This is a genomic window from Terrabacter sp. C0L_2, assembly GCF_036352015.1.
GTDB lineage: Bacteria > Actinomycetota > Actinomycetes > Actinomycetales > Dermatophilaceae > Terrabacter > Terrabacter tumescens.
In genome coordinates this window covers 621,813-679,483 of the sequence record NZ_CP143557.1, presented here as the reverse complement: position 1 = coordinate 679,483, position 57,671 = coordinate 621,813, and the positions used below count along the sequence as shown (strand labels likewise).

General features: G+C 72.2%; 54 protein-coding genes (2 of these 54 cut by a window edge). 44 read left to right on the top strand and 10 right to left on the bottom strand.

Translation table 11 applies throughout. The annotated features are described in order from the left end of the window. Positions 1-26, top strand: partial view of a glucoamylase family protein gene (locus U5C87_RS03190; RefSeq protein ID WP_330475199.1) — the 3' end only. The gene continues 1,597 nt to the left of window position 1, outside the view; 26 of the gene's 1,623 nt are visible here — the last part of the coding sequence; the start codon falls outside the window, past its left edge; the stop codon is at positions 24-26. Between the two features lie 95 nt (positions 27-121). Beyond that, positions 122-2,002, top strand: a complete 1,881-nt coding sequence (locus U5C87_RS03185; RefSeq protein WP_330475198.1) for a glycoside hydrolase family 3 protein — start codon at positions 122-124, stop codon at positions 2,000-2,002. A gap of 72 nt (positions 2,003-2,074) precedes the next feature. Here the strand turns inward: U5C87_RS03185 and U5C87_RS03180 are convergent, their stop codons facing one another. Continuing rightward, the gene (locus U5C87_RS03180) at positions 2,075-2,578 is read right to left on the bottom strand and encodes a MarR family winged helix-turn-helix transcriptional regulator (protein ID WP_330475197.1); all 504 of its coding nucleotides are present in this window, start codon (positions 2,576-2,578) and stop codon (positions 2,075-2,077) included. 193 nt (positions 2,579-2,771) lie between these two features. Between U5C87_RS03180 and U5C87_RS03175 the strand changes: the two genes are divergently transcribed. From U5C87_RS03175 to U5C87_RS03140, 8 genes are all read left to right on the top strand, one after another. Then, a complete protein-coding gene (locus U5C87_RS03175; protein WP_330475196.1) occupies positions 2,772-4,568 on the top strand; it encodes a thiamine pyrophosphate-requiring protein in 1,797 nt (598 codons plus the stop codon). A 1-nt stretch (position 4,569) separates the two neighbouring features. Continuing rightward, entirely contained in the window at positions 4,570-5,076 is a 507-nt protein-coding gene (locus U5C87_RS03170) for a hypothetical protein (RefSeq protein WP_330475195.1), read from the top strand. Next, positions 5,076-5,825: a gluconate 2-dehydrogenase subunit 3 family protein gene (locus U5C87_RS03165; RefSeq protein WP_330475194.1), complete on the top strand. Its 750-nt coding sequence runs from the start codon at positions 5,076-5,078 to the stop codon at positions 5,823-5,825. The genes U5C87_RS03170 and U5C87_RS03165 overlap by 1 nt, the downstream gene beginning before the upstream one ends. Then, positions 5,822-7,510, top strand: coding sequence for a GMC family oxidoreductase (locus tag U5C87_RS03160; protein WP_330475193.1), 1,689 nt, complete (start codon positions 5,822-5,824; stop codon positions 7,508-7,510). Before U5C87_RS03165 ends, U5C87_RS03160 begins: the two co-directional genes overlap by 4 nt. Further along, positions 7,507-8,631: an enolase C-terminal domain-like protein gene (locus U5C87_RS03155; protein ID WP_330475192.1), complete on the top strand. Its 1,125-nt coding sequence runs from the start codon at positions 7,507-7,509 to the stop codon at positions 8,629-8,631. The genes U5C87_RS03160 and U5C87_RS03155 overlap by 4 nt, the downstream gene beginning before the upstream one ends. Further along, positions 8,616-10,394, top strand: a complete 1,779-nt coding sequence (locus U5C87_RS03150) for a glycoside hydrolase family 15 protein (RefSeq protein ID WP_330475191.1) — start codon at positions 8,616-8,618, stop codon at positions 10,392-10,394. The genes U5C87_RS03155 and U5C87_RS03150 overlap by 16 nt, the downstream gene beginning before the upstream one ends. A gap of 61 nt (positions 10,395-10,455) precedes the next feature. Continuing rightward, positions 10,456-11,478 carry an SDR family oxidoreductase gene (locus tag U5C87_RS03145; protein WP_330475190.1) on the top strand — a complete coding sequence of 341 codons (1,023 nt, stop codon included), beginning with the start codon at positions 10,456-10,458 and terminating at the stop codon, positions 11,476-11,478. Further along, positions 11,475-11,843, top strand: a complete 369-nt coding sequence (locus U5C87_RS03140) for a hypothetical protein (protein ID WP_330475189.1) — start codon at positions 11,475-11,477, stop codon at positions 11,841-11,843. Before U5C87_RS03145 ends, U5C87_RS03140 begins: the two co-directional genes overlap by 4 nt. On the opposite strand, the gene U5C87_RS03135 is transcribed toward U5C87_RS03140, so the two are convergent. Continuing rightward, a complete protein-coding gene (locus tag U5C87_RS03135) occupies positions 11,831-12,079 on the bottom strand; it encodes a DUF2630 family protein (protein WP_030201113.1) in 249 nt (82 codons plus the stop codon). The two genes, U5C87_RS03140 and U5C87_RS03135, sit on opposite strands and share 13 nt — an antisense overlap. A 52-nt stretch (positions 12,080-12,131) precedes the next feature. Between U5C87_RS03135 and U5C87_RS03130 the strand changes: the two genes are divergently transcribed. From U5C87_RS03130 to U5C87_RS03115, 4 genes are all read left to right on the top strand, one after another. Beyond that, positions 12,132-12,839, top strand: coding sequence for an alpha/beta fold hydrolase (locus tag U5C87_RS03130; RefSeq protein WP_330475188.1), 708 nt, complete (start codon positions 12,132-12,134; stop codon positions 12,837-12,839). Then, positions 12,836-12,958, top strand: a complete 123-nt coding sequence (locus tag U5C87_RS03125) for a hypothetical protein (RefSeq protein ID WP_330475187.1) — start codon at positions 12,836-12,838, stop codon at positions 12,956-12,958. The genes U5C87_RS03130 and U5C87_RS03125 overlap by 4 nt, the downstream gene beginning before the upstream one ends. Before the next feature lie 139 nt (positions 12,959-13,097). Further along, positions 13,098-13,799, top strand: a complete 702-nt coding sequence (locus tag U5C87_RS03120) for a hypothetical protein (protein WP_330475186.1) — start codon at positions 13,098-13,100, stop codon at positions 13,797-13,799. A 52-nt stretch (positions 13,800-13,851) separates the two neighbouring features. Continuing rightward, complete coding sequence (locus U5C87_RS03115; protein ID WP_330475185.1) at positions 13,852-14,340, top strand: DUF4231 domain-containing protein; 489 nt, start codon at positions 13,852-13,854, stop codon at positions 14,338-14,340. On the opposite strand, the gene U5C87_RS03110 is transcribed toward U5C87_RS03115, so the two are convergent. After that, positions 14,311-15,309 carry a LacI family DNA-binding transcriptional regulator gene (locus U5C87_RS03110; RefSeq protein ID WP_443082122.1) on the bottom strand — a complete coding sequence of 333 codons (999 nt, stop codon included), beginning with the start codon at positions 15,307-15,309 and terminating at the stop codon, positions 14,311-14,313. The genes U5C87_RS03115 and U5C87_RS03110 overlap by 30 nt on opposite strands. A gap of 259 nt (positions 15,310-15,568) precedes the next feature. On the opposite strand from U5C87_RS03110, the gene arfA reads away from it, so the two are divergent. The 6 genes from arfA to U5C87_RS03080 all read left to right on the top strand — a co-directional run bounded on the left by arfA (position 15,569) and on the right by U5C87_RS03080 (position 23,609). Further along, positions 15,569-17,104, top strand: coding sequence for an arabinosylfuranosidase ArfA (gene arfA / locus U5C87_RS03105; protein WP_330475183.1), 1,536 nt, complete (start codon positions 15,569-15,571; stop codon positions 17,102-17,104). Further along, positions 17,101-18,453, top strand: coding sequence for an ABC transporter substrate-binding protein (locus U5C87_RS03100; RefSeq protein WP_330475182.1), 1,353 nt, complete (start codon positions 17,101-17,103; stop codon positions 18,451-18,453). The genes arfA and U5C87_RS03100 overlap by 4 nt, the downstream gene beginning before the upstream one ends. A gap of 4 nt (positions 18,454-18,457) precedes the next feature. Beyond that, on the top strand, positions 18,458-19,429 hold the full coding sequence (locus U5C87_RS03095) for a carbohydrate ABC transporter permease (RefSeq protein ID WP_330475181.1): 972 nt from the start codon (positions 18,458-18,460) through the stop codon (positions 19,427-19,429). Beyond that, complete coding sequence (locus U5C87_RS03090) at positions 19,426-20,253, top strand: carbohydrate ABC transporter permease (RefSeq protein ID WP_330475180.1); 828 nt, start codon at positions 19,426-19,428, stop codon at positions 20,251-20,253. Before U5C87_RS03095 ends, U5C87_RS03090 begins: the two co-directional genes overlap by 4 nt. A 99-nt stretch (positions 20,254-20,352) precedes the next feature. Continuing rightward, positions 20,353-22,572, top strand: coding sequence for a family 43 glycosylhydrolase (locus U5C87_RS03085; protein ID WP_330475179.1), 2,220 nt, complete (start codon positions 20,353-20,355; stop codon positions 22,570-22,572). Between the two features lie 86 nt (positions 22,573-22,658). After that, positions 22,659-23,609, top strand: coding sequence for a glycoside hydrolase family 43 protein (locus U5C87_RS03080; protein ID WP_330475178.1), 951 nt, complete (start codon positions 22,659-22,661; stop codon positions 23,607-23,609). 23 nt (positions 23,610-23,632) lie between these two features. On the opposite strand, the gene U5C87_RS03075 is transcribed toward U5C87_RS03080, so the two are convergent. Further along, positions 23,633-24,325 (bottom strand): zf-HC2 domain-containing protein, encoded by a 693-nt coding sequence (locus U5C87_RS03075; RefSeq protein WP_330475177.1) that lies wholly within the window; start codon positions 24,323-24,325, stop codon positions 23,633-23,635. After that, positions 24,322-24,810 (bottom strand): sigma-70 family RNA polymerase sigma factor, encoded by a 489-nt coding sequence (locus U5C87_RS03070; RefSeq protein WP_330475176.1) that lies wholly within the window; start codon positions 24,808-24,810, stop codon positions 24,322-24,324. Before U5C87_RS03070 ends, U5C87_RS03075 begins: the two co-directional genes overlap by 4 nt. A 141-nt stretch (positions 24,811-24,951) precedes the next feature. On the opposite strand from U5C87_RS03070, the gene U5C87_RS03065 reads away from it, so the two are divergent. After that, positions 24,952-25,794: a uracil-DNA glycosylase gene (locus U5C87_RS03065; RefSeq protein ID WP_330475175.1), complete on the top strand. Its 843-nt coding sequence runs from the start codon at positions 24,952-24,954 to the stop codon at positions 25,792-25,794. A gap of 18 nt (positions 25,795-25,812) precedes the next feature. On the opposite strand, the gene U5C87_RS03060 is transcribed toward U5C87_RS03065, so the two are convergent. Continuing rightward, positions 25,813-26,790, bottom strand: a complete 978-nt coding sequence (locus U5C87_RS03060; protein WP_330475174.1) for an ArsR/SmtB family transcription factor — start codon at positions 26,788-26,790, stop codon at positions 25,813-25,815. A gap of 206 nt (positions 26,791-26,996) precedes the next feature. On the opposite strand from U5C87_RS03060, the gene U5C87_RS03055 reads away from it, so the two are divergent. From U5C87_RS03055 to U5C87_RS03045, 3 genes are all read left to right on the top strand, one after another. Beyond that, on the top strand, positions 26,997-27,578 hold the full coding sequence (locus tag U5C87_RS03055) for a M23 family metallopeptidase (RefSeq protein ID WP_330475173.1): 582 nt from the start codon (positions 26,997-26,999) through the stop codon (positions 27,576-27,578). A 129-nt stretch (positions 27,579-27,707) separates the two neighbouring features. Next, positions 27,708-28,142, top strand: a complete 435-nt coding sequence (locus U5C87_RS03050; protein ID WP_330475172.1) for a GNAT family N-acetyltransferase — start codon at positions 27,708-27,710, stop codon at positions 28,140-28,142. Between the two features lie 83 nt (positions 28,143-28,225). Further along, positions 28,226-28,591, top strand: a complete 366-nt coding sequence (locus tag U5C87_RS03045) for a hypothetical protein (protein ID WP_330475171.1) — start codon at positions 28,226-28,228, stop codon at positions 28,589-28,591. 115 nt (positions 28,592-28,706) lie between these two features. Here U5C87_RS03045 and U5C87_RS03040 read toward each other — a convergent pair whose 3' ends face one another. Beyond that, positions 28,707-29,069 carry a hypothetical protein gene (locus U5C87_RS03040; RefSeq protein ID WP_330475170.1) on the bottom strand — a complete coding sequence of 121 codons (363 nt, stop codon included), beginning with the start codon at positions 29,067-29,069 and terminating at the stop codon, positions 28,707-28,709. Between the two features lie 87 nt (positions 29,070-29,156). On the opposite strand from U5C87_RS03040, the gene U5C87_RS03035 reads away from it, so the two are divergent. Next, the gene (locus U5C87_RS03035) at positions 29,157-29,531 is read left to right on the top strand and encodes an META domain-containing protein (RefSeq protein ID WP_330475169.1); all 375 of its coding nucleotides are present in this window, start codon (positions 29,157-29,159) and stop codon (positions 29,529-29,531) included. Between the two features lie 22 nt (positions 29,532-29,553). On the opposite strand, the gene U5C87_RS03030 is transcribed toward U5C87_RS03035, so the two are convergent. Continuing rightward, positions 29,554-30,483, bottom strand: a complete 930-nt coding sequence (locus U5C87_RS03030; protein WP_330475168.1) for a TadE/TadG family type IV pilus assembly protein — start codon at positions 30,481-30,483, stop codon at positions 29,554-29,556. A 228-nt stretch (positions 30,484-30,711) separates the two neighbouring features. On the opposite strand from U5C87_RS03030, the gene U5C87_RS03025 reads away from it, so the two are divergent. The 4 genes from U5C87_RS03025 (at position 30,712) to U5C87_RS03010 (ending at position 36,291) form a co-directional block, all read left to right on the top strand. Continuing rightward, a complete protein-coding gene (locus U5C87_RS03025) occupies positions 30,712-31,215 on the top strand; it encodes a J-domain-containing protein (protein ID WP_330475167.1) in 504 nt (167 codons plus the stop codon). A 149-nt stretch (positions 31,216-31,364) separates the two neighbouring features. Continuing rightward, entirely contained in the window at positions 31,365-32,543 is a 1,179-nt protein-coding gene (locus tag U5C87_RS03020; RefSeq protein WP_330475166.1) for a helix-turn-helix domain-containing protein, read from the top strand. A gap of 103 nt (positions 32,544-32,646) precedes the next feature. Next, positions 32,647-34,428, top strand: a complete 1,782-nt coding sequence (locus U5C87_RS03015) for an NAD(P)/FAD-dependent oxidoreductase (protein ID WP_330475165.1) — start codon at positions 32,647-32,649, stop codon at positions 34,426-34,428. A gap of 225 nt (positions 34,429-34,653) precedes the next feature. Further along, positions 34,654-36,291 carry an HAD family acid phosphatase gene (locus tag U5C87_RS03010; RefSeq protein WP_330475164.1) on the top strand — a complete coding sequence of 546 codons (1,638 nt, stop codon included), beginning with the start codon at positions 34,654-34,656 and terminating at the stop codon, positions 36,289-36,291. Between the two features lie 100 nt (positions 36,292-36,391). On the opposite strand, the gene U5C87_RS03005 is transcribed toward U5C87_RS03010, so the two are convergent. Next, positions 36,392-37,192: an HAD-IIA family hydrolase gene (locus tag U5C87_RS03005; RefSeq protein WP_330475163.1), complete on the bottom strand. Its 801-nt coding sequence runs from the start codon at positions 37,190-37,192 to the stop codon at positions 36,392-36,394. A gap of 149 nt (positions 37,193-37,341) precedes the next feature. Next, the gene (locus tag U5C87_RS03000) at positions 37,342-38,550 is read right to left on the bottom strand and encodes an ROK family transcriptional regulator (RefSeq protein WP_330475162.1); all 1,209 of its coding nucleotides are present in this window, start codon (positions 38,548-38,550) and stop codon (positions 37,342-37,344) included. Between the two features lie 154 nt (positions 38,551-38,704). Here U5C87_RS03000 and U5C87_RS02995 point away from each other — a divergent pair, with 154 nt between their 5' ends. The 15 genes from U5C87_RS02995 to U5C87_RS02925 form a co-directional block, all read left to right on the top strand. Beyond that, positions 38,705-40,186 (top strand): sugar ABC transporter ATP-binding protein, encoded by a 1,482-nt coding sequence (locus U5C87_RS02995; RefSeq protein ID WP_330475161.1) that lies wholly within the window; start codon positions 38,705-38,707, stop codon positions 40,184-40,186. Continuing rightward, entirely contained in the window at positions 40,183-41,289 is a 1,107-nt protein-coding gene (locus tag U5C87_RS02990; RefSeq protein WP_330475160.1) for an ABC transporter permease, read from the top strand. The genes U5C87_RS02995 and U5C87_RS02990 overlap by 4 nt, the downstream gene beginning before the upstream one ends. A gap of 96 nt (positions 41,290-41,385) precedes the next feature. After that, positions 41,386-42,447: a substrate-binding domain-containing protein gene (locus U5C87_RS02985; RefSeq protein ID WP_330475159.1), complete on the top strand. Its 1,062-nt coding sequence runs from the start codon at positions 41,386-41,388 to the stop codon at positions 42,445-42,447. Between the two features lie 104 nt (positions 42,448-42,551). After that, complete coding sequence (locus U5C87_RS02980) at positions 42,552-43,784, top strand: Gfo/Idh/MocA family protein (protein WP_330475158.1); 1,233 nt, start codon at positions 42,552-42,554, stop codon at positions 43,782-43,784. Between the two features lie 106 nt (positions 43,785-43,890). Next, positions 43,891-45,012 carry a sugar phosphate isomerase/epimerase family protein gene (locus U5C87_RS02975; RefSeq protein WP_330475157.1) on the top strand — a complete coding sequence of 374 codons (1,122 nt, stop codon included), beginning with the start codon at positions 43,891-43,893 and terminating at the stop codon, positions 45,010-45,012. Between the two features lie 175 nt (positions 45,013-45,187). Next, the gene (locus tag U5C87_RS02970; RefSeq protein ID WP_330475156.1) at positions 45,188-48,508 is read left to right on the top strand and encodes a PQQ-dependent sugar dehydrogenase; all 3,321 of its coding nucleotides are present in this window, start codon (positions 45,188-45,190) and stop codon (positions 48,506-48,508) included. 114 nt (positions 48,509-48,622) lie between these two features. Beyond that, a complete protein-coding gene (locus tag U5C87_RS02965; protein WP_330475155.1) occupies positions 48,623-49,768 on the top strand; it encodes an inositol-3-phosphate synthase in 1,146 nt (381 codons plus the stop codon). Beyond that, complete coding sequence (locus U5C87_RS02960; RefSeq protein ID WP_330475154.1) at positions 49,750-50,661, top strand: SCO3242 family prenyltransferase; 912 nt, start codon at positions 49,750-49,752, stop codon at positions 50,659-50,661. The genes U5C87_RS02965 and U5C87_RS02960 overlap by 19 nt, the downstream gene beginning before the upstream one ends. After that, complete coding sequence (locus U5C87_RS02955) at positions 50,658-51,512, top strand: sugar phosphate isomerase/epimerase family protein (RefSeq protein ID WP_330475153.1); 855 nt, start codon at positions 50,658-50,660, stop codon at positions 51,510-51,512. Before U5C87_RS02960 ends, U5C87_RS02955 begins: the two co-directional genes overlap by 4 nt. Further along, a complete protein-coding gene (locus U5C87_RS02950) occupies positions 51,509-52,084 on the top strand; it encodes an EboA domain-containing protein (protein WP_330475152.1) in 576 nt (191 codons plus the stop codon). Before U5C87_RS02955 ends, U5C87_RS02950 begins: the two co-directional genes overlap by 4 nt. 9 nt (positions 52,085-52,093) lie before the next feature. Then, the gene (locus U5C87_RS02945; RefSeq protein ID WP_330475151.1) at positions 52,094-52,981 is read left to right on the top strand and encodes a TatD family hydrolase; all 888 of its coding nucleotides are present in this window, start codon (positions 52,094-52,096) and stop codon (positions 52,979-52,981) included. A gap of 3 nt (positions 52,982-52,984) precedes the next feature. Next, the gene (gene eboE / locus U5C87_RS02940) at positions 52,985-54,181 is read left to right on the top strand and encodes a metabolite traffic protein EboE (RefSeq protein ID WP_330475150.1); all 1,197 of its coding nucleotides are present in this window, start codon (positions 52,985-52,987) and stop codon (positions 54,179-54,181) included. After that, complete coding sequence (locus U5C87_RS02935) at positions 54,178-55,596, top strand: alkaline phosphatase family protein (RefSeq protein WP_330475149.1); 1,419 nt, start codon at positions 54,178-54,180, stop codon at positions 55,594-55,596. The genes eboE and U5C87_RS02935 overlap by 4 nt, the downstream gene beginning before the upstream one ends. Positions 55,597-55,646: 50 nt before the next feature. Next, positions 55,647-56,657 carry a sugar phosphate isomerase/epimerase family protein gene (locus U5C87_RS02930; protein ID WP_330475148.1) on the top strand — a complete coding sequence of 337 codons (1,011 nt, stop codon included), beginning with the start codon at positions 55,647-55,649 and terminating at the stop codon, positions 56,655-56,657. A 116-nt stretch (positions 56,658-56,773) separates the two neighbouring features. Next, positions 56,774-57,671, top strand: the 5' portion of a protein-coding gene (locus U5C87_RS02925; protein ID WP_330475147.1) for a ThuA domain-containing protein. The gene runs 275 nt beyond the window's last position; only the first 898 of its 1,173 coding nucleotides appear in the window; it begins with the start codon at positions 56,774-56,776; its stop codon lies beyond the right edge, outside the window.

Here is a 57,671-nt window from a genome sequence, read left to right as displayed (position 1 = left end):
AGTTCGGCGCCGACCCGGTCGCCTGACCCCGAGGCCCCACCACCCGAGCCCCACACCACGTGGCCGCCCGTCCGGACCGGTCGGGCGGCCACGGTCCCCTCACGACGAAAGGCACCACCCCGTGCGCCCCGAGCTCTCCACCTCCGAGGACGGCGTCGCCTACCGCGACCTCAACGGCAACGGCCGGATGGATCCCTACGAGGACCCCCGGCTGCCCGTGGAGGAGCGGGTGGAGGACCTCCTCGGCCGGCTCTCGCTCCAGGAGAAGGTCGGCCTCATGTTCCAGACCGTCATCGAGGCGGGCACGGACGGAACGGTGCTCGAGCACCCTGGCAACATCAGCAAGTCCCCGACGAGCGCCGTCGTGCTGGACAAGCACCTCACCCACTTCAACGTCCACGCGCTCGACGACCCGCGCATGGCGGCCCGGTGGAGCAACGCCCTGCAGGCGCTCGCCGAGCGCACGCCACACGGCATACCCGTGACCGTCTCGACCGACCCGCGGCACGCGTTCATCGAGAACGTCGGCGTCTCCTTCTCCGCCGGCGCGTTCTCGCAGTGGCCCGAGCCGCTCGGGCTCGCGGCGCTGCGCGACGCCGACGCCGTGCGCCGCTTCGCCGACATCGCGCGCCAGGAGTATGTCGCCGTCGGCATCCGCGCGGCGCTGCACCCGACGCTCGACCTCGCGACCGAGCCGCGCTGGGCGCGCCAAGCCGGCACCTTCGGCCAGGATCCCGACCTCGTGACGGAGCTCGGGGTCGCGTATCTCAAGGGTTTCCAAGGCGATTCGCTCGGGTCGGACAGCGTGGCGTGCACGAGCAAGCACTTCCCGGGCGGCGGCCCGCAGAAGGACGGCGAGGACGCGCACTTCCCCTACGGCCGCGAGCAGGTCTATCCCGGAGGGCGTTTCGCCGACCACCTCAAGCCGTTCCCGCCGATCATCGAGGCCGGCACGGCCGGAATCATGCCCTACTACGGCATGCCGGTCGACCTCGTCGTCGACGGCGTCGAGATCGAGCCGATCGGCTTCGGCTACAACAAGCAGGTCGTCACCGGGCTGCTGCGCGAGAAGCTCGGCTACGACGGCGTCGTCGTCACCGACTGGGAGCTCGTCAACGACAACCACGTCGGCGACCAGGTGCTCCCGGCGCGCGCCTGGGGTGTCGAGCACCTCGACCCGCACGGCCGGATGGAGCTCATTCTCGAGGCCGGCGCCGACCAGTTCGGCGGCGAGGAGTGCGTCGAGATCCTCCTCGACCTCGTCGCCCAGGGCCGGGTCACCGAGGCGCGCATCGACGAGTCCGCCCGCCGCATCCTCGCCGTGAAGTTCCGCCTCGGCCTCTTCGAGGACCCCTACGTCGACGAGGACGCTGCCGCGGCGATCGTGGGCCGCGACGACTTCCGGGAGGAGGGGTATGCCGCGCAGGCCCGTTCGGTGACCGTGCTGCAGAACGGCGCCCCGGCCGGCGTGCGCTCCCCGGGTGCCACGGTCACGTGCGCCGAGGCGACCCTCCCGCTCCGAGACGGGCTGTCCGTCTACGTCGAGAACGTGTCGCCCGAGGCGGCCGCCCGCCTCGGGCGGGTCGTGGAGCGGCCCGAGGACGCCGACGTCGCCGTCGTGCGACTGACAGCTCCGTTCGACCCGCGCTCGGACCTCTTCCTCGAGTCGTGGTTCCACCAGGGCTCGCTCGACTTCCCGCCGGGACTCGTGGCCCGCCTCGGCCGGATCGCCGCGCAGTGCCCGCTCGTCCTCGACGTCGTGCTCGACCGGCCGGCGGTGCTCACCCCGCTGCTGCCCGTCGCGACGACCGTCGTGGCGAGCTACGGCACGAGCGACGCCGCCCTCGTCGACGCGCTGCGGGGCGTCCACGCACCGGTCGGCCGGCTGCCGTTCGACCTGCCCCGCTCAATGGACCAGGTCCGCGCGCACGGCGAGGACGTGCCGGGCTACGACGACCCGCTCTTTCCCTTCGGCCACGGCTTGCGCCCAGCCACCGACTGACCGCGCGGGTCGAGGTGGTGGCGGGCGGCATACGACCCCGTTCTCACCTCGAAGCGCCGTGAGCCGACGCTGCTAGCTGCGCCAGCCGAGGGCCCACAGGTCGTGGGCGTCCAGTCCGTCTGCGGCGTGCGCGAACCGGCCCAACGCGGTCACGAGGGTGCGACGGTCCTCCGGCGTCATCCGGGCCAGGATCGGGCGGACCTGCTCGGCCCGATCACGCATGACCTCCTCGACGACCTCGTGCCCGGCGGGGGTGAGCCGCAGCACGAGCTGGCGGCGGTTGCCGGGGTCGTCGGCGCGGTCGACGAGTCCGCGCGTCACGAGGCGGTCGCAGACCCGGCTCGCGCGGGTGAGGTGGATGCCGACCGCGTCGGCGAGGGCGCCCAGGGAGAGGGGCGGGCCGCTCGAGAGGACCACCAGCACGCGGAGGTGGAGCAGGTCGGTCACCTCGGACGCGGCCGCCATCGACCGGGCGGTCACCGCCACGAGGACACGACAGGCGTCGAGAACTGCGTCGACCTCGTCCTCTCCGGGTAGGCGACTGTCGGCAGGCTCGATGCGGGGACGGGATGGCACCGCACCAGTCTCTCGCGCAACACTTGCAATCTGCAACAGTTGCGCGTAGTAAGGAATTGAGATCTTCGTCGGGCGCCGCTGGCGGGGGACTCGCAGGACGTGAGCCGCGGACCGGCTCCACCGAGTGCGAGGCGGCCCACGCGGTCGTCGCCCGAAACCGGTCCACGGCTCGTCGACGACGAAGGAGATCGAGATGGCCCAGCAGGTTGCCGACGTGGTTCTCTCCCGGCTGCGCGACTGGGGCGTGCGCCAGGTGTTCGGCTTCCCCGGTGACGGGATCAACGGACTGCTCGCCGCCTGGGGGCGGGCCGACGACGACCCGCAGTTCGTCCAGGCCCGCCACGAGGAGATGGCCGCCTTCGAGGCCGTCGGCTACGCGAAGTTCTCCGGTGAGGTCGGGGTCTGCGCCGCGACGAGCGGCCCGGGCGCGATCCACCTGCTCAACGGGCTCTACGACGCCAAGCTCGACCACGTGCCGGTCGTGGCCATCGTCGGCCAGACGGCCCGCAGCGCCATGGGTGGGTCGTACCAGCAGGAGGTCGACCTCACGACCCTCTTCAAGGACGTCTGCTCCGACTACGTGCAGATGTGCACCGTGCCCGAGCAGCTGCCCAACCTCATCGACCGCGCCATCCGCATCGCCCGGGCCCGCAGCGCCCCGACCTGCATCATCTTCCCCTCCGACGTGCTCGAGCTCGAGTACACCCCGCCCGGCCACGCCTTCAAGATGGTGCCCTCGAGCGTCGGCACCGCACGCGCCACCGCGTGTCCCGACGACGAGGCCGTGCGCCGCGCCGCGGACCTGCTCAACGCGGGCCAGAAGGTGGCCATGCTCGTCGGGCAAGGGGCCCGCGGCTGCGAGGCCGAGCTGACTGAGGTGGCCGACCTCCTCGGGGCCGGCGCGGCCAAGGCGCTGCTCGGCAAGGACGTGCTGCCCGACACCCTGCCCTGGGTCACCGGCTCCATCGGCCTGCTCGGCACCACCGCCTCGTACGACCTCATGATGGGCTGCGACACGCTGCTCACCGTCGGGTCCAACTTCCCCTACACCCAGTTCATGCCGCCGCTCGAGCAGGCCCGGGCCGTGCAGATCGACCGTTCCGAGGCCTGGATCGGCATGCGCTACCCCTACGAGCTCAACCTCGTCGGCGATGCCAAGGCCACCCTCCAGGCCCTCATCCCGCTCCTGGAGCGCACGGAGGACCGCTCCTGGCGCGAGGAGATCGAGGGCAACGTCGACGACTGGTGGCAGACCGTCGACACCTGGGCGATGAACGACGCCGAGCCGGTCAACCCGATGCGGATCTTCGCCGAGCTCTCCAGCCGGCTGCCGAGCGACGCCATGGTCGCGGCCGACTCCGGCAGCGCCGCCAACTGGTATGCCCGCAACCTGCGCTTCCACGGCGACATCCTGGGCTCGCTCTCCGGGACGCTCGCCACCATGGGGCCGGGCGTCCCCTACGCCATCGGAGCCAAGTGGGCCCATTCGGACCGCCCGGCCATCGCCCTCGTCGGCGACGGCGCGATGCAGATGAACGGGATGGCCGAGCTCATCACCGTCGCGCACTACTGGGAGCAGTGGACCGACCCGCGGCTCGTCGTGGCCGTCCTGCACAACAACGACCTCAACCAGGTCACGTGGGAGATGCGGGCCATGGAGGGCTCGCCGAAGTTCGCCGAGAGCCAGACCCTCCCCGACGTCGACTACGCCGGTTTCGCCCGCAGCCTCGGGCTCGTCGGGGTCAACATCGACGACCCGGACCAGCTCGGCCCCGCCTGGGACGCCGCGCTGTCCGCCGACCGGCCCACGGTGCTCGACGTGCGCTGCGACCCCGACGTGCCGCCGATCCCGCCGCACGCCACGATGGAGCAGGCCAAGGCGACCGCCGCCGCAGTGCTCCACGGCGACGAGGACCGTTGGGGGTTCATCAAGCAGGGCGTCAAGATGAAGGCCCAGCAGGTCGTACCCGGCCTCAAGGGTGGTGAGTGACGTGGCACGGCACGCGTCCCGCGGCGACACCTGGCTCGAGCGCGCCGTCGCCGACGTGCGGACCGGGCGCTTCGAGCAGACCCTCGCGGGCCTGACGGCTGCCGGCGCGGGGATCACGACCGCCGAGATCTACCTGGCCCACGACGGCGCCAGCTTCGGCAACAAGCTGATGTGGTGGCCGGTCGTGATCCTCCCGGCAGCCGTGCCGGCGGGCGTGGCCGGTGTCTTCTCCAAGCGCGCCGCCCACACGGTGCTGCCCGTCGCCTCCGCGCTCATCGTGGCCAACGGGCTGCAGGGCACGTGGCTGCACTGGCGCGGCGTCGCCCAGCGACCCGGCGGGGTCACGCGCTACAACCTCGAGGCCGGGCCGCCCCTCTTCGCCCCGCTGCTCGCCACCGTCGTCGGTGGCATGGGCCTGCTCGCCGCCGTGCTGCGGCGCGAGGACCGGTCGCCACGCCACGGCGCGGCCCGGTCCCGCCCCTGCCTCCGGCCGGGGAGGCGCCGCTGATGCCGTTCCGTTCCCCGCACCGCCATGCCGTCACGCCCCAGGGACGCGGACGCTTCCCCGGCTTCGACGTGCTCGACTCGGTCGACGCCTGGGACGACGTGACGGCCGGGGTCGTCCTGGGCCGCCTCGCGCACCCCTCCGACCTCGCCTTCTTCACCCCGCACGAGGTCTCCGTCGCGGCGCCCCTGCTCGACCTGCTCCTCGACCAGGACGGGGAGCCCCGGGTGCCGGTGCTCGAGCTGCTCGACGAGCGCCTGGCGGTGGGGGAGACCGACGGCTGGCACTACGACGAGCTCCCCGAGGACGGGGAGGCGTGGCGGCGCACCCTCGCCTGGCTCGACGACGACGCGACGGAGCGCTTCGACGGCGCCCGGTTCGAGGGGCTCGACGCGAGCCGGCAGGCAGCGCTCGTGCAGGACGTGCAGACCCGCGCCTCGGAAGGTCAGACGTGGCACGGGGTGTCCGCCGAGCACGTGTGGAGCCTGTGGACGAGGTATGCGTGCACGGCCTTCTACTCCCACCCCTGGGCCTGGAACGAGATCGGCTTCCCCGGCCCCGCCTACCCACGGGGCTACGTCAACGCCGGCGTGGGCGCGCGGGACCACTGGGAGGTGGCCGACGCCGTCGACCGACCTCCCACCCCGTTCGCCGAGCGCGTCGAGTCGGCCCGGCGTGAGCACGCCGCCCTGGTCGAGCGCCACCACGGGGGCCACCAACCAGGCCACCACCGAGAAGGAGGTACGCGTTGAGCCGGCTCCAGAGGCCCCGGAGCGAGCGCGAGCTGCGCGCCCGCAACGACTCCGCCTGGCTGCTGCCCACCGACGGCACCCGGACGAACCACCGCCTGCGCGACGACATGCGTCGCTTCGACGACACCGACGAGGTCGACCTCGTCGTCGTGGGTGCGGGCGCGGGCGGCAGCGTCCTGACCCAGCGCCTGGCCCGCGCCGGCTGGCGCGTGGTGTGCCTCGACGCCGGGCCCTTCTGGGACCCCGACGCCGACTGGGTCTCCGACGAGCGCGGCGCGCACACCTTGTACTGGACCGACCCGCGCCAGATCGGCGGCAGCGACCCGGTGCCGATGGGCTCGAACAACTCCGGCCGCGGCGTCGGCGGGTCGATGGTCCACTACGCCGGCTACACCCCGCGCTTCCACCCGAGCGACTTCTCGGTGCTGACCGACGACGGCGTCGGCGCCGACTGGCCGATCGCGTACTCCGACCTGCGTCCCTACTACGAGGCGATCGAGCAGGAGATGCCCGTCGCGGGCCAGGACTGGCCGTGGGGCGACCCGCACTCCTACCCGCACTCGCCCCACCCGGTCGGGGGCAACGGCGAGATCTTCCAGCGGGGAGCGCTCGCCGCCGGCATCGAGACCCGCGTCGGCCCGGTGGCCATCGCCAACGGCCGCTTCGGGCACCGCCCGCACTGCATCTACCGGGGCTTCTGCCTGCAGGGCTGCAAGGTGAACGCCAAGGCGAGCCCGCTCATCACGCACGTGCCCGACGCCCTCGCGCACGGCGCGGAGATCCGGCCCGACAGCATGGTCACCCGGGTCGTCGTCGACGACGACTCTGGCCGCGCGACCGGCGTCACCTACCTGCGACGCGGCCGCGAGCACTTCCAGCGGGCCCGGGCCGTCGCCGTCGCCGGCTACTCCATCGAGACCCCGCGCCTGCTGCTGCTGTCGGCCACCGAGCGGTATGCCGCCGGGCTGGGCAACGAGCACGACCAGCTGGGCCGGTACCTCATGGTCCAGGGCGCCCCGCAGACCTCGGGCCGGTTCGAGGACGAGATCCGCGCCTACAAGGCCCCGCCGCCGGAGGTCTCCTCGGAGCAGTTCTACGAGACCGACCCGACCAAGCCCTACCGCCGCGGCTGGTCGATCCAGAACGTCAGCCCGCTTCCCATCACGTGGGCCGAACACGTTGTCGCGCAGGGCCACTGGGGCGCGCCGCTGCGGGAGTACCTCCGCGACTTCGTGCACTGGGCGACCATCGGGGCGCTGTGCGAGTTCCTGCCGCAGCCCGACAACCGCGTCACCCTCGCGGACGAGAAGGACCGCCACGGCCTGCCGATCGCGCACTTCTCCTACTCCCAGTGCGACAACGACCGCCTGCTGACCAAGGCCGCGACGGAGGCGATGGAGACGATCCTCAAGGCGGCCGGGGCCAGCGAGGTCATGACGATCGACCGCTACGCCCACCTCGTCGGCGGAGCCCGGATGGCAGCCCGCGCCGAGGACGGCGTCGTCGACGCCGACCACCGCGTCTTCGGGATCCCCAACCTCTACGTCGTCGACGGCAGCGTGCTGCCCACGCAGGGCTCGGCCAACCCGGCCCTGACGATCATGGCGCTCGCGGCCCGAGCCGCGGATCGGCTTGCGACACAGGCACGTCGGGGGTTGACCGAGCATCAGGCGGTGCGAGCATGAGCATGCGAGCGAGCGACACGGCATACGCCCGCGGTGACAGCGCCATCACGCACGTCGAGACGGCCGTCTACCGCTTCCCGACCCCCGAGCCGGAGGCCGACGGCACGTTCGAGTGGCACGCGACCACGGCGGTTGTCGTCACGCTCGAGGCGGGCGGGCAGAGCGGCCTGGGCTGGACCTACTCGAGCCGCGCTGCCGCCGCGGTGGTCGAGGACGAGCTGACGCCGCACCTGCTCGGCCGCAGCGCCCTCGACGTCACGGACGGGTGGTCGGCGATGCGTCGTGCGGTCCGCAACCTCAGCGGCAGCGGCCTCGCCATGCAGGCGGTCAGCGCCGTCGACGTGGCGTGGTGGGACCTCAAGGCCCGCCTGCTCGACGTGCCGCTCGGCGACCTGCTCGGCCGCTGCCGTGACGACGTGCCCCTCTACGGCTCAGGCGGATTCACCACTCTCGACGACGCGCAGCTCGTCGAGCAGGTCGAGGGCTGGGCCGACGCCGGCTGCACGGCGATGAAGATCAAGATCGGCGAGAGCTGGGGCGCCGACCCCGAGCGCGACCTCCAGCGCACCCGGCAGCTGCGCCGCCTGGCCCCCGAGGGCACGCAGCTCATGGTGGACGCCAACGGCGGCTACACCGTCGGCGAGGCGGTCCGCGTCGGCGACCGGCTCGACGACCTCGGCGTCGTGTGGTTCGAGGAGCCGGTCTCCAGCGACGACACCGTCGGACTCGCTTCCGTCCGTGAAGCGCTCGCCTGCGACGTGGCCGCGGGGGAGTATGCCGCCACACCCGATGACGTGAACGACCTGCTTCCCGTCGTCGACTGCCTCCAGCTCGACGCCACCCGCTGCGGCGGCTACACCGGCTGGCTGCGCGGGGCGTCGCTCGCCGAGGCAGCGCACCTGCAGGTGTCGGCCCACTGCGCGCCGAGCCTGCACGCGGTCGTCGCGGCCGCGGTGCCCAACCTGCGGCACGTCGAGTGGTTCGTCGACCACGCGAGGCTCGAGCCCCATCTGCTCGACGGCATCCCCGAGGTGCACGACGGCGCCCTGCACCCGCGGCACGACGAGCCGGGCCACGGCATGACGGTGAGCGGGGGTGCCGACCAGTGGCGGGTCGCGTGAAGCTGCCGGCGGGACTGCCGCTGCACGTCCTGCGGGAGTATGCCGTCCTGGCCGACGGTGAGCGCGCCGCCCTCGTCGGTCCGCGCGGCGAGGTCGCCTGGCTGTGCGCGCCGCAGTGGCACGACGACCCCGTCTTCGGCTCCCTCATCGGCGGTCCCGGGACGTATGCCGTCACCCCGCTCGAGGAGCGCTACGTCTGGGGCGGCTACTACGAGGAGGGCACCCTCGTCTGGCGTGGGCGCTGGACCGCCGACGACTGCGTCATGGAGTGCCGCCAGGCCCTCGCGTTCCCCGGCGACAAGGACCACGTCGTGCTGCTCCACCGCCTCGAGGCGCAGCGGGGCGACGCCCGGTTCGCCGCGGTGCTCTCGCTCGGTGCGGGCTTCGGCACCGAGCCGATGGTCGACGTGCACCGGTCGGGCGACGTGTGGACCGCCCGCGCCGGGCAGCACGTCATGCGCTGGTCGGGCGCCGGGAACGCCCACTGGGTGGGCTCCGACAACCGCCTCGAGCTGGTGGTCGAGCTGGGCGAGGGCCAGACCCACGACCTCGTCCTCGAAATCGGCCGCGACCGCCTGCCGGACCTCCCGCCCGCGCCGGACCCGACCTGGTCGGCGACCCTGGCCTCGTGGAGCGACGCCGTGCCGAGCTTCGGGCAGACCATCGCGCCCACCGACGCCAAGCAGTCGTATGCCGTCCTGCGGGGTCTCACGAGCGCCGCCGGCGGGATGGTGGCGGCGGCCACGATGTCGCTGCCCGAGCACGGTGGGCGCAGCCGCAACTACGACTACCGCTACGCGTGGATCCGCGACCAGTGCTACGCCGGTCAGGCGGTCGCCGCCTGCGGCCCCCACCCGCTCCTCGCGTCCGCGGTCGGCTTCGTGTCGGGCGCCCTGCTCGAGCACGGCACCGACCTGCGCCCGGCCTACACCGTCGACGGCGGGCTGGTTCCCGACGAGCGGCAGCTCGACCTGCCCGGCTACCCCGGCGGCAAGGACGTCGTCGGCAACTGGGTCAACGAGCAGTTCCAGCTCGACACGCTCGGCGAGTCGCTCCTGCTCTTCGCCGCCGCCGAGCGCCACGACATGCTCGACCTCGACGGGTGGCGAGCCGTGGAGACGTGCATCGACGTCATGCGGGGGCGCTGGAAGAAGCCGGACGCCGGCATCTGGGAGCTCGACGACCGCCGGTGGGCGCACTCGCGTCTCATCTGTGCCGCCGGCCTGCGGGGGATCGCTGCGGTGGCGCCGACCGCGCAGGCCGCCGAGTGGGCCGGCTTCGCCGACACCATCGTCGCCGACGCGACGTCCGACTGCCTGCACCCGAGCGGCCGCTGGCAGCAGAGCCCGCAGGACGAGCGCGTCGATGCCTCACTGCTGCTCGCGGCCGTGCGCGGCGCGGTCCCACCGGAGGACCCGCGCAGCATCGCCACGCTCGCTGCGGTCCGCGACGAGCTGGCCGACGAGGGCTACCTCTACCGCTTCCGGCACGACGAGCGTCCCCTCGCCGAGGCCGAGGGGGTCTTCCTGCTCTGCGGCTTCCACATGGCGCTCGCCACGCACCAGCAGGGTCACCGCGCCGAGGCGCTGCGGTGGTTCGAGCGCGGCCGCGCGGCCTGCACCACCCCGGGCCTGTTCACCGAGGAGTTCGACGTCCGCCAGCGCCAGCTGCGCGGCAACCTCCCGCAGGCCTTCGTCCACGCCGGGATGCTCGAGGCGAGTGCCCGGCTCGCCGACGGACCCGGCACGCACCTGCACACCTGACCGGCCCGGACGGGTACGGGGGCGACATCCGTCCCGATCCGCAACGAGGAGAGGAAACCCCATGAACGACGCACGGTTCCAGCAGGCCCAGGTCGTGGCCGTCACCGGCGCGAGCGGAGGCATCGGTCGCGCGACGGCCGTCGCCTTCGGGAAGCGCGGTGCCAAGGTGGCGCTGCTCGCCCGCGGCTCAGCCGGACTGGAGGCGGCCGCCGACGAGGTGCGCGCGGCCGGCGGACACCCGCTGGTCGTCGAGGTCGACGTGGCCGACGCCGACGCGGTGACCGCCGCCGTCGACACCGTCGAGCGCGAGCTCGGCCCGGTCGACGTGTGGGTCAACGTGGCCTTCACCTCGGTCTTCGCACCGTTCGAGCAGATCGAGCCCGAGGAGTACCGACGGGTCACCGAGGTCTCCTACCTCGGCTACGTCTACGCGACGATGGCGATCCTGCCCCGGATGAAGGAGCGCGGCCACGGCACGATCGTGCAGGTCGGCTCGGCGCTCGCCTACCGCGGCATCCCGCTGCAGACCGCCTACTGCGGCGCCAAGCACGCGATCCAGGGCTTCCACGAGGCGCTGCGGTGCGAGCTGCTCCACGAGAAGAGCCCCGTGCACGTGACGATGGTGCAGATGCCGGCCGTCAACACACCGCAGTTCCAGTGGGTGCGCTCGCGCCTGCCGAAGAAGCCGCAGCCCGTGCCGCCGATCTACGAGCCGCACGTGGCCGCGAGCGCGGTCGTGCACGCGGCCGACCACCCGAAGCGGCGGGAGTACTGGGTCGGCGGCAGCACGGTGGGCACGCTCGCGGCCAACGCCATCGCCCCGGGCCTGCTCGACCGCTACCTGGCCCGCACCGGCTTCTCCTCGCAGCAGACCGACGAGCCGAGCGACCCGGACCGTCCCGACAACCTCGACAGCCCCGCCGACGAGCACCGCGACTACGGCACGCGCGGCCCCTTCGCCGAGCGGTCCACCGACCGGGCCCCCCAGCTCTGGGCCTCCCAGCACCACGGGCTGCTCGGAGCGGTGGGCGGCCTGGCTGTCGCGGCCCTCGCCGCCGGCGTCGGCGCTCGGCGCTCGCGGTGACTCGGCGGCACCTGACGCTGACGGCGCCCGTCGCCCTCGAGGTCGGGAGGGCGGCATACGGCCTCGTCGGTCTCGTGGCGCCGGCGCGGATCGCCGCGCTGGAGCTGCGACGGGTCCCCGGCCGGGGGACCGTCACGGTGGCGCGGATCCTCGGCGCCCGGCACCTGGCGCAGGCGGTCGCCGTGCTCGCCACCCGTGGCCCCGACGCGCACCGCTTCGGCGGCGGCGTCGACGCCCTGCACGCGGCGAGCATGGTGCCGTGGGCGGCGGCCGCGCGCTCCGAACGGCGCTACTACGTCACGAGCGGTGTCGTCGCCGCGGCGCTGGCGCTGCTCGAGTGGCGGGCTTCGCGTCAGCCCGTGTAGCCCTCGACGGTGCGCTCGGAGCGGACCTCGGCGTCGTCCGGGTTCTGGCCGAACTCGCGCTTGGCCCGTCGCTGGCGCAGCAGGTCCCAGCACTGGTCGAGCTCGACCTCGACGGTGCGCAGTCGCGCGTGCTCCTCGTCGACGCTGATCTCGCCGGCCTGGAGCGAGGAGCGCAGCCGGTGCTCCTCGTCGATGAGCGAGGTGATGCGGTCCGAGATCGTGGTGTCGTCAGCCATGCGGTCACCTTCGCACGGGACCGCGGCGGCGTCGAGGGCTACCATGTGGACAGTGACCACATTCGCTCTCGTCCCCGGCGCCGGTGGCGCCGCTTGGTACTGGCACCGCGTCGTCCCGCTGCTGGAGCAGGCGGGCCACGAGGCCGTCGCGGTCGACCTGCCCGGTGACGACCCGGAGGCCGGCCTGCCGGAGTATGCCGGTCTCGTCGTCGACGCGGTCGCCGGCCGTCACGACGTGGTGGTCGTCGCACAGTCGATGGGCGGCTTCACCGCGCCGATGGTGGCGGCCCGGCGCCCGGTCTCCGCGATCGTGCTGCTCAACGCCATGGTCCCGCTGCCGGGGGAGACGGCCGGCCAGTGGTGGGACGCCGTGGGCTCGGAGGAGGTGCGGCGCGCGGCGGCCCGGGCCGGTGGCTACACCGAGGAGGTCGACCTCGACACGTACTTCCTCCACGACGTCGACCCCGCGGTCGCCGCGACGGGGGAGGCGCACCAGCGCCCCGAGGTCGACCGCGCCTTCGAGACGCCCTGCGACATCGCTGCGTGGCCCGGGGTGCCCACCCGCGCCGTCGCGGGCGTGGACGACCGCTTCTTCCCCGTGGCGCTGCAGCGCCGCGTCGCCCGCGAGCGTCTCGGGCTCGACCTCGACGTCGTCCCCGGCGGGCACCTCGCTGCGCTGTCGCACCCGGCCGAGCTCACGGCATACCTCTGCGGGACGTTGCTACCGTCGGGTGCCGTGCGGGACGAGCAGCCCACGTGACCACGGACGCCCGACGCCTCGCCTCCGAGCCGGACCGCGTCGCGACCTGGTCCGAGGGCGACGAGATCGTCTTCGAGCGCTTCTCCGTCGTCTGGCCGCCGGAGCACTCCGACCTGTAGGGCCGGCGCTTGCGCAGACCTTGCGCGATTCCTGCGCGCCTCCCGCGCCCTTTCCCCGGCTGACCTTGCGACGGGCTGGACACACTGGGGGAGCACCCTGCCGGTGCCGTCCTGCAGTCGCCACCCCCGAGGACCGCCCATGCCCACCAGCGCCCCGTCGTCCCGCACCGTCCAGCTCGGCGTGGCTGCCGTCGTCCTCGCCGGGACCGTCGCCGTCGGGCTGGGTGCGTATGTCGTCGCCTCCGGACCCGACGCCGCGGAGCCGGTGCACGTGGCCGCTCCGGCGGTCGCCCCGGCGCCTTCGGCAGCGACGTCTCCCACGGCGCCGGCGTCTCCTTCCGGCGTGCTCGTCGGCGACACGGTCTCGACCGGTCTGCGCCCGCTGACCCGGGAGCTGGCCGGCGTCGTGGCCGGCCGGCAGACGTGGGTACGCATCCCGTGGACGACCGACGCACCGGTCTGCTCGGTCGCCGTCACGGTGTCCTCGGCCGGCGCGGCGGTGGGCTACCCCAACATGGGCGGGTTCTCCTCGTTCTACCGGCAGGACCGTCTGGCGGCGTCGAGCCGTGACTACACCGCCGTGCGCCTCCACGTGCCGGCGTGGTCGTCCGCGTCGTCCGTCACCGCCGACGTGACCGCCAGCTACGTCTCGGCCGCGAAGGGCTCGGGGGCCGCGCTGCCGAAGGCGTGCACGGGGACGCCCGTGACGCGCACCTACCGGGTCACGCTGCCCGTGGGGTCGGCGGCGACGGTGGCCTCGCCCGCTCCGGGTTCGACGGGTGCCGCCGAGACGCTGGCCGCGCGGGGTGACGTCGACGCCCGCTCCGCCGGCTCGCTCTGACCCCGCCCCCCCCAAACGCTCCCCGGGAGGCGGGAGGGCGCGACACTGTGGCATGGGCACCAATCCGGGCTGGATGTCCGACGAGCTGCCGGACCCCGCCGACCCCGAGCTGTCGGGGTCGGCGGTGTGGGCGGCGTACCGCGACCAGTTCGCGTCCTACAGCAGTGGCGCGACGACGAATCGCCTGTCGTATCAGGTGGCCCGGATCGTCAGCCTCACGGCTGCGGCAGCCGTGACCGTCGCGGCCGGGTTGTCCGCGACGGCGTGGGTCACCGCCTCGCTCGGCGCCCTGATCGTCGTGCTCGAGGGGCTCCAGCAGCTCTTCCAGTGGCACGAGAACTGGATCGCCTACCGCACGGCGACGGAGACGATGCGACAGCACGCGATCGACTTCGTGGCCGGCGTCGCGCCCTACGACTCCGCCGACGGCCGTGACCGGCTCGCGCGCCTCGCCGTGCTCCGTCGTGACGTCGCCCTCCGCGAGTCCGGAGGATGGGCAGGTCGTATGCGTTCAGCGGGTGGGCGTGGTGGTGGCGCCTGAGCGCGGGGCACGGCGTCGCGAGCGGCCCGGCGGCACGCCGAGGGTCGTCTCGCGGGCCTCGAGGGTCCACGCCACCTCGACCTCCTCGGCCGGCCCGTCGTCGCCGTCGATCCGGCGCGAGAGCAGCTCGAGCGCCGCACGGGCCAGGCCCGTCAGGTCGGGGGAGATCGTCGTGACCGTCGGGTTGGAGTAGCGCGTCTCGGCGATGTCGTCGAAGCCGACGATGGCGACCTCCTCGGGCACTTGCACCCCGGCCTCGACGCAGGCACGCAGGGCGCCGATCGCCATGAGGTCGTTGAAGCAGAAGACGGCGTCGGGCCGCTCCGGCAGGGCGAGCAGCTGCTGCATCGCGGCGTGGCCGTCGGCGCGCTCGAAGTGAGGGACCCCGATCACGAGGTCGGTGTCGTAGGGCAGGCCGGCCGCTTTGAGGGCCTGCCGGTAGCCGCGCAGACGGGCCGACGCGGTGCCCTTGGTCGTCTCGCGACCGACGGCCGCAATGCGTCGGCGGCCTTGGGCGACAAGGTGTTCCGTGGCGGCGCGCGAGGCCGCGACGGAGTCGACGGCGATGTGGTCCAAGCCCGTGGGCACGGGGCGCTCGCCGAGCAGGACCATCGGCAGGCTGTCGGCGCGGCGCCCGATCTCGTCGGCTGAGAGGGCGAGCGGCGAGAAGATGACGCCGTCGATGACGTGCGAGCGCATGCCCTCGAGGACGACGCGCTCGGCGTCGGCGTCGCCGCCGGTCACGTCGAGCAGGACGATGAAGCCGAGCGCCGCGGCCTCCTCGGTGATGCGGGCCGCGAGCTCGGCGAAGTAGGGGGAGTCCATGGCAGGCACCGCCAGGGCGAGGAAGCCGGCGCGGCCGTGCTTGAGGCTGCGCGCCGAGAGGTTGGGCCGGTAGTGCAGCTCGGCCATCGCGGCCTCGACGCGCTCGCGCGTGCTGGCCTTCACGTGTGGGTGGTGGTTGAGCACGTTCGAGGCCGTTTTGACCGACACTCCCGCACGTTCCGCCACGTCCCTGAGCCGCGCTGCCAACCGTGCCTCCGTCCGTCCGGGCCTCCTGCGTGCCCTGCCTCGTGGACAGGCTAGCGCCCGCCGACGCCCGACGTGACGACCTCGGGCGACCTCTGGACAGTTTTCGGTAACCGTTGTAATTTTCAGCGCAACGCAGATTGGGTAACCGTTGCAACAAGACGGTGCGACCCGCACGTCGACGGTCAAGGAGGACCGCATGGGAGCAGCGACGGTACGACTGGACGCCGCCTTCGCGGTGGGTCCGGTGCGCCCGAGGATCTTCGGGTCCTTCGTCGAGCACATGGGCCGGTGCGTCTACACCGGCATCTACGAGCCCGGCCACCCACAGGCCGACGAGCTGGGCTTCCGCGAGGACGTCGCGCAGCTCGTCCGGGAGCTCGGCGTCACCGTCGTGCGCTACCCCGGTGGCAACTTCGTCTCCAACTACAAGTGGGAGGACGGCGTCGGACCCAAGGCCGACCGGCCCACCCAGCTCGACCTCGCCTGGCGCTCCGTCGAGACCAACCAGGTCGGCACCGACGACTTCGTCGACTGGGCCCGGAACGTCGGCGTCGAGGCGATGATGGCCGTCAACCTCGGCACGCGCGGCGTGCAGGAGGCCATCGAGCTGCTGCTCTACTGCAACGCCGAGACCGGCACGAGCTGGCCCGACCGCCGCGCCAAGAACGGCCACGTCGAGCCGCACGACATCCGCGTCTGGTGCCTCGGCAACGAGATGGACGGCCCCTGGCAGATGGGCCACAAGACGGCCGAGGAGTACGCCCGGGTCGCCGAGGAGACGGCGCGCGCCATGCGCCGGGTCGACGACACCCTCGAGCTCGTCGCCTGCGGCTCGTCCAACCGCGGCATGCCGACCTTCGGCACGTGGGAGCGCGTCGTCCTCGAGCGGTGCTTCGACCTCGTCGACCACATCTCGGCGCACGCCTACTACGAGCCCGTCGACGGCGACGTCGACTCGTTCCTCGCCAGCGGCGAGGACATGCACCGCTTCATCAAGTCCGTCGTCGCGACCGCCGACCACGTCGCCGCCGTCAAGGGCTCCGACAAGCGGATCATGGTGTCCTTCGACGAGTGGAACGTGTGGTTCCAGGGCCGGTTCCACGGCGAGAACTCGCTCGACATCCGCGAGGCGCCCGAGCTCATCGAGGACGTCTACGACGTCACCGACGCCGTCGTCGTCGGCAGCCTGCTCATCACCCTGCTCCAGCACACCGACCGGGTGTCCATGGCGTGCCAGGCGCAGCTCGTCAACGTCATCGCCCCCATCGCCACCCGACCGGGCGGCGCCTCGTGGAAGCAGACGATCTTCCATCCGTTCGCGCTCACGGCGAGGTATGCGCGTGGCACCGTGCTGCGCCCGGCCGTCGCCTGCGACACGACCCCGACCAAGGCCTTCGGGCCCGTCGACCAGCTCGTCGTCACCGCGACCCACGACCCCGACACCGGCGACCTCGCCGTCTTCGTGGTCAACCGCAGCCGCACCGAGAGCGCCGAGCTGCGGCTCGACGTCGCGGCCGCCGTGGGGGGCGCCCCCACGGCATACACCCTCGTCGAGCACCTCCAGGTGCACGACGACGACACCTCGGCCACCAACACCGAGGAACACCCCGACCGCGTGACCCCCAGCCCTGGGGACGCGACGGTCGGTGGGACCGACGGCACCACCCTCCTGGCAACCCTGCCGCCCACCTCCTGGCACTGCATCCGACTCACCGAAGGGACCGTTCAATGACGAACTCCACCTCACCCCTCTCGCCACTCACCCGGCGCACCATCCTCTCGGGGGCGCTGGGCATCGCGGGCATCGCCGGCCTCACCGCGTGCGGCTCCGGCTCGGGCGCGGTCCCCGGCCAGGCCCCCGCGGTGTCCGCCGGAGGTGGCGCCACCGGCTACTCCGGTCCCAAGGTCGCCCTGCAGTTCTGGAACGGCTTCACCGGCGGCGACGGCCCCTTCATGAAGCGCCTCGTCGACCAGTTCAACTCCGAGCACCCCAACATCGCGGTCTCGATGAACACGATGCAGTGGGCGGACTACTACGCCAAGCTGCCCGCCGCCGTGACGGCCGGCAAGGGCCCCGACATCGGCATCATGCACGTCGACTCGGTCGCCACGAACGCCGCCCGCAACGTCATCCAGCCGCTCGACGACGTCGCGGCCGCCCTCAAGCTCAGCGAGTCCGACTTCGCCCCCGTGCCGTGGAAGGCCGGCATCTACAACGGCAAGCGCTACTCCATCCCGCTCGACGTGCACCCGCTCGGCTTCTTCTACAACAAGACCGTCATGGAGAAGGGCGGCGTCGACCCCGAGAAGCCGCCGATGACGAACGACGAGTACATGGCCGCGCTCGAGAGCATGAAGAGCAAGGGCATCCAGGGCCACTGGGCCAGCCCCTTCCCCTTCACCGGCGGCCTGTCGATCCAGTCGCTCATCTGGCAGTTCGGCGGCTCGCTCTTCTCCGACGACGCCAAGCAGGTCCTCTGGGCCGACGACCCCGGCGTCAAGGCCCTCACCTGGTTCCAGGACCTCGTCACCAAGGGCTACTCGGCCGCCAAGATCGCCCAGGACGCCGACCTCGTGGCGCTCCAGAACGGCAAGACGGCCTTCAACTGGAACGGCATCTGGACGATCAACACGCTCAAGGAGAAGTCGGGCCTCGAGTGGGGCGTCGCGCCGATCCCCAACATCGGCGGCACCAAGGCCGCGTGGGCCGGCTCGCACCAGTTCATCCTGCCCACCTCCCGCACCCCCGACGAGAACAAGCAGACGGCGGCGCGCGTCTTCCTCAACTGGATCAGCAACAAGAGCCTCGAGTGGGCCAAGGGCGGACAGGTGCCGGCCCGCAACTCGGTGCGCGAGTCGGCCGAGTTCAAGGCGCTCAAGGACCAAGCCATCCTCGCCACGCAGATCGACGACCTGCACTTCCCGCCGGCTGTCGCCGGCATCGGCGACGCCATGCCGGAGTTCGACAAGGCCGTGAACGCCGCGATCCTCGGCGGACAGGACCCCAAGACGGTCCTGTCCGACGCCGCCGGCCGCGCGACGAAGATCCTGGAGGCCAACGCCAAGAAGTACGGCGGCTGACGCCATGGCTGTGACCACGACACAGCCCACGAGACCGCCCTCGGGAGCGACGCCCACGCCGGGTGGCCGTCGCTCCCGGGGAGCGCCATCCGGCATCCACGGGTCGAGGTGGACGCCCTACCTCTTCCTCGCCCCGTTCCTGCTCCTCTTCATCACCTTCGTCGCGGTCCCGGGCATCCTCGGCATCTGGATGTCTTTGCACGACTGGGACTTCCTGCTGCCCAACAAGCCGTTCGTCGGGCTGCAGAACTACGCCGACCTGCTCGACAGCAGCTCGCCGCAGTACCAGCCCTTCTGGAACGGCATGAAGGCGACGGCCATCTTCGTCGTCATCAGCGTGCCCTTCCTCGTCGTGCTGCCGCTGCTCCTCGCGATCCTGCTGGGCCGCAAGTTCCCGGGCCGGACCTTCTTCCGGGCCGTCTTCTTCGCGCCCTTCGTCCTCGGCGTCGCGGTCGTCGGGCTCATGTGGCGCTACCTGCTCGACCCGTCCTTCGGCATGGTCAACGGCCTGCTCGGGGCCCTCGGTCTGCCGGACAACACGCCGTGGACCACCGCGCAGCCGTGGGCGTGGATCTCCCTCGCCGCCGTCACGATCTGGTGGACCATCGGCTTCAACGCCGTCATCTACCTCGCCGGCCTCGGCGACATCCCGGCCGAGCACTACGAGGCAGCCGAGCTCGACGGTGCCAGCGCGTGGCAGAAGCTGCGCTACATCACGATCCCGGGGCTGCGACCGGTCCTCATCTTCGTCATCGTCACGACGGTGCTCGCCAGCGCCAACATGTTCGGCCAGAGCTACCTCATCACCAAGGGTGGCCCCGGCGACTCGACGCGGACCGCGATCATGGAGATCACCGACCTCGGTCTCTCGCAGTACCGCATGGGCCAGGCGTCGGCGATGAGCTACGTGCTCGCCGTCTTCCTCGCCCTCATCTCGCTCGTCAACTTCTGGGCACTGAGGGAGAAGAAGTCGTGAAGCGCCGCAACGGACCGCTCTTCTGGCTCGGCATGGGCGTGCTCAGCCTGATCTTCATCGGGCCGCTCCTGCTCGTGCTGCTCACGGCGTTCAAGTCGCAGAGCGAGTCGCGCACGGTCCCGCCGACCTACTTCCCGTCCGAGCCGAGCCTGCGCGCCTTCGACGTCCTCTTCTTCCGGGACGCCGCGAGCCCCGTGGCGCGCTGGTTCCTCAACTCCATGGCGGCGGCGACGATGCACGCCGCGCTCGTCCTCGTCGTGTGCTCGCTGGCCGGCTTTGCGCTGGCGCGCATGGAGTTCCGCTTCAAGAACGCCATCTTCACGGCGATCATCCTGACGCTCTTCGTCCCGGGCTTCATCTTCCTCATGCCGAACTTCCTGCTCCTCGACAAGCTCGGCTGGCTCGACCAGATCTGGGCGCTCGTCGTGCCGGGTGCGGCCGGTGCGTTCGGCGTCTTCTTCATGCGGCAGTTCTTCCTCGGCCTGCCGAAGGAGCTCGAGGAGAGCGCCCGGCTCGACGGCGCGGGTGCGTTCCGCACCTGGTGGTCGATCGTGCTGCCCAACGCGAGGCCCGCCCTGGTGACGCTCGGCGTGCTCAGCTACCTCGCCAACTGGAACGACTTCATCTGGCCGATCTACGTGCTCTTCTCCCCGGAGCGGCTCACCCTGCCCGCCGGCCTCAGCCGGCTCCAGGGCGCCTACACGATCGACTATCCCGTGGTCATGGCCGGTGCCATGCTCGCCGCGATCCCCGTCCTCGCGCTCTACGTCTTCGTGCAGCGCTACGTCATCGAGGGCGTCGCCAGCAGCGGCGTCAAGGGCTGAGGAGTCCGTATGCGTTCCCTGACCTTCCTGGGGCGCCGCGCCGTCAGACGCGGAACCGCCTGTCTCACAGCACTCGTCGCCACTGTCGGCCTGACGGCCATGACCCCCGCGGCGGGTGCTGTGGCCGCGGGACCGTCCGACACGGCATACGACAACGCCGTGTCGGACTCGTTCTCGGACACCTTCGCCGACCCGTCGGTCATCCGGGGACGCGACGGCTGGTGGTACGCGTACGCGACCTCCGACCCGCTCAAGGCGGGCGACGCGCCGGGCCTCATGCACATGGCCCGCACCCGCGACTGGTCGAGCTGGGAGTATCTGGGCACCGTCTTCGACGCGAGCAACCGGCCGGCGTGGGCCACGCCTACCGCGGGCCTCTGGGCACCCGACATCCGTTACGTCGCGGGGCGTTACGTCCTCTACTTCACGGTCACCGACACGACGCTCAACCCCGGCGACGACTCCGCGATCGGTGCCGCCACGGCACCGTCACCGTCGGGTCCCTGGACTCCCGCCCCCGCGCCGGCCGTCCCACCCCGGCCGGCGTCGGGTGGCGGGTTCCTCTGGACCTTCGACCCCGCGGGGTTCACGGACGTTGACGGGCAGCGCTACCTCTACTACGGCAGCTACTTCGGCGGGCTCTGGGCGACGCGCATGTCGGCGGACGGCCTGACCCCGGTCGGGACGGCCACGCAGGTCGCCATCGACAACCGCTACGAGGGCTCCTACGTCGTGCGGCACGGCGACTTCTACTACCTCATGGGCTCGGCAGCGAACTGCTGCGCCGGCCCGACGACGGGCTACTCCGTCTTCGCCGGCCGCTCGCGGTCGCCGCTCGGCCCGTTCGTCGACGCCGAGGGCACGCCGCTGCTGACCTCCCGCGTCGGCGGCACGACGGTGCTGACGCAGAACGGCAACCGCTTCGTCGGCGCGGGCCACCACGCCGTCGTCACGGACGCCGAGGGCAGCGACTTCATCGCCTACCACGCCATCGACCGCACCAACCCGTGGCTGACGACGACCTTCGGGATCAACCGCCGACCCATGCTGCTCGACCGCCTCGACTGGGTCGACGGCTGGCCACGCACGCAGGCTGGGGCCGGCCCGTCCGACACCCCGCAGCCGGCGCCGACCCTCGCGTCAGGGCTCGGGATCACGCCCACCGACCCGTCCGCGAGCGGCTTCAAGGGCCTCGCCGCCGGGCCGGCGGACCCCGTCACCGGTGACACCGCGCTCGTGCACGGCACCGCCTCGACGACCGCCTCGGCCCCCGCCGGCCCGCTCCACGTGCGTCTCGACCACCGCGGCACCGAGCCGCTGCGCGTGCTGCTCGGCCGGGACCCCTCGGTCAAGGTCACCCTCGACCCCAAGGGCTCGCGCCTGACCGCCCAGGTCGACCGTGACGGCACGGTCCGCTCGTCCGCGACGGCGCTCCCGCCGCTGCCGGCCGGAGCGTGGCGCACCCTGACCGTCGAGGCCACGGCCGACGGGCTGACCGCCGAGGTGACCGAGAGCGACCTGGCCGACGTCGTGGCGCGCGTGGCGGTGAGCGGCGACGCCCGTCCCACCGCGGCCCCGGTGCGGCTCAGCAGCAGTCGCGCCGTCGTCGACAACGTCGTCGTCAACCCGGCGGCGGCCGACGCGGCCGCGCTCGTGCCGGTCCCGCAGGCCGGCGCCCTGCTCGAGTCCGAGGAGTTCGACGACCCGAGCCTGTCCGGCTTCACCTGGGTGCGACGCAACCCGGCCGTCACCGTCTCGGGCGGCAGCCTGCGCTGGCCCGTCGAAGGCACCGACCTCGTCGGCGGGGGCAACACCGCGAGTGTCCTGCTCCACGACACCCCGGGCGACGGCGACTGGATCGCCGAGGCCAAGACGACCCTCGACCTCGGGGTCGACACGGTGCGCAACTACCAGCAGGTGGGCCTCGTCGCCTACGAGAACGACGACGACTTCGCCCGCCTCTCCAAGGTCGCCATCTGGAACACGCGCCAGACCGAGTTCGGCCGCGAGACCGCTGCCGACCCGGCCGACCCCAGCGGGCCGACGAGCTACGGCGGAGCCATCATCGGCACGGCCGCACCGACGCTCTGGCTGCGTCTCGCCCACCACCGCAACGCCGCCGGCGAGCACCTCTATCGCGCCGGCACGAGCCGGGACGGCGTGCACTGGACGTGGGGCGCGACGTGGACCTTCCGCGCCGGCACCGACCCGCGCATCGGGCTCGTCGCCCACGGCGGCGCCAGCCCGGCCGCCACGGCCGAGATCGACCACCTGCGGTTCTACGCGTCCACCTGGCCGGCCGACCCGGCGGCAGGATGAGCCGCACCCGTCCCGTCCTCACCCTCGCTCTCGCAGCCGCGCTCCTCGCCGGCTGCGGGAGCGGGGCCACCACCCCTGGAGATCCCGTGAACCCCTCCGCCTCGCAGGCCGGCTCCGGCACCGCCGCGCCCAGCGCAGCCGCGACCAACCCGGTGTGGCCGAGCAACTTCCCCGACCCGCAGATCCTGCCCGACGGCGACGGCTGGGTCGCGATCGCGACCAACGGCAACGGCATGAACGTCCAGACCCTCGTCAGCGACGACCTCGCAACGTGGAGCCAGGGCAGCGACGCCCTGCCGAAGGTCGCCTCGTGGAGCACGCCCGGCAAGGTCTGGGCCCCCGAGGCGCACCGCTTCGGCGACCGATGGGTCATGTACTACACGACGATGGCGCCCGACCCGGCCATCCAGTGCATCGGGCTCGCCGTCGCCGACGACCCCCAGGGCCCCTACCGCGACACGAGCAGCAAGCCCCTGGTCTGCGAGCAGGACCAGGGCGGCTCGATCGATGCGTCACCCTTCGTCGCGAAGGACGGCACGGCATACCTCTACTGGAAGAACGACGGCAACGCCGTCGGCGCGGACACCTGGATCTCGGTGCAGCGGCTCTCCGACGACGGGCTCCGCCTCGAAGGGGAGCCGAAACGCCTGATCCGGCAGGACCTCCCGTGGGAGGGGCAGCTCGTCGAGGCGCCCTTCGTCTGGGAGCGCGACGGCGTCTTCCACCTCTTCTACTCCGCCAACGACTACGGCAGCGACAAGTACGCCGTGGGCCACGCGACGGCGTCGTCGCCGACCGGGCCGTTCACCAAGGACCCCGAGCCGATCCTGACGAGCACCGACGTCGCCGCCGGGCCGGGTCACTGCGCGCTCCTGGAGACCAAGGACGGCCGGGTGCTCATGGTCTACCACGCGTGGGCGCCCGACTCGATCGGCTCGGACGTGCCCGGCCGCACGATGTGGCTCAGCGAGGTCACCTTCGACGGACGCAAGGTCAGCGTCACGCCGCCGAGGACCCAGCTGCCGAGCGGGCTCTGAGACCCCCCTGACGTCAGGCCTGCTCACGTCCTGGCGGAGGCGAGCACCTTCCCGGTCTCGGTGCGCACCTCGAGCGACTGGATCTCGTTGGGGCGCAACGCCGTCGCGCCGGTCACCTTGGAGTAGCCCGTCGCCGTCGCGCGCCACGACGCGGCCGTCGTGGCGTGGCCCTTGCCGTCGATGACCCAGAGCGCCAGGGCGCCGGTCTTGGGCATGTCCTCGCAGTCGATGTCGAGCTGGGTGCCCCAGCCGCGCGTCACGAGCGCGATGTCGACGCGGACCGCGCTGCCCGGCACGGCGGCCGCTGCGACGTGCGTCGTCGGTGGCGTCGGCGTGGTCGCCTCGGTCAGCTTCGGCCCGAGCCATGCGCCGCCGGCGAAGAAGACGGCGGCCGCCGCGGCCGCGAGGCACGAGAGCCAGGTGCGCCGGCGGCGGCGACGGCGGGCGACCTCACCGAGCAGGCTCGCGACCCGCGCGTCGTCGGGCTCGGTCATGAGCGGCGGCGGCACGGCAGCGGGACCGTCGGCCAGGTGCGGGCCGCCCGCGGGACCGGCGAGGTCGAGCAGCCGGGGGAGCCCCGAGACCTGGCCGAGCTCGGTCTGGCACTGGGCACACGTGCGCAGGTGCTCGCTGTAGGCACGGTGGTCCTCGTCGGACAGGCCACCGAGCACGTACGCGCCGAGCAGCACGTGCAGGTCGTCCGATCCGGGGTTCATCGGGTCACTCCCATCTCGTCGAGGATGACGCGCAGGTTGCGCACGGCGTAGTAGGCGCGGGACTTCACGGTGCCCTCGGGCACCCCGACCCGCAGGGAGGTCTCGGCGACGGTCAGCCGCTCGTAGTAGAGGCAGCGCACGATCTCACGGTGGTTGGCCTGCAGCCGGCCGAGGGCCTCCTCGACGAGCACCTGGTCGAGCGCCCGGTCGAGAGCCGAGTCCTGCTCGGCGACCTCGACGAGCTGCGCCTGCTGGGGTCGGCGCCCGGCGGCGCGGTACTGGTCGACGATGAGGTGGCGTGCGGTCGTGATGAGGTAGGCACGGAGGTTCTCCGCCTCGGGCGCCTGCTTCCAGACCCGCAGGATGACCTCCTGGACGATGTCCTCGACGCGGTTGGCGTCACTGGTGGCGCGCCACACGACGCGGCGCAGCATCGGCCCGTGCTCGCGGTAGATCTCCGCGACCGCATCGTCGTCGAGCGGCATCCCGCCGCCACCTCCTCACTGGTGCTCCCAGTCCGAAGACGCCTGCGCGGCCCCTCCGGTTCAGCGTCGCCTCCCAGCACGGTCTCACGACACCCCCGAGGACGTATGCCGTCCGCCGCGGTCCCGGCCTAGCGTGGGGCCATGTGCCCTGCCGCCATGCCCAACCCGGCCCAGCACCCCGTCACGGGTGGCCTCTTCCTGTCGCCGGTCCCTCCCGGCACCGGCTGGCCCGGCGACCCGGCTACGGCTGAGACGCCGGTGGCGGCCACCGCCGCGCAGGTGCGCCGGCTCGCGAAGGGGGCAGACGGCATACGCGAGCTCGATGCCCGCATCAGCGTGTGCCGAGCCTGCCCGCGGCTCGTCGAGTGGCGCGAGTCGGTGGCGACGGAGGGACGCCGCGCGGCGTTCGCCGACCAGCCCTACTGGGGACGGCCGGGCCCGTCGTTCGGCGACCCGGACGCGGAGGTGCTCGTCGTCGGGCTGGCGCCGGCGGCCAACGGCACCAACCGGACCGGGCGGATGTTCACCGGTGACCGCTCGGGTGACTGGCTCTACGCCGCGCTCCACCGCGCGGGCTACGCGAGCCAGCCGACGTCGGTCTCGTCGGGCGACGGCCTCGAGCTGACCGGGCTTCGCATCGTCGCGACCGTCCGATGCGCGCCGCCTGCGAACAAGCCCACGACGGAGGAGAAGGCGACGTGCGCGCCCTGGCTCGACCGCGACCTCGAGCTGTCGGAGCCGCGGCTGCGCTCGATGCTCGCGCTCGGCTCGATCGCCTGGGACGCGGCGCTCGGGGCGGCTCGACGTCGCGGGTGGCTCGTGCCCCGACCCAAGCCCAAGTTCGGCCACGGCGCCGAGGCCGTGCTGAGGACGGCGGCCGGCCACCCGGTGCGCCTCGTCGGCAGCTACCACGTGAGCCAGCAGAACACCTTCACGGGCAAGCTCACCGAGGCGATGCTCGACGACGTCATCGGCCGGCTGTAGGCCGACCGGGAACGCTCGTCAGGCGCTCGCGGCCTCCGACGTCTCGCCCGGCCCGAAGGCCATGAGGGCCTCGCCGGACGCGGTGACGGCGTAGAGCACCGACTTGCCCGACCGGGCACTGCGCACCAGCCCGGCGCGACGCAGCTCGTGCAGCTGCTGGTTGACGGCCGAGGCGGTCTTGCCCAGCATCGCCGCCAGCTCGGTCGTGGTGCGCGGCTCGGCGAGCGCGCGCATGACCTCGGTCCTGGCCGGTCCGAGCAGAGCGACCGCGGTCGTCGACGAGGCCGCCGGCAGCTCCTGGCGCTGGCCCCGTGCCGGGTAGATGACCATGGGCGGCACGGCGTCGCTGCTCGGGTGCGAGGCGGCGAGGGTGAACAGCGACGGCACGAAGACGAGCCGGCGGCCGCGCACCGGGGCGGAGTACGACGGTCCGACCCGGCTGCGGGCGCTCAGCGTGATGTCGTCGACGGTGATGCTCGGGTGCAGCTCGGAGAGCGCGTGCAGGAGCCCGAAGCCCGCGGACCGCGACGCCCGGTGACGGACATCGGCCTCGAGGATGCTGCGGTGCCTGGTCCAGAAGGCCGCGAAGGCCCAGGTCCAGTAGGCCTCGAGGGCGTCGAGGACACGAGCCATCACGACCGCGGGCGACCCCTGCACCGCCTGGGGCGCGCCGTCGGCCCAGAGCCGGTCGAGCTCCTGGCGCAGCACCGTCGCCGGCACGGACGCGACGCGCTGCATCTCCGCCGAGAGCCGGGGTGACGGCGACTCCGGTCGCGGGTTGATGACGTCGGGAGTCGAGAACTCGTCGTTGACGAGAGCCAGCAGCGTCTCGCGGTGGTCCCGGGACTCGGGCATCGCCAGGAAGGTCCACGCGACCCGCGGGACGTAGGCGTCCGGCGCGCGGAGGCTGCGGAGCGAGAGGCACATCTCGTTGAGGGGCGAGATGCCGAACCGGCAGGTGCCCACGTCGGTGGGCGTCATCTCGTAGCGCAGCACGACCACTCCTTGCTGATGGCGACGTCAGGTCAGGGGGTGCTCTCACATTTGCACGCGGCCACGGGGGTCGCCACTCGAGCGAGCTGCGGGGGTGCGGGCCGGCGCACGGTGCATGCCGCTGGATCAAGCCGCCGGCTTGAAGGATTGCCGCGGCCGGGGTGGCTGGCTGGACTGGGAGCCCTCCTCCCACCGAAAGGACGACTCACATGATCGCAAACACCACCGTCGCCGGCGCCGGACGCAGGCGGAACGGGCTGACCCGCCGGATCGGCGTGCTGGTCAGCGCCGTCGCCCTCGCCGCCACGACGGCGTTCACCGGAGCGCCGTCCGCCACGGCGGCGGGCTACTTCGAGGCCCCCTACCCGGCGGGGGAGGGCTACACCGTCAACCAGGGCAACGGCGGCGGCTACTCGCACACGGACGCGTACAACCGCTACGCCTGGGATCTCGGGTTGCCGGCCAACTACGAGGTCTCGGCCACGCAGGGCGGCACGATCGTCATCTCGAACTGGTCGCCGTACTGGCAGAACGGCATCGAGGTGATCATCCGCCACCCCAACGGCCAGTGCACGCAGTACGCCCACCTCAACCAGTCCTTCTACGAGCCCGGCGACTGGGTCCCGCAGGGCCGCATCATCGGCTATGTCGGCGATACCGGCGCCGCGGTCGGCGCGCACCTGCACTACTCCGTGATCGACTGCAACACGCGGGTGTCGCTCCCCTCGACCATCGAGGGGTGGGTGCCGCCCACCGGCGCGTGGGTCGTGAGCTCGAACACCCGCGCCTGAGCGACGCGAACGCAGCACCACGAGGGGCGCGCGGTCGTCCATGACCGCGCGCCCCGGCATACGCCCGCTCCCGTGGCGACGGACCGCGGCGCCCGACCGCCTCCGGTCACCGCCTGACAGGATCGACCGGTGACCGATGCGACTGGATTCCGTTCCGAGGTCGGCGAGGCCGACGCCGCCCTCGACCAGCGACTGTCCGACGAGCTCGATGCCGTCAACGCCACCGCGACCGTGGGCACGCCGGCGGCGCGCGAGCTGACCGTCCGGGTCGTCGACGAGGCGGACGAGCTGGCGGCCGGGGTCAGCGGGTGGACGTGGGGCGTCGCGGCCGGCATCGGCATGACGTGGGTCCGGGAGGACGCCCGGGGTAGCGGGCTCGGCGAGCGGCTGCTCGCGGACTTCGAGACCGAGGCGCGCGCACGGGGCTGCACGCACGTCTTCGTCACCTCGTTCACCTTCCAGGCGCCCGGCTTCTACGAGAAGCAGGGCTACCGCGAGATCTTCCGCTGGCAGGGCGTGCCGACCGCCGACGCCGACGACGTGCACCTGCGCAAGGAGCTGTGACGCCCGGCTGGGCTGGCCCCGCCGGGCCCGGCCTGAGTAGACGCGCGGATGCGTCGGCGGCGGAGGGGAGCGAGGCTGGCAGGGTGCACCGACGCCGCGTCAGCCCCTACCTCGTCGCCCTCGGGCTGCTCTGGGGTCTCCCGCTGGTCCTCGTGCTCGTGCTGCACGTCGTGCTCCCGGACCACAACGCCTCCGGTCAGTGCACGGGACTCGGCTTCGGCTGCACGCCCGCGCCCTCGGACGCGGTCCTCTTCCTCGGGTACTTCGCGGCCCTGCCGCTGCTCGTGCTCGGGCTCGTCGCGTGCCTCGTCATCGCGATCGTCCAGCACCGGCGCGACCGGCGCGACCGGCGCGACCAGCCCGACCAGCCCGACCAGCCCGACCAGCCCGGCCGTCGTGACGACGGCGTCCCGGGTCAGCCCCCTGCAGAGGACAGCGACAGCTCGTAGGTCAGCAGCTCGGGACGCGGCGGGAACGAGCTCCGGCTCCCGGCTCCTGGACGGCGAGCACCGCCGGCACGTCGGCGGGAGTCATCGCGCGCAGACCCCGGCCATGCCGGTCACCCTAGAGGACGTCGAGCGGGTTGATGCCGAGCACGAGCAGCAGGGCGCTCGCACCCGTCACTCCACCGACGACGGCTGCGAGGAGCGCGGTCACGCACGCCGGCCACTGCCGCGCGGCCGTGCGGCCGAGCTGCCACAGCATCGCGGCGGTGACGGCGGCGTCGACCGCCACACCGACCGCCAGCGCAAAGCCGTAGCGGTCGGTGTCGGGAGGGTCCAGCTGCGTCATCCCGAGCACCTCGGTCATCCCGTAGGTGAGCGCGTGCATCATGAGCACCGCCCAGGCCAGCGCGCCGAGCCCGACCGCCGTCACCGTGACGAAGGCGATGGCCCACCACGACCTCGGCGGCTGCGCTGCGTCCATGCACCAACGATGCCCGGCGCTGCCCGCGGCCCGCGTGCGTATGCGTACTCGACGATCCCGGCGGCCGCACCGGGCTACCGTGTCGGAATGGCTGACAACGAGGTCGCAGGCACGTCGTGGGTGGTCGAGGAGCTCGGTGGCGCGGCCACCGTCCCGCCGAAGCCGCAGCTGTCGTTCGGCGACGACGGTCGGGTCTCCGGCAGCACCGGCGTCAACCGCCTCATGGGCCGCTACGAGGTGACGGACGGGCTGCTCAGAGTGGCCGACGCCGCGACGACCCGCGTGGCCGGTCCACCCGACGCGATGGAGCAGGAGCAGCGCCTGCTCGCCCTCCTCGACGCGCCACAGGCGTTCGTCGTGTCGGGCGACCGGCTCGAGGTCGGCGACGGCGAGACCCTCGCGGTCCTCGTGCGAGCCGACACCCCGACCGACACCCCGACGGACGCTGCTCCGTCCGACTGAGCGCGTCGACTGGGCGGCCGTCTCAGCCGATCGTCGAGAGGCGCTGGGGCCCCCGGTCGGTGCCCGTGTTGGGGATCGCGTCGACCGGGATCACCGGCGAGACGAACCAGCCGTAGAGGCAGTCCTCGTTCTTGTCGCACGAGCGGCTCGCATCGACTCCCTTGAAGCCGTCGAGCTGCTTGTTGCCGGTCACGGAGTAGCCCGCGAGGTAGAAGGCGGACACCCCGTCGATCGTGTAGTCGGTGTTGGACCCCTTGCCCTCCACCTTCGTGACATATCCCGATGCGACCGGGAGTGCGGGGAGTGGCGTCTTGCCGGCCACACCCGAGCCGTCCAACGCATACGGCGGTGCAGCCGGGAAGTCCTTCCCCTTCGCCGTCGCGTCGTCCCAGGCGCACTGCGACTGGACGACCGGCAGGACAGTGCTCGGATGACCGCCGGACCAGCCGACCCGCGAGCAGGCCGCGATCGTCGCGCCGTCCCAGCCCACGGCCTGGGCGAAGAAGGGCTTGAGGATCGTCCCGGTGTCGTCGGAGTTCGTCGACGTCCGGGTCCGGACCTCGACGTACGGTCCCGTCGCCCCGGCCGGCGTCGGCAGGCAGTCGGTGAGCGCCCCGGTCGTGGCCGTGCAGCCGGTGAACTTGTCCGCGCCGACGAACGTGCCGACGGCGCAGACGCGCTGGATGCCGCCGAACCCGTCCGCGGCGTTGGCGTCGGCGAGCCACTTGAGGCCCGGCGTCGCCGGGTCGCACGTGGCTCGCTTGCTCGCGCAGTCCTGGGCCAGCGCGAGCGTCGCCGCGTCGGCGCCGTTCTGCAGCTGGCGACGTTCCCACATCATCGATCCGACGTCGACGACGAGCGCCAGCATCGCGATGATGACGCCCGTCGAGAAGAGGATCGCGACGAGGGCCGTGACGGCGCCGCGATCCCGTGCAGCCCGAAGTCGCCGCACCCGTTGCCGGGCACAGCGCAGTGTGGGCCCCCGAAACCCATTCATGGATCCCCCGATCCCCATGGATGTCCCCGAGCCCTTCTCGGGGCTGCTGCGCACAACCTAGAACACGTCGGCCACCTCCCGTGCGGGCATCCTGCACTTTCGCGGCAGGAAGGGCACCGAGGCCGCCGGGGTTGCCCGGTATGGTCCGGAATGTCTTGTCCCACATCGGTTAACGTGAACGTCATGACGGGTCAGCCGTACTGGGAGAGCGCCGTGGAGAAGCAGATCCGCGAGGCGCAGGAGCGGGGCGACTTCGACAACCTGCCGGGGGCCGGCAAGCCGCTCGACCTCAGCGACTCGGGCGACCCGGACTGGTGGGTCAAGCGCTTCGCGGCGCGCGAGAACCTCGACCTCGGCGGTGCGCTGCCCGGCGCCCTGGCCCTGCGCAAGGAGGCCGCGGGCTACCCCGAGTCCCTCGTCGACGTGCGCACCGAGGCCCAGGTGCGCGAGATCGTCGAGGACTACAACAAGCGCGTCCTCGCCGACCGGCTCCGGCCCGCCGTCGGCAACCTGCCGCCGCTCATCGCCAAGACCCTCGACGTCGACGAGGTCGTCGAGGGCTGGCGGCCGCTGCGGGCCGAGCTGGAGGAGCAGCAGCGCCGGGCCCGCGAGGAGCGAGCCGCCGCCACGGCGGCCGAGCTCGGGAGCCGGCGCCCGTGGTGGCGCCGGGTGCTCGGCCGGGACTGACCGGCCCGGACGGCACCGGACCGGACGGGACGGGGCTCGACAGCCCTACCCAAGCCGCCCGCTGCGTGTCACCATCACGGGAAGCCGTGACCCCACGCGTACGACCTCGCGTACGAGCCCACGCGGGGCCACCCGTCGCAAAGGTGCGCATGTCCACAGTCCCCGGTCTCGAGGCGGCCCTGACGGCCTTCGAGGACCCCGCGGCCAAGGCGCGGGACCTGCTGCGCCTGCACCGCACGTGGGCGCACACGCACGAGGTGCCGCCCGGCGCCCGCGGCGTCGTCGCCCGGTCGTGGCTGCGGCAGACGCCCGAGGGCGACAAGATCTCGACCCCGATCTCCGACGACGCGCTGCTGGCCCGCCGGGAGCGCTCGCGGCTGCTCGGCTCGGTCGTGCCGGTCCTCAAGGAGCGCCTGCTGCCGCTCGCGCACGAGGCCGGCAACGAGCTCGTCATCAGCGACGACGAGGGCTACCCGCTCTGGATGTTCGGCCCGTCGCCGATCCGCCGGCGCAGCGACGGCCTCGGCTTCGTCGAGGGCGCCCGCTGGCGCGAGGGCGACGTCGGCACCAACTCGCTCGGCACCGCGATGGAGGAGCGCCGCCCGGTGCAGATCTTCGGGCCGGAGCACGCGCGCGAGGACCAGCACGCGTGGGTGTGCACGAGCGCGCCGATCCTCGACCGCAGGGCGCGCACGCCGCTCGGTGTGGTCACCTTGAGCGGCGCCTTCCGCACCGCCCACCCGCACACGCTGATGCTCGTGACCATGGCCGTGCGCGAGGCCGTCGACACCCTGGCCGGACAGCACGAGCGTGACCTCCGCCGGGTCGCCCGCACCAGCGAGTCGTATGCCGGGTCGGGGCGTTTCGTCGTCGTCGACCGGCACGGGTGGGTGGCCCGGGCGGAGGGCTACGGCGTCGGCGAGCGCGTCTGGGTGCCGGGCAGCCTGCGGGCCGGCACCGTGTGGGTGCCCGAGATCGGGCAGGTCCGGGCCGAGGAGATCGCCGGCGGCTGGGTGCTGCACGAGGCGGTCGGAGCGCCGGCCACGATGGAGGTGGTGCGCCGCCCGAGCCCGCGGGTGCTCGTCACGACCGCCGGCTCGAGCGTCGAGATCGCCCTCAGCGAGCGGCACGCCGAGATCGTCGCCCTCCTCGCAGAGCACCCGGGCGGTCTCGACACGGCTGCCCTCATGGGTCTGCTCGACGGTGCCACCACCCCGGTGACGATCCGCGCCGAGATGTCGCGCTTGCGCAAGCGGCTCGGTGGCATCATCGAGAGCCGGCCCTACCGGCTCACCGCGCGCGCGACGGTGCGGCCCGACGTGACCTGAGCACCCGGCATACGCCCTCTGCAACGTTCTGCAACCCTGTCGGGAGACTGCGTCCGCTCCTAGCGTCAGCCACGACCCCACCACGTGGACAAAGGAGTTGGCGATGGGTGAGCAGCTGACGGCGAGCGAGTGGCTCGGACGGTTCTCCGAGGCGCTGGCCTCCGGCGAGGTGGACCGGGTGACCGGCCTCTTCGGTGACGAGTGCTACTGGCGCGACCTGACGAGCATGACGTGGAACCTGCACACGGCCGAGGGCCGCGAGCAGATCGGCGACATGCTGACCGGCGTCGAGCCGGGCGCCTGGCCGACCGACATCGAGCCGACGAGCGAGTCCGAGGCCGACGGCGTCCACGAGGCGTGGTTCACCTTCGGCAACGCCACGTTCACCGGCAAGGGGCTCGTCCGCGTCCGCGACGGCAGGGCGTGGACGCTGCTGACGAGCGCGCAGGCGCTCAAGGACCACCCGGAGCCCTCCGGCGCACGCCGCCCGCGCGGCGCCGAGCACGGCGTCAACGTCTCGACCGAGAACTGGCTCGACAAGCGGCAGCAGCAGGTCGAGTCCTACGGCGTCGACGCCGAGCCCTACGTCCTCGTCGTCGGCGGCGGCCAGGGCGGCATCGGCCTCGCCGCTCGCCTCAAGAGGCTCGGCGTGCCGACGCTCGTCATCGACAAGTACCCGCGGCCCGGAGACCAGTGGCGCAGCCGCTACCACTCGCTCTGCCTGCACGACCCGGTCTGGTACGACCACATGCCCTACCTGCCGTTCCCCGACCACTGGCCCGTCTTCACGCCCAAGGACAAGATGGGCGACTGGCTCGAGAGCTACACGAAAGTCATGGAGCTCGACTACTGGAGCAGCACGGAGGCGACGTCGGCGAGCTTCGACGCCGAGGCCGGCGCGTGGACCGTGCACGTCTCCCGGGAGGGCCGCGAGGTCGTGCTCCACCCGGCGCAGCTCGTCCTCGCGACGGGCATGAGCGGGATCCCCAACGTGCCGACCCTGCCCGGGCAGGACGTCTTCTCCGGCGACCAGCACCACAGCAGCAAGCACCCCGGCGGCGCGCGCTACGCCGGCAGGAAGGTCGTCGTCATCGGCTCGAACAACTCGGCCCATGACATCTGTGCGGACCTGTGGCAGAACGGCGCCGAGCCGATCATGCTCCAGCGCTCGAGCACCCACATCGTGCGGTCCGAGTCACTCATGGACAAGGTGCTCGGCCCGCTCTACTCCGAGGAAGCCGTCGCAGCCGGGATCGACCACGACACGGCCGACCTCGTCTTCGCGTCCATCCCCTACAAGATCCTCGCCGACTTCCAGCGGCCGGCCTTCGACGCGATCCGCGAGCAGGACAAGGACTTCTACGCCTCGCTCGAGGCCGCTGGCTTCGACCTCGACTTCGGCGACGACGACTCGGGACTCTTCCTCAAGTACCTCCGGCGCGGCTCCGGCTACTACATCGACATCGGCGCCTCCGAGCTCATCGCCAAGGGCGCGATCCGGCTGGTGCGCGGGCAGGTCGACCACCTGGCGGAGCACTCGGTCGTCCTCACCGACGGCACCGAGATCGAGGCCGACGCCGTCGTCTACGCCACGGGCTACGGCTCGATGAACGGCTGGGCGGCCCGGCTCATCAGCCAGGACGTCGCCGACGCCGTGGGCAAGTGCTGGGGCCTGGGCTCCGACACGACGAAGGACCCCGGACCGTGGGAGGGCGAGCTGCGCAACATGTGGAAGCCCACCCGCCAGGACAACCTCTGGTTCCACGGCGGCAACCTGCACCAGTCGCGGCACTACTCGCGCTACCTCGCCCTGCAGCTCAAGGCGCGCCTCGAGGGCATCGACACCCCGGTCTACGCGCTCGCCGAGACCCACCACCTCGCCTGAGCCGCCTCGTACATCGTCGGAAAGTGGGCACTCGACCAAGACTTCCCGCCGAGTGCCCACTTCGCGACCCCCTCACGACCCCGTTCCTGAACGAAGTCTGGCAACTCCATGCCAGTTGCCGGGGAACGCAGAAGTGTCGGGTGCTGCGGCACCCGCAGGGGGGTGGGCAGGACTAGCGTCGTGCCGCCCACCCCGCACTCCTCACGCAACCCCGAGGTGAAACCCATGAGGCGTCCCACCCTCCGAAGCGCTGGACTCGCCGTCACGGCCGCCGGCTCGATCATCGGCTCGCTGGTCGTGGCCGGCGCTGCCCCGGCCCTCGCCCACGGCGACGCCGGCGGCCGGCACGACCAGACCCTGGCCCCGCGCACGCAGTTCGTCATGGCGGCCGACGGCTCGAGCGGCGCCCGCCCCGACGGCGGCGGCATCCCCAACATCGACTCGGTCAAGAAGACGATCTACAGCTACTACGGCGACCCCGGCACGGGCCACGCCGACCGCACGAGCTCGCCCTACATCTCGGAGATGCGCTCGATCACGACGGGGCTGCGCACGTCGCTCGCCCGCACGTATGCCGCGGCCGAGCGGCAGGGCAAGAAGCCGGCCATCGTGCTCGACGCCGACGACACGACGCTCTGGACCTACGACATGGAGGTCGCGGACATGAAGTTCGTCTTCGACCCGGTCCGCCAGGACTACTGGGTGCAGAACAAGCTCTTCCCGGCCACCCCGAGCATGGTCGCCCTCGTCAACGAGGCCGACGCGATGGGCTTCACGATCTTCGGCCTCACCGGTCGCGGTGCCTCCCAGAAGGACGCGACCATCGGCAACCTCAAGGACGTCGGCTACAACGCCTTCACGCCCGACCACTACTTCACCAAGTGGGCCGGGTCGACGCCTCCCGCCTACATCACGTGCGCCACGGCGAAGTGCACGACGGTGGAGTACAAGGCCGGCACGCGCAAGCACATCGAGCAGGACCTCGGCTACGACATCGTCCTCAACATCGGCGACCAGTGGTCCGACCTGCAGGGCGGGCACGCCGACCGCAACGTCAAGCTGCCCAACCCGACCTACTACCTCCCCTCGCCCGACCTGCCCGGGATGAAGGAGCCGTCGCTGACGCCGCGGACCCACTTCACGATGAAGCCCGACGGCTCGAGCGGCCTGACGCAGGGCGGTGAGGGCATCCCCAACATCGACTCGGTCAAGAAGACGATCGCCACCTACTACGGCGACCCCGGCACCGGCATCGCCGACAAGACGAGCTCGCCCTACATCACCGAGCTCGCCTCGCTCGAGCGCCGCAACACCCAGCGCCTCACGAGCGAGTGCCGCCAGGGTGTCGCCCGGGGCACGAAGCCGGCGGTCGTCTTCGACGCCGACGACACGACCCTGTGGACCTACGACATGGAGGTCGCGGACATGAAGTTCGTCTTCAACCCGACCCGCCAGGACTACTGGGTGCAGAACAAGCTCTTCCCGGCGACGCCCGGGATGCCTTCTCTCGTCAAGGCGGTCGCCGACTCGGGCTGCACCGTCATCGGCCTCACCGGTCGCAACAACGGCCAGAAGGACGCGACGCTCGCCAACCTCCACGAGCAGGGCTACCCGCAGTTCACGAGCGACCTGTACTTCACGAAGTGGCGCTCGAGCGAGCAGCCGCCGGTCTGGATGCAGGGCCAGTGCAAGGCCTACCCGACGTGCACGACGATCGAGTACAAGTCGGCGACCCGGGCCCACGTCGAGAAGGACCTCGGCTACGACGTCGTCGCCAACCTCGGCGACCAGTACAGCGACCTCATCGGCGGCCACGCCGACCGTGCGGTCAAGCTGCCGAACCCGACGTACTACCTGCCCTGACCACCTGCTTTGACGGGCACCTCGTGTCGTATGCCGTCACTCCCGTTGCGAACGGGGGTGACGGCATACGTCGTCGTGGGGTCGTGAGAGCTCTTGTGGCTCAGTGCTGCTGATCCTGAGCGGCCACGAACTGCACGAGGTCGGCGACGGAGTCGACGATGCGGCTCGGCCGGTAGGGGAAGTGCTCGACCTGCTGGCGGCTCGTCGAGCCGGTGAGGACGAGGACGGTGCGCAGGCCGGCCTCGAGGCCGCTGATGATGTCGGTGTCCATGCGGTCGCCGACCATGATCGTCGTCTCGGAGTGCGCGTCGAGGCGGTTGAGGGCGCTGCGCATCATGAGCGGGTTGGGCTTGCCGATGTAGTACGGCTGGCGCCCGGTCGCGGTCGAGATGAGCGCCGCGACCGAGCCGGTCGCCGGCAGCGTGCCGGCTGGGCTCGGGCCGCTCGGGTCGGGGTTGGTCGCGATGAAGCGGGCGCCCTTCTCGATCAAGCGGATCGCGCGGGTGATGGCCTCGAAGGAGTAGGTGCGTGTCTCACCGAGCACGACGTAGTCGGGGTCGCGGTCGGTCATGACGTAGCCGACGTCGTGCATCGCCGTCGTCAGGCCGGCCTCGCCGACGACGTAGGCCGAGCCGCCCGGGCGTTGCTCGGCGAGGAACTGCGCCGTGGCGAGCGCCGAGGTCCAGATGGCCCGCTCCGGCACGTCGATCCCACTCATCAGCAGGCGCGCCCGCAGGTCGCGGGGCGTGAAGATCGAGTTGTTCGTCAGGACGAGGAAGGCCCTGCCGGACTGCTCGAGCGCGGTGATGAACTCGGCGGCGCCGGGGATCGCGTCCTCCTCGTGCACGAGGACGCCGTCCATGTCGGTGAGCCAGGTCTCGACGGGCCGGTGATCGGTCATGGACCCATTCTGGTGGCTCATGTCGCCAGCCCGCAGGTCCGGCGCGCGTCCCGCCTGGACTGACGAGCGAAGCGAGCGCAGCGAGCCAGCCGAGGAGGGAAGGCGGGACGCAACGGAGCGCCGGACTCGCGAGCGAAGCGAGCCGAGGGCTAAGACGCGGACAGGCGCGCGATCGCGAGGTCGACCCGGTCGGCGGTCAGGGCGTGCTGGATGACCATGGTGGCCGCGCCGATGACGCCGGCCTGCACGCCCGTGGTGGCCGGGACGATCTGGAGCACGCCGGTGGCCAGCGGCAGCGACCTGCCGTAGACGACCTCGCGCACTCCGGCGATGAGGCTCTCGCCCGCCTGGACGAGTGAGCCGCCGATGACGATGACCGAGGGGTTGAGCAGGCTGACGCACGTGGCGAGGACCTCGCCGATGGTGCGGCCGGCCTGGCGGACCGCGAGCGCGGCGGGGATGTTGCCGCCCCGGACGAGGTCGACGATGTCGGAGTTGCTCTCGGCGATGATGTCGATCTCCCTGAGTGCCTTGGAGATCGCGGGTCCGCTGGCCACGGCCTCGAGGCAGCCGACGTTGCCGCACGAGCAGAGCACCTCTGGCGCGTGGGGTGCGGCCACGTGGCCGAGGTCGCCTGCGGCGCCGACCGCTCCGCGGTGCAGGCGGCCGCCGCTGATGATGCCGGCACCGATGCCCGTGGCGACCTTGACGAAGAGGAGGTGCTCGACGTCGGGGTGGGCCATGGCGTGCTCGCCGAGGGCCATGATGTTGACGTCGTTGTCGACGAGGACCGGCACGTCGAAGTCGCGGTGCAGGTGGCCCGGCACGTCGTAGCCGTCCCAGCCCGGCATGATCGGGGGCCGCATGGGGCGCCCGCTCGAGTGCTCGACGGGCCCGGGCACGCCGATGCCGATGCCGATGAGGTCGCGGGGCTGCCGGCCGGCCTGCTCGAGCAGGCGACGGGTGGTGGCGACGAGCCAGTCGAGGACGACCTCGGGACCGTCGGTGATGTCGAGGCTCTCGCCGATCTCGCAGATCGGGCGACCGCTGAGGTCGGTCAGGGCGACGCGGCCGTGGGTGGCGCCGATGTCGGCGCCGACGACGACGCGGGCCTCGGGGTTGAAGGCGAAGCGGACTGGCGGGCGGCCCCCGGTGCTGGCCGCCTCGCCGCTCGGGGCGAGCAGGCCGGACGCGAGGAGGGCGTCGACGCGGGCGCCGACCGTGGAGCGGGCGAGCCCGGTCAGCTTGGCCAGCTCGGCGCGCGTGCGCGGCGTCTCGTCGCGGAGCAGCTGGAGCAGCTCGCCGGCTCCGCTCACGGACGGAGCGGCATACGCGGACGACGTTGACTCTTGACGCACTCTTCCAGTCAAGCACAGGCGGCTTCCGTATGCCATCCGGAAGACTTCGGAGTGTCCACGATAAAACTTTTGCTTGACGTCCCGACAAAAGTGGGTCACGGTGTGACGCATGGAATCTCGACGGCGAGATGTAGCAGGCGCCCCCCTCCTGCGAATGACCAACGTGGTCAAGCGTTTTCCCGGGGTCGTGGCCCTCGGTGGCGTCGACCTCGACGTGCAGCCCGGCGAGGTGCACTGCCTGCTCGGCCAGAACGGTGCGGGCAAGAGCACCCTCATCAAGGTGCTCGCCGGCGTCCACGAGCCCAACGAGGGCACCATCGAGTGGGCCGGAGAGCCGGTCACCCTGCACCACCCGCAGGCGGCGATGGACCTCGGCGTCGCGACGATGTACCAGGAGCTCGACCTCGTCGAGGGCCTCACCGTCGCCGAGAACATCTTCCTCGGCCACGAGCCCACGCGTTTCGGCTTCTCGCAGCGCACCGCGGCCCGCCGCGAGGCGGCCGCCCTGCTCGCCCGCCTCGGTCACCCCGAGATCTCGCCCTCCGTCGAGGTGGGCACGCTCTCCGCGGCGTCGAGCCAGATCGTCAGCATGGCCCGCGCCCTCTCCCGCGACGCGCGCCTCATCATCATGGACGAGCCGTCCGCGGTGCTCGACGCCGGCGAGGTCCAGCAGCTCTTCCGCGTCATCGACGAGGTGACGAGCCAGGGCGTCGCGGTCGTCTACATCTCCCACCGCCTCGAGGAGATCCGCGAGATCGGTGACCGCGTCACGGTGCTCAAGGACGGCAGGACGGTCGCGACCGGCCTCGACGCCAAGACGACGCCGACGCAGGAGCTCATCCGGCTCATGACCGGCCGCTCGATCGAGTACGTCTTCCCGCCCCGCACGAGCATCGCCGACGCCGAGCCCGTGCTCCGCGTCGAGGGACTCAGCCGGGCGGGCGAGTTCGGCTCGATCAGCTTCGACGTGCGGCCCGGTGAGGTCGTGGGGCTGGCGGGGCTCGTCGGCTCCGGCCGCTCCGAGATCGTCGAGACGATCTTCGGGGCCCGCAAGGCCACGACCGGCACGGTCAGCGTCGGGGGGAGGCCGGTGCGCCCGGGGTCCGTCGCCGCAGCCGTCGCCGCCGGCATCGGGCTGTGCCCCGAGGAGCGCAAGAGCCAGGCACTCGTCCTCGGCGCCTCGCTCGCCTCGAACATCACGCTCGCGACCCTCCCGCGCTTCTCGCGGGGCGGTCTGCTCGACGGGTCGGCCGAGGTCGAGGCCGCCGAGGAGCTGCTCGAGTCGCTCGACGTGCGTCCGCGTGGCGTGCACCGCGAGTCGCGCACCCTCTCGGGCGGCAACCAGCAGAAGGTCGTGCTGGCCCGCTGGCTGCTCCGCGGCTGCAAGGTCCTGCTCCTCGACGAGCCCACCCGCGGCGTCGACGTCGGGGCCCGCTCCGAGATCTACGCGCTGATCCGCCGACTCACCGACGAGGGCGTCGCCGTCGTCGTCGTCTCCAGCGAGATCCCCGAGGTCCTGGGGCTGTCCAACCGGGTGCTGGTCCTCGCCGACCGCACCGTCCGCCACGAGGGTCCGGCCGACGAGCTCGACGAGCACGCCGTCCTCGACATCATCCTGAAGGGAGACGCGGCATGAGCGCCGACGTCACGAAGGCAGACCAGGCGGGGGAGCCGGTCCCCGCAGACGTGGAGGGAGCCGCGGCGCCCGCCACGGGCGGACCGCCCGCCCCGAGCGGACCACCCGTCGGTGGCGCCGCGTCCCGCAGCCAAGGTGGCCTCGCCGGCTTCCTCAGCGGCCCGGCCGGCCGGAGCGCCGGTCTCGTCGTCGCGCTCGTGCTGCTCGTCATCGTCGGCATCATCACGGCCGGTGACCGCTTCGCCAGCCCCGAGAACGCGCTGACGATCCTGCGCCTCGGCGCGACGATCGGCGTCGTCAGCGTCGGCATGACCTTCGTCATCTCCGGCGGCGGCATCGACCTGTCCGTCGGCGCCATCGTCGCCCTCTCGTCGGTCTGGGCCACGACGGTCGCCACCCAGACGATGGCCGCGAACTACCACTGGATCGTCATGGTCTTCGCGGCCGTCGCCGTCGGAGCCGCGTGTGGACTCGTCAACGGCGTGCTCGTCGCCTACGGCCGCATCGCACCGTTCATCGTGACCCTGGCGATGCTCGCCGCGGCCCGCGGGCTCGCCGAGCTCATCGCCAAGCGGCGCACGCAGATCGTCCGGGACCGGGGCTTCATCGAGTTCTTCGGCGGCAGCGTCCTCGGGGTGCCCGTCCTCGTCATCGTCTTCGCCGTCGTGGCGGTCGTCGGCTGGGTCCTGCTCAACCGCACGACGTTCGGCCGCCGGACGCTGGCCATCGGCGGCAACCCCGAGGCGGCCCGCCTCGCCGGCATCCGCGTCCAGCGCCAGACGATGTACCTCTACATCCTCGTCGGCGTCGCGTGCGGCATCGCGGCGGTCATGCTCATGGCCCGCACGACGACGGGCACCTCGACCCACGGCCAGCTCTACGAGCTCGACGCCATCGCTGCCGTCGTCATCGGCGGCACCCTCCTCTCCGGCGGCCGCGGCACGGTCGTCGGCACGGTCCTCGGCGTCCTCATCTTCACGACGCTGAGCAACGTGTTCACCCTGAACAACCTCGACACGTCGACGCAGGCGGTGGCGAAGGGGGCGATCATCGTCGCCGCCGTCCTGCTCCAGCAGCGGGTCTCCCGCACGAGGTCGAGCTAGCCGCGAGGCCCGGTCGACAAGCACCACCCGGCACCACCAGCACGGCAGAGCACCACTCACACCGCACCACCCCTCTTCGCTCACATAGGAGTCAGCGTGTCCGCATCACTGTCCCGATCGACCAAGCGCGTCGCCGTCCTGGCGATCGCCCTGAGCTCGGCCCTCGTCGCCGCCGGCTGCACGAGCAACGACCCGGCCACGACTCCGGCGGCCTCGACCCAGCAGGCCGGCAGCAACGCCGCGAGCGACAACGACGCCCCCGGTGACAAGGTCGTCATCGGCTTCTCGGGCCCCGCGGCCGACCACGGCTGGCTCGCCGCCGTCAACAGCTCGGCCCTCGCCGAGGCGAAGAAGTACAGCGACGTCGAGCTCAAGGCCGCCGAGGGCACCAACGACGCGAGCGCCCAGATCGCCCAGATCGAGACCTTCATCAACGACAAGGTCGACGCCATCGTGCTGCTCCCGACGGACGGCGCCGCCCTCACCGAGATCGCCACCAAGGCGATGCAGGCCGGCATCCCTGTCATCAACGTCGACCGCGAGTTCTCGAGCCCGTTCGCCGCCCGCGCCACGGTGCTCGGTGACAACTACGGCATGGGGGTCTCGGCCGGCACCTACGCCTGCAAGATCGTCAAGGACAAGAACCTCAGCAACCCGGTCATCGCCGAGATCGCCGGCATCGACGCCCTGCCCCTGACGCAGGACCGCAGCAAGGGCTTCGCCGACGCGCTCAAGGCGTGCAACCAGACGGTCGACAACCGGGTCGCCGCCGAGTTCACCGTCGAGTCCGGCAACCGCCAGGCCACCAACCTCATCCAGGCCGCGCCGAAGATCGACATCCTCTGGAACCACGACGACGACCAGGGTGTGGGCGTCATGGCCGCCCTCGACCAGGCCAACCGCCACGAGATGGCCTTCATCGGTGGGGCCGGCTCGGCCAACGCGATGCGGTGGATCAAGGAGGGCAAGATGGAGGCCACGGTCATCTACCCGCCGACCCAAGCCGCCGACGGCATCAAGCTCGCGCGCCTCATCGCCCAGAACAAGGGTCTGAGCGACCTCGTCCAGGTCGAGGTCCCCACCCGCGTCGTCCTCAACGCGCCGGTCGTGACCAAGGAGAACGTCGACCAGTACCTGCCCCTCGGCTTCGAGTCCTGACCCGTCGGCGCCCGCGCCGCCGCCGCCACCGGTGCGGCGCGGGCGCCCGACCAGGCACGACCGAACCGTCAGCGGTACCACCCCACGTCGGATGTGAGGACGTCATGACCACACCCAGCAAGCCCACCCTCGGGGTCGGGATGATCGGCTACGCCTTCATGGGCCGCGCCCACTCCCAGGCCTGGCGCAACGTGCGCAGCTACTTCGACGTGCCGGCCGCGCCGAGCCTCGTCGCCGTCGCCGGGCGCAACGAGGCCGCGGCACGCGACACCGCCGACCGCTTCGGGTGGGCCGGCGTCGAGACCGACTGGCGGCGCCTGCTCGAGCGTGACGACATCGACATCATCGACATCTGCACGCCGGGCGACACCCACGCCGAGATCGCGGTCGCCGCGCTCGGGGCCGGCAAGCACGTCCTCTGCGAGAAGCCGCTCGCCAACTCGGTCGGGGAGGCCGAGGCGATGGTCGTGGCCGCCGAGGCAGCGCGTGCCCGGGGCGTGCGCTCGATGGTGGGCTTCACCTACCGCCGGGTCCCGGCCATCGCGTATGCGCGTCAGCTCGTCGCGGAGGGACGGCTCGGACGGATCCTCCACGTCCGGGGCGCCTACCTGCAGGACTGGCTCGTCGACCCCGAGTCGCCGCTGACGTGGCGCTTGCAGAAGGAGCGCGCAGGGTCCGGCGCGCTGGGCGACATCGGTGCCCACATCGTCGACCTCGCCCAGTTCGTCACCGGCGAGCACCTCACCGGCGTCAGCGCGCTCACCGAGACGTTCGTGCGCGAGCGCCCGGTCGCCGACCCGTCGACGGTGGGGACCGGGGGGATCAGCGCCACGGCGGCCCAGAACGGCTCGGCCACGACCGGCCCGGTCACCGTCGACGACGCCGCTGTGCTCGTCTCCAGGATGAGCGGGGGCGCGCTGGCGACCTTCGAGGCCACCCGCTTCGCCAACGGCCGCAAGAACGCGATCCGCCTGGAGGTCAACGGGACCGACGGCTCGATCGCCTTCGACTTCGAGGACATGAACGTGCTTCACGTCTTCGACGGACGGGCTCCGGCCCGCGACGCCGGCTTCACCCGGGTGCTCGTCACCGAGTCCACCCACCCCTACGTGGCGGCCTGGTGGCCGCCCGGGCACGTGCTCGGCTACGAGCACGGCTTCACCCACCAGGCGGTCGACCTGCTGACCGCCATCGCCGAGGGCGCCGACCCCCGGCCTTCATTCTCCGACGGGCTCCAGGTGCAGCGGATCCTGTCGGCGGTCGAGACGAGCGTGGAGCGGGAGGGGTCCTGGACCCCGATCGACGGGGCCCACGCGACGTCGCCGGCCATGTCCTGAAGGCTGCCGAGGCGCCTTCGCACCTCGACTGCCAGACCAGACAAGGAGATTCGGCTCGACACCTGCACGTCAAAGTCTCTGTCACCCCTTGAAGGAGCACGCTCACATGCATGACAACGACGTCAACCCGCTCAAGCTCGTCACCAAGCTCGGACTCAACCGCCGCCAGTTCTTCGCGGCCACGACGGGCGTCGCCGCCGCCGTGACCATGACCGGTGCGGCCGCCGCACAGGCCGCGACGGGGAGCTCGGGCGCCAACGGGGTGCTCATCCCCGCGCCGCGCCGCGGCATCATCCTCTACACCGTGCGTGACGCGGTCGGGCGCGACCCGCTGACCTCGCCGTACGCCTCCGGCTTCAAGGAGGTCCTCACCGAGCTGTCGTCGATCGGCTACCGCCAGATCGAGTTCGCCGGCTTCCGCCAGCACGCCAACGCCGAGGGTGGTGCCGACCTCAACACCGTGGCCGGTGCCACGCAGCTGCGCACCTGGCTCGACGACCTCGGCCTCGAGGCCGAGGGCAACCACGGCTCGGTCCCCGCGACGATCACCGACGCCAACATCGCGGCGTTCGACACGGCCTGCGAGATCGCCAACATCCTCGGCATGGGCCACATCGGCACGGGCAGCGACCCGACGAGCAGCGCCTACGTCGCCGACTGGGAGGCCGCCGCGGCCCGGTGGAACTTCTACGGCGAGCGCGCGGCCCGTCACGGCCTCAAGCTCTACACGCACAACCACGACATCGCGTACAGCTTCCTGCTCGACAGCGGGCCGCTCGACGCGGCCGGCCGGCCCACCCGGTCGTCCGGCATCCGTCGCCTCGAGTACTTCCTCGCCAACACCGACCCGAAGTACGTCTTCCTCGAGATGGACATCTACTGGGCGCACGTCGCGCAGTACAAGCACAAGGCGTACGTGGCGCCGGACGGCTCGGCCGTGTCCTCGATCTTCGACCCCGCCGCGGTCGTCGCCGCCCAGACGAAGCGCTTCCCGCTCTTCCACGCCAAGGACGGCAAGATCGACACGACGCAGGCCAACGGCTACGTCATGGCCCCCTTCGGCCAGGGCGACATCGACTACTCGACGTTCCTGCGTCGCGTCGGTGCCAAGGGCTCCCACAACCCGATGTGGGAGATGGACACGGCCCCCGGTGGGACCGCCGCCCCGAACCAGTCGATGGAGCTGTCGAAGGTCAGCTACGACGCGATGGCCGCCCTGCGCGGCTGATCCCGCCACCCCGGGACGCACGTCGACCGTCACCCACCGGCGGTCGGCAGACCGGAACATCAACACCGGTCCCCGGGGAGTGCAAGTGCCGTTGCAGCGGCGCGCTCCCCGGGGCCCGGCTTCGCCCGTCTCTGTCAAGAAGGACGTACCGATGAATGCTACTTCCCGTTCCAGGGTGAGGAGGCTGGTTGCCACAACTGCGGCAACCGTCCTCGCCTGCACGGCGCTCGGCGCCGTGGCCACCCTGCCGGCCTCGGCCCACGACGGTGTCGACCACGGCACCGAGCCCGCCCTCGACTGGTCCAACTACGAGAAGATCCTGCTCACCAAGGACACCGGTGAGCCGATCGACATGGCCGTGCTGCCCGACCGTCGCGTGCTGACCACGGCCCGCAACGGCGACGTCCGGCTCGTCGACCCCGACTCGGGGGTCACGAAGGTCGTCAACACGCTGCCGGTCTACAACAACTCCGAGGACGGTCTCCAGACCGTCACGCTCGACCCCGGGTTCCAGACGAACAAGTGGGTCTACCTCTACTACGCGCCCAAGACGATGACGGCGCCCTACATCACCTCGACGCCGACGGGCTCGGCCCCCAACAGCCTGCCCGCCGGTGCCGACGCGTCCTACTGGGACCAGTGGAAGGGCTACAACCAGCTCAGCCGCTTCCGGTGGGACGACGCGACCGACAAGCTCGACCTCGCGAGCGAGCAGGTCATCCTCAAGGTCGAGACGCAGCGCGGCCAGTGCTGCCACGTCGCCGGCGACGTCGACTTCGACGACAAGGGCAACCTCTACCTCTCGACCGGCGACAACACGCCGGCGAGCGCGCCCGGTGCCAACGGCTTCGCGCCGAACAACAACGCCCCCGGCTTCAACCCCGGCTTCGACTCCCGACGCGGCGCGGGCAACACCAACGACCTGCGCGGCAAGATCCTGCGCATCCACCCCGAGGCCGACGGCTCCTACACGATTCCGGACGGCAACCTCTTCCCCGTCGGGACCGCCAAGACCCGGCCCGAGATCTTCGTCATGGGCGTGCGCAACCCGTTCCGCATGGACGTCGACCCGGTCACGAACTCGGTGTCGTGGGGCGACTACGGCCCCGACGCCGGCGCGCCCGACCCGCAGCGCGGCCCGATGGGCTACGTCGAGTGGCAGACCACGGCCATCGACAAGCCGATCAACGGCGGCTGGCCCTACTGCCACGGCCCGAACGCCAACTACAACGAGTGGAACTTCGCGACGGTGACGCCCGGACCGTGGTTCGACTGCAACGCCGGCGCCAAGAACAACTCGACGTGGAACACCGGTCTCGCCCAGGTGCCGCCGGCCACCGCGCCGACGCTCTACTACGGCGACAACAACACCCACCAGCCGTGGCCCGAGCTGACCGACTTCGACCCGCAGGGCGGCCAGGGACCGATGGGCGGTCCCGTCTACCACTACGACGGCGCCAACCCGTCGACGACGAAGTTCCCGGAGTACTGGGACAAGAAGGCGTTCTTCGCCGAGTTCTCGCAGGACTACCTTGCGGTCTTCGACGTGCAGTGGCCGAACGGACCCGTCGACCACATCCAGCACTTCCTGCCCAACAAGGCCCTCGAGACGAACGGCCAGCCGATCACCGACAGCCCGATCGACATCGAGTTCGGGCCGGACGGCTCGCTCTACGTCCTCGACTACGGCGACGGCTTCTTCCGGCAGAACCCCGACGCCGGCCTCTACCGCATCGACTACTCGCCCGGGAACAAGGCGCCGCAGGCCAGCATCAAGGCCACCCCGCTGAGCAGCAGCTCCGCGCCGCTGACGGTCGCCTTCGACGCGTCCGGCTCGGTCGACCCTGAGGGCAAGGCCCTGACCTACGAGTGGGACTTCAACGGTGACGGCACGTTCGACGCCACCGGTGTCACGGCCAGCTACACCTACACCGACCTCGGCAAGTACACGGCGCGACAGCGTGTCACCGACCCGGAGGGCCGCCGCGGCCTGACGAGCACGTCGATCAGCGTCGGCAACGTCGCCCCGACGCTGAACATCACCACCCCGCCCAACGGTGCCTTCTTCGACTGGGGTCAGGCCGTCCCGTTCGACGTCAAGACCTCGGACCCCGAGGACGGCACCGCGACCGTGTGCTCGCGCGTCAGCTGGACCTTCGGTCTGGGCCACGACGCGCACGCCCACCCGCTGAGCCAGGGCACGGGCTGCCAGTTCGCGATCCCGACCCCGGCCGACGCGACCCAGCACGGCGAGACCGAGAACATCTTCGGCGTCGTCGTCATCACCTACACCGACAACGGTGCCAACGGCCTGCCCGGTGCGACCACCACCGAGCAGCTGATCCTCAACCCGAAGAAGCAGGAGGCCGAGTGGGCCGACGCCTCGCAGGGTGTGGAGATCACGGGCGACACCACGGCGAGCGGCCTGCGCAAGGTCACCTCGTTCGACGCCGGTGACTGGCTGGCCTGGGACCCGGCGAACCTCGTCGGCGTCACGGGCGTGACCGCTCGCGCCACCGGCACGGGCACCCTGTCGCTGCGGTGGAACTCGCCGACGGCAGCGCCGTTCGGCACCATCGCGGTGAACGGCTCCGGCTGGACCGACTCGGCAGCGACGCTGTCGTCCAAGCCCACCGGCACCGGCAAGCTCTACGTCACCTCGACGGGCGGCGTCGTGCTCGACTCCCTCACGTTCGTGGGCAACGGCGTCGCCGACGTCACGCCCCCGACGGTGGCGGCGACGCTGAGCCCGGCCACCCCGAACGGGGCGAACGGGTGGTACACGAGCAACGTCACCGTGACGGTCACCGCGACCGACAACGGCACCGTCGCCTCGCGTCAGCGCTCCACCGACGGCGGCACGACGTGGGTCAACGCCAACACCGCACTGACGATCTCGACCGAGGGCACGACCACCGTGCTCTACCGCGCGACCGACAACGGCGGCAACGTCTCCCAGGTCGGCTCCGTGACGGTCAAGCTCGACAAGACGGTCCCGGCCGTCGCGGTCTCCGGCGTCGCCGAGGGCGCCTCCGTCGGCAACTCGGGTGACCTCACCTGGACGGCGACCGACGCCACGAGCGGCATCGACACGGTGACGGCCACCGTCGACGGCACCGCCGTCGCGGCGGACAAGCCGCTGGCCCTCTGGAGGCTCCCGCTCGGCAGCCACACGCTCGTCGTCAAGGCGACCGACAAGGCCGCTCTCGCCACGACGACGACGAGGACGTTCACCACGACGACCTCGCTCGGCACGCTGACGGCACTGACGGAGCGACTGTCCCGCGAGGGCCTCGTCACCCCGGCCGGTGAGAAGGAGCTCGAGAAGCGTCTCCAGCAGGCCGAGAAGCACATCGCGGGCGGGCGCACCAGCGCGGCCGTCTCGCAGCTCGAGGGTTTCGTCGCAGCGACGAAGTCCACCTCCTACGTCCGTGACGCGGCGGCTGCGGCCGCCCTGGCCCGCGACGCCAACGCGGTCATCGCCTCGCTGCGCTGACCCACCCGGTGGCCCGGCGGCGGGCACACGCCCCCGCCGCCGGGCCACCGGCCCCACCACCTCCCGCTCACAGCACCCCCGCCACCCGCCACCCGCACCCCGAGGAGAACGACCATGACCGACGAACGAACCGGACTCTGGCTCATCGGGGCCCGCGGCTCCGTCGCGACGACGGTCGCGACCGGTCTCGCCCTCATCACCGCCGGGGGCGCCGGGCCCGACGGTCTCGTCACCGAGCAGCCCGACCTGGCCGGCGCCGGGCTCGTGCCGCTCGACCACCTCGTCATCGGCGGCCACGACGTCGCCGAGGTGCCGCTCGTCAAGCGCGCGGCGCAGCTCGCCGACGCCGGCGTCATCCCGCACGCGGCGCTCGCACTCGTCTCCGACGAGCTCGACCGGACGTGCGCGCGCATCCGGAACGGTCACCGCGACGCCGAGGAGCGCCAGGCCGATGCCGTCGAGCGGCTGGCCGCCGACATCCGCGCCTTCGCCGAGGCCGAGTCGCTCGCCCGGGTCGTCGTCGTCAACGTCAGCTCCACCGAGCCCGTCGTCGCCGACGACCCAGCGCATGCCTCCCTCGACGCGCTCGAGCAGGCTTGGGCTGCAGGGGAGTCCCCTCTGCCGCCCAGTGCCGTCTACGCCGCGGCCGCCTTCACGGCCGGCGCGGCCTTCGTCGACTTCACCCCCTCGACCGGCGCACGCCTGCCCGCCCTCGTCGAGCTCGCCGAGCGCCGGGGAGTGCCGTGGGGCGGCAGCGACGGCAAGACGGGCGAGACGCTCGTGAAGTCGGTGCTCGCCCCGATGTTCGCCGCCCGAGCGCTCCGCGTGCGCTCCTGGGCCGGCACCAACCTGCTCGGCGGCGGTGACGGCGCCACGCTCGCCGACCCCGAGGCCATGGAGAGCAAGGCCCGCAGCAAGGCGCGCGGCCTCGAGGCCATGCTCGGCCACCCCGTCGACGGCCCCGTCCACATCGACAACATCGCCGACCTCGGCGACTGGAAGACGGCGTGGGACCACCTCACCTTCTCGGGCTTCCTCGACACCCGGATGTCGATGCAGTTCACGTGGCAGGGCTGCGACTCGAGCCTCGCCGCACCGCTCGTCATCGACCTCGCCCGACTCGTCGACCTCGCCCTCCGCCGCGGCGAGGTGGGCCCGCTCCCGGCGCTGGGCTTCTTCTTCAAGGACCCCGTGGGCTCGGACGAGCACCGCCTCTTCGAGCAGCAGCGCACGCTGACGGAGTGGGCGACGGCATCGTGACGAGCCTGCGCGACCTCGCGGAGCTGGTCCGGGCCCCGGCCGCCCTCACCGTGCCCGGCGACACCCTCGCCGGCGCGGCGAGTGCGGGCTGGCCGTCCGGGGCCCGCACGGTCGCGCTGCCCATCGCGTCGACGTGCCTCTACTGGTCGGGCATGGCGCTCAACGACTGGGCCGACCGCCGGGTCGACGCGGTGGAGCGCCCCGAGCGCCCCATCCCGTCGGGCCGCGTGCCGGCCCGGACGGCTCTCGCCGTCGCCGGGGCCCTCACCGCTGCGGGCGTCGCCGCCGCAGCGGTGGGGGGCGGGCGCCGTTCCGCGGCGACGGCGGTCGTGCTCGCCGCCGCCGTCTGGGCCTACGACCTCGCGCCCAAGCAGGGGCCGCTCAGCGTCGCGACGATGGCCTCGACCCGCGGACTCGACGTGCTCCTCGGAGCCAGCGCGGGCGGCACGGCCGGACTGCGGGCGGCCGCCCTCCCGGCGACCCTCGTCGCCGCGCACACCGCCGGAGTCACCGCCCTGAGCCGTGGCGAGGTCCACGGCGGCTCGGTGACCGTCGCCCGGGCGACCGCCGCCGTCACCGCGGTGGTCGCCCTCTCCTCGGCGCTGCGGCCCGTGCCCACGGCAGGACGGGCGAGGGCGGGGGGAGCGCTCGGCGCCCTCGCGTCCGTCGCCCTCACGGGGGCGTATGCCGTGAGCGTCCTCCGCGCCCAGCTCTCCGCCGCGCGCACGCCCGACGCCGGCACGGTGCGGCGGGCCACCGGTGCCGGCATCCGGGGCCTGGTGCCCCTGCAGAGCGCGGCACTCGCCGCGACCGGCCACCACGCCGCGGCCCTGGCGCTCGCGGCCTCGGCGCCGATCGGGGCGGCGGCCATGAGGCGGGTGTCGGCGACATGAGCCTGCGCTTCGGCTACGGCCTCAACGGCTTCACCGACCACCGGCTCGAGGACGCGCTCGCGGTGCTCGCCGACCTCGGCTACGACGGCGTCGCGCTGACCCTCGACCACGCCCATCTCGACCCCTTCACGCCGGACCTCGCCGGCCGGTCGGCCCGGGTCGCGGCACTGCTCGCCCGGCACGGCCTCGGGGTCGTCGTCGAGACCGGCGCCCGCTACGTGCTGGACCCGTGGCGCAAGCACGAGCCGACCCTCGTGTCCGACCAGGGTCGCGACCGTCGGATCGACCTGCTGGAAAGGGCGATCCGCGTCGCGGCCGAGGTCGGATCGCCCGCCGTCTCGTTCTGGAGCGGCATCGCACCCGCGGGACCCGGCCACGCCGAGCTGTGGTCGCGGATCGAGGACGCCGTCACGCGGCTGCTGCCCGTCGCCGAGGCCCACGACATCGTCCTCGCCCTCGAGCCGGAGCCCGGAATGTTCGTCGAGCGCATCGCCGACGTCCACGAGCTGCGGCGCCGGCTCGGCCATCCGCACCACCTGCGCCTCACCATCGACGTCGGCCACCTGCGCTGCACCGAGGACGCCGACCCGGCCGACTGCGTGCTCGGCGCCGGCGACCTCGTCGCCAACGTCCAGATCGACGACATGCGCCGCGGCGTGCACGAGCACCTGCCCTTCGGCGAGGGCGAGGTGGACTTCCCGCCGGTGCTCGCCGCGCTCGCCGCGGTCGAGTTCGACGGCCTCGTCGCCGTCGAGCTGCCCCGCCACTCGCACGCCGCCCCGGCGCTCGCCGCGTCGAGCCTCGAGTTCCTCCGCCACGCCGCCCGACGACCACAGGAGGTGGGCCGATGAGCCCGCTGACCACGCAGGACGCGATCGCCCAGGTGGCGTCCGACCCCGACACCATCGACCGGCACTTCCCGGCTGCGGCGCGGACCGCGGCCCGCGAGGGTCTCGACGCCGATGCCGCACGCGAGGCGCTGCTGCTCGCCGTCCCGGGCGACACGGCATACGTCACCGCGGTGGTGACGCGCCTCTACGACCACGGCGACGCCGCCGAGCGACGCGCGGTGCTGCTCGCCCTCCCGGCCCTCGACGCCCCCGAGCGTGCCAACGCCATCGGGGACGCCGCACTGCCGATCGTCCGAGATGCGTTGCGCACCAACGACACCCGGCTCGTCGCCGCCGCGCTGGGGCCGTATGCCGCCGCCCACCTCGACGACGACGCCTGGCGTCAGGCGGTGCTGAAGGTCCTCTTCACCGGCATCCCCGTCGAGCAGGTCGCCGGCCTCGCCGACCGCGCCGACGCCGAGCTCGCCCGGATGGTGCGCGACTACGCCGACGAGCGCGAGGCCGCCGGTCGCGTCGTCCCGCCCGACGCCCGAACGGTCCTCGCCCTGTCCCCTTCCCACCGAACCGACTGAGGAGCAGCCGTGCGCATCTTCGACCCCCACATCCACATGACGTCCCGCACGACCGACGACTACCGGCGCATGCATGCCGCAGGAGTCCGAGCGGTCGTGGAGCCGTCGTTCTGGCTCGGGCAGCCGCGCACGAGCGTCGGGTCGTTCTGCGACTACTTCGACGCGCTGCTCGGGTGGGAGCCGTTCCGGGCGTCGCAGTACGGCATCGCCCACCACGCGACGATCGGCCTGAACCCCAAGGAGGCCAACGACGCCCGCTGCCGCGAGGTGCTCGACGTGCTGCCGCGCTACCTCGCCAAGGACCGCGTCGTCGCGGTCGGCGAGCTCGGCTACGACTCGATGACGCCCGAGGAGGACGACGTCTTCGCCGCCCAGCTCGCCCTCGCGGCCGAGCACGAGCTGCCCGCGCTCGTGCACACCCCGCACCGCGACAAGCTCGCCGGGACGCGGCGCACCCTCGACGTCGTGCGGGAGTCCGCGCTCGAGCCGGGCGCCGTCCTCGTCGACCACCTCAACGAGATGACCGTCGGCGTCGTCGCCGAGTCCGGTTGCTGGATGGGCTTCTCGGTCTATCCCGACACGAAGATGGACGAGCACCGCATGGTCGAGATCCTGCGCCGCTACGGCCTCGACCGGATGATCGTCAACTCCGCCGCGGACTGGGGCAACAGCGACCCGCTCAAGACGGTGCGCGTCGCCGAGACGATGCTGGCCGCGGGCTACACGGCCGACGACGTCGACCGCGTGCTGTGGCGCAACCCCGTCGAGTTCTACGGCCGGAGCGGCCGACTTGAGCTGCCCGAGATCGAGGGGCCCGAGGCGGCCCAGACCGGCGAGCTCGTCGGCGCCGGGGCGACGTTCATGGGCAACTCCGTGCTCCGCGGCGCGAGGGAGTGAGCCGTGCGCCTGCTCCACGCCGACGGCCAGACCGTCCACGTCGCCTACTGCACCAACGTCCACCCCGGTGAGGACCTCGACACGATCATCGGGCAGCTCGACCGCTTCGCCGTGCCCGTCCGGCACCACCTCGGCTCCGACCTGCTCGGGCTCGGTCTCTGGCTGAGCGCGCCGGTGGCGCGCGACCTCGCGTCCGACCCGCGTCAGACCGACCGGCTGCGGACGGCGCTCGACGCCCGGGGCCTCGAGGTCGTCACGCTCAACGGCTTCCCCTACCGCGGCTTCCAGGACGAGGTGGTCAAGCACCGCGTCTACCACCCCGACTGGACCGAGCCGTCGCGGCTGGCCTACACGACCGACCTCACCGAGGTCCTCGCCCGGCTGCTGCCCGACGACGCCGCGCGCGGGAGCATCTCGACGCTGCCGCTCGGCTGGCGGCACCCGTGGTTCGGCGACCGGCAGGTGCTCGCCGCCGAGCAGTTCGACCGCCTCGCCGACCACCTGCACGCCCTGCGGGGGCGCACGGGCCGCGAGATCCGGGTCGGCGTCGAGCCCGAGCCCGGCTGCGTCATCGAGACGAGCACCGAGCTCGTCGACCGGATGGCCGGCTGGGACGAGGACGTGCTCGGGGTGTGTCTCGACCTCTGCCACCTCGCGGTCGGCTTCGAGGACGCCGCCGTCGCCGTCCCGCGACTCGCCGCCGCCGGACGGCAGGTGGTCAAGGCCCAGGTGTCGGCCGCCCTGCACGTCGAGCACCCGGGCGACGAGGCGACGCGGCTCGCCCTCGGGGCCTTCGACGAGGACCGGTTCCTGCACCAGACCCGGGCACCGGGGCCGGGCGAGCCGGGCCTGCTGCGAGCCCGCGACGACCTCGGGGACGCACTCGGCGGCATACGCCCCCTCGAGCCGCGTCCGGGCGGCACGGAGCGCCCGTGGCGCGTGCACTTCCACGTCCCGCTCGGGCAGGCTCCCGAGCCGCCTCTCGCCGCGACCACCGACGACCTGCGCCACTCGCTCGACGTCCTCGTCGGCGGCGAGACGGCCCTGACCGACCACCTCGAGGTCGAGACCTACACGTGGACCGTCGTGCCCGAGACCGTGCGCCCCACGGACGACGCCGCCCTCGCGGCCAGCATCGCCGGCGAGCTCGCCTGGCTGCGCGACACCCTCATCGACCTCGGCCTCAAGGAGACCGCATGACCCAGCCCTCCACGACTCCCACGCCTTCCACCAGGGTGCTGCTGCTCGACGTCGTCGGCCTGACGCCACGCGCCCTCGCCGACATGCCGCGCCTCTCCCGGCTCGCCGGTGCCGGCTGGCAGGCCTCGCTCGAGACGGTGCTGCCCGCCGTGACCTGCTCGGTGCAGTCGACGATGCTGACCGGCCGGCCGGTCGCCGACCACGGCGCCGTCGGCAACGGGTGGTACTTCCGCGACCTCGGCGAGGTCTTCCTCTGGCGCCAGCACAACGCGCTCGTCGAGGGCGAGAAGGTCTGGGACGCGCTGCGCCGAGCCAACCCGGGAGCCCGCGTCGCCAACGTCTGCTGGTGGTACGCCATGGGCATGGACGTCGACTCGATCGTCACGCCGCGCCCGATCTACCACGCCGACGGCCGCAAGTCGCCCGACTGCTACACGCGCCCGGCGGCCCTGCACGACAGGCTCGTCGACCGGCTGGGCGCCTTCCCGCTCTTCCACTACTGGGGACCCACGGCCTCGATCGCGTCGTCGCGCTGGATCATCGAGGCGACCCGGATCGTGCTGCCCGAGCACGACCTGACGCTGTCCTACGTGCCGCACCTCGACTACGACCTGCAGCGCTTCGGCCCGGAGTCGCCCGAGGCCCGAGCCGCCGCCCGCGAGCTCGACGACGCCCTCGCGCCGCTCCTCGACGACGCCGAGCGGCTCGGCGTCAGCGTCCTCGTCGTCAGCGAGTACGGCATCACCGCCGTCGACGAGCCCGTCGACGTCAACCGCGTGCTGCGCCGGGCCGGCCTGCTCGAGGTCCACACCCAGGCCGGGATGGAGTACCTCGACCCCTGGGCGTCCGAGGCCTTCGCCGTCGCCGACCACCAGGTCGCGCACGTCTACGTCAGGGACGCCGAGCGGCTCGACGAGGTGCGCGCGCTGCTCGAGGCCACCCCCGGCGTCGACCAGGTGCTCGACCGGGCCGGCCAGGCGGCATACGGCCTCGACCACGAGCGCAGCGGCGACCTCGTCCTCGTCGCCGAGCCACGCGCCTGGTTCACGTACTACTACTGGCTCGACGACGACCGGGCACCCGACTTCGCCCGCGGCGTCGAGATCCACCGCAAGCCCGGCTACGACCCGGCCGAGCTCTTCTTCGACCCGGCCGACCGCTCGGCCAAGGCCCGCGCCGGGCTCGGGCTCGTGCGCAAGAAGCTCGGCCTGCGGTATGCCATGAAGGTCGTCCCGCTCGACCCGCGGTGGGTGCGGGGCAGTCACGGACGGCTGCCCACCGACCCGACGGACGGGCCGGTCGTCATCGCCTCCGACGCGAGCCTGCGGCGTGAGAGCGTGACGGCAGCGGACGTCCACGACCTCGTCCTCGAGGCCGCCGGCGCCGTCGTCGCCGCGAGCACCACCAGCCCCTGAACGACCAGCAACGCACAGCAGCAGCCCACATTTCAGCAAGGAGACCCACGATGGCCCGACCGATCACGCTCTTCACCGGACAGTGGGCCGACCTGCCCTTCGAGGAGGTGTGTCGCCTCGCCGGGGAGTGGGGCTACGACGGCCTCGAGATCGCCTGCTGGGGCGACCACTTCGAGGTCGACCGGGCCCTGACCGAGGACGGCTACATCGAGTCCCGCCGCGAGATCCTCGACCGGCACGGCCTCAAGGTCTGGGCCATCTCCAACCACCTCGTCGGGCAGGCCGTGTGCGACGACCCCATCGACCAGCGGCACCAGGACATCCTGCCCGCGGCCGTGTGGGGCGACGGCGACCCCGAGGGCGTGCGGCAGCGCGCGGCCGAGCGGATGGCCGACACCGCCCGCGCCGCGGCGAAGCTCGGTGTCGACACCGTCATCGGCTTCACCGGCTCGGCGGTGTGGAAGTACGTCGCGATGTTCCCGCCGGTCTCGGACGACGTCATCCAGGACGGCTACGCCGACTTCGCCCGCCGGTGGAACCCGATCCTCGACGTCTTCGACGAGGTGGGCGTGAAGTTCGCGCACGAGGTGCACCCCAGCGAGATCGCCTACGACTACTGGAGCACGGTCGCGACGCTCGAGGCGATCGGCCACCGCGAGGCGTTCGGCCTCAACTGGGACCCGAGCCACATGGTCTGGCAGGACCTCGACCCCGCCGCGTTCATCTGGGACTTCAAGGACCGGATCTACCACGTCGACTGCAAGGACACCCGCAAGCGGATCGGCAACGGCCGCAACGGTCGTCTCGGCTCGCACCTGCCCTGGGGCGACCCGCGCCGCGGCTGGGACTTCGTCTCGACCGGCCACGGCGACGTGCCGTGGGAGGACTGCTTCCGCACCCTCAACGCCATCGGCTACGACGGCCCGGTCAGCATCGAGTGGGAGGACGCCGGCATGGACCGTCTCGTCGGGGCGCCCGGTGCCCTCGAGTTCGTCCGGGCCCTCAACTTCGACAAGCCCGAGGCGGCCTTCGACGCGGCCTTCAGCAGCTCGAAGGACTGAACCGGACGCACCAGCATCCCTGAGCCGCAGCCCGCGGCCCAGGGAACGAGCCTCGGCGACCCCGCCCGGGCACGTGCAGCACGCACAGGGCAACTCACACCCACAAGGAGATGACGATGACAACGACACGACGACGTGTCGGGCCCGGACGACTGCTCGGGACCCTCGCGGGTCTCGCGGCGCTCGTCCTGGGGTTCGGCGCAGCCTCCGCCGGCGCCGCCGACACGACAGCCGGCCCCGAGGCCGCCCAGGCCGACGACTACACGGTGCTCGTCGTCGGCAAGACGCTCGGCTTCCGCCACTCCCACATCGACGAGACGACGCACGCGATCATCGACCTGGGCCGCGAGAGCGGCTTCACCGTCGATGTCTGGGACCCGCCGAACAGCTCCGGCGGCTGGTGGGGGCCCGGCTCGCCGGGGCAGCCCGACCTGACCATGACGAGCACGCCGTTCACGAGCAGCGAGAACCTGTCGAAGTACGCGACGATCGTCTTCGCCTCGCCGGTCGACAACACGAACGTTCTCAATCCGTCGACGCCACGGCTGCTCGACGACTCGGAGCTCGCGGCGTTCCAGGGCTACATCCGCGGCGGCGGAGGCTACGTCGGGCTGCACGCGGCGACCGACAGCATGCACACCGTGCCCTGGTACAGCAAGCTGTCGGGCGGCGGGGCCCGGTTCGTCAACCACCCGGCGCAGCAGACGGCGACGATGCGGGTCGAGGACCCGACGCACCCCTCGACCGAGCACCTGCCGCGGGCCTGGGTCCGGTTCGACGAGTGGTACAACTTCACCTCGAACCCGCGTGACTCCGTCCGCGTCCTGCTGACGCTCGACGAGTCGACGTACACCGGAGGCCGGATGGGCGCCGACCACCCGATCTCGTGGTGCCACAACTTCGAGGGCGGTCGGTCCTGGTACGAGGGCGCGGGTCACGTCGACTCCTCCTACTCCGACCCGGTCTTCCTCGAGCACCTCAAGGGCGGCATCGAGTGGACGGCCGGCAAGGTGA

Bases quoted from the DNA above. Each gene is read 5' to 3' on its own strand.
- U5C87_RS03175 (WP_330475196.1), top strand. From the start codon at position 2,772: ATGGCCCAGCAGGTTGCCGACGTGGTTCTCTCCCGGCTGCGCGACTGG.
- U5C87_RS03165 (WP_330475194.1), top strand. From the start codon at position 5,076: ATGCCGTTCCGTTCCCCGCACCGCCATGCCGTCACGCCCCAGGGACGC.
- U5C87_RS03155 (WP_330475192.1), top strand. From the start codon at position 7,507: ATGAGCATGCGAGCGAGCGACACGGCATACGCCCGCGGTGACAGCGCC.
- U5C87_RS03145 (WP_330475190.1), top strand. From the start codon at position 10,456: ATGAACGACGCACGGTTCCAGCAGGCCCAGGTCGTGGCCGTCACCGGC.
- U5C87_RS03135 (WP_030201113.1), bottom strand. From the start codon at position 12,079: ATGGCTGACGACACCACGATCTCGGACCGCATCACCTCGCTCATCGAC.
- U5C87_RS03120 (WP_330475186.1), top strand. From the start codon at position 13,098: ATGCCCACCAGCGCCCCGTCGTCCCGCACCGTCCAGCTCGGCGTGGCT.
- U5C87_RS03115 (WP_330475185.1), top strand. From the start codon at position 13,852: ATGGGCACCAATCCGGGCTGGATGTCCGACGAGCTGCCGGACCCCGCC.
- arfA (WP_330475183.1), top strand. From the start codon at position 15,569: ATGGGAGCAGCGACGGTACGACTGGACGCCGCCTTCGCGGTGGGTCCG.
- U5C87_RS03100 (WP_330475182.1), top strand. From the start codon at position 17,101: ATGACGAACTCCACCTCACCCCTCTCGCCACTCACCCGGCGCACCATC.
- U5C87_RS03095 (WP_330475181.1), top strand. From the start codon at position 18,458: ATGGCTGTGACCACGACACAGCCCACGAGACCGCCCTCGGGAGCGACG.
- U5C87_RS03085 (WP_330475179.1), top strand. From the start codon at position 20,353: ATGACCCCCGCGGCGGGTGCTGTGGCCGCGGGACCGTCCGACACGGCA.
- U5C87_RS03075 (WP_330475177.1), bottom strand. From the start codon at position 24,325: ATGAACCCCGGATCGGACGACCTGCACGTGCTGCTCGGCGCGTACGTG.
- U5C87_RS03070 (WP_330475176.1), bottom strand. From the start codon at position 24,810: ATGCCGCTCGACGACGATGCGGTCGCGGAGATCTACCGCGAGCACGGG.
- U5C87_RS03065 (WP_330475175.1), top strand. From the start codon at position 24,952: ATGTGCCCTGCCGCCATGCCCAACCCGGCCCAGCACCCCGTCACGGGT.
- U5C87_RS03055 (WP_330475173.1), top strand. From the start codon at position 26,997: ATGATCGCAAACACCACCGTCGCCGGCGCCGGACGCAGGCGGAACGGG.
- U5C87_RS03040 (WP_330475170.1), bottom strand. From the start codon at position 29,069: ATGGACGCAGCGCAGCCGCCGAGGTCGTGGTGGGCCATCGCCTTCGTC.
- U5C87_RS03035 (WP_330475169.1), top strand. From the start codon at position 29,157: ATGGCTGACAACGAGGTCGCAGGCACGTCGTGGGTGGTCGAGGAGCTC.
- U5C87_RS03025 (WP_330475167.1), top strand. From the start codon at position 30,712: ATGACGGGTCAGCCGTACTGGGAGAGCGCCGTGGAGAAGCAGATCCGC.
- U5C87_RS03020 (WP_330475166.1), top strand. From the start codon at position 31,365: ATGTCCACAGTCCCCGGTCTCGAGGCGGCCCTGACGGCCTTCGAGGAC.
- U5C87_RS03015 (WP_330475165.1), top strand. From the start codon at position 32,647: ATGGGTGAGCAGCTGACGGCGAGCGAGTGGCTCGGACGGTTCTCCGAG.
- U5C87_RS03010 (WP_330475164.1), top strand. From the start codon at position 34,654: ATGAGGCGTCCCACCCTCCGAAGCGCTGGACTCGCCGTCACGGCCGCC.
- U5C87_RS03005 (WP_330475163.1), bottom strand. From the start codon at position 37,192: ATGACCGATCACCGGCCCGTCGAGACCTGGCTCACCGACATGGACGGC.
- U5C87_RS02995 (WP_330475161.1), top strand. From the start codon at position 38,705: ATGACCAACGTGGTCAAGCGTTTTCCCGGGGTCGTGGCCCTCGGTGGC.
- U5C87_RS02990 (WP_330475160.1), top strand. From the start codon at position 40,183: ATGAGCGCCGACGTCACGAAGGCAGACCAGGCGGGGGAGCCGGTCCCC.
- U5C87_RS02980 (WP_330475158.1), top strand. From the start codon at position 42,552: ATGACCACACCCAGCAAGCCCACCCTCGGGGTCGGGATGATCGGCTAC.
- U5C87_RS02975 (WP_330475157.1), top strand. From the start codon at position 43,891: ATGCATGACAACGACGTCAACCCGCTCAAGCTCGTCACCAAGCTCGGA.
- U5C87_RS02965 (WP_330475155.1), top strand. From the start codon at position 48,623: ATGACCGACGAACGAACCGGACTCTGGCTCATCGGGGCCCGCGGCTCC.
- U5C87_RS02955 (WP_330475153.1), top strand. From the start codon at position 50,658: ATGAGCCTGCGCTTCGGCTACGGCCTCAACGGCTTCACCGACCACCGG.
- U5C87_RS02950 (WP_330475152.1), top strand. From the start codon at position 51,509: ATGAGCCCGCTGACCACGCAGGACGCGATCGCCCAGGTGGCGTCCGAC.
- U5C87_RS02935 (WP_330475149.1), top strand. From the start codon at position 54,178: ATGACCCAGCCCTCCACGACTCCCACGCCTTCCACCAGGGTGCTGCTG.
- U5C87_RS02930 (WP_330475148.1), top strand. From the start codon at position 55,647: ATGGCCCGACCGATCACGCTCTTCACCGGACAGTGGGCCGACCTGCCC.